The sequence below is a fragment of the Nonomuraea sp. NPDC049421 genome, from assembly GCF_040677005.1.
Taxonomy (GTDB): domain Bacteria; phylum Actinomycetota; class Actinomycetes; order Streptosporangiales; family Streptosporangiaceae; genus Nonomuraea; species Nonomuraea salmonea.
The window spans coordinates 169,437-225,421 of the sequence record NZ_JBFAQA010000014.1; the positions used below are offsets into that span (position 1 = coordinate 169,437).

The 55,985-nt window shown below is 72.4% G+C and carries 52 protein-coding genes and 3 pseudogenes; 25 read left to right on the forward strand and 30 right to left on the reverse strand.

Translation table 11 applies throughout. From position 1 onward, the window contains the following. Window positions 1–182: 182 nt before the first annotated feature. Window positions 183–1,142, reverse strand: a pseudogene (locus AB0K18_RS24615) (PP2C family protein-serine/threonine phosphatase). Window positions 1,143–1,355: 213 nt separating this feature from the next. Then, entirely contained in the window at window positions 1,356–2,366 is a 1,011-nt protein-coding gene (locus AB0K18_RS24620; protein ID WP_364918122.1) for a LacI family DNA-binding transcriptional regulator, read from the reverse strand. A gap of 231 nt (window positions 2,367–2,597) precedes the next feature. On the opposite strand from AB0K18_RS24620, the gene AB0K18_RS24625 reads away from it, so the two are divergent. Further along, a complete protein-coding gene (locus AB0K18_RS24625) occupies window positions 2,598–4,919 on the forward strand; it encodes a glycoside hydrolase family 3 N-terminal domain-containing protein (protein WP_364918125.1) in 2,322 nt (773 codons plus the stop codon). Between the two features lie 2 nt (window positions 4,920–4,921). Further along, window positions 4,922–6,943: a beta-galactosidase gene (locus AB0K18_RS24630; RefSeq protein WP_364918128.1), complete on the forward strand. Its 2,022-nt coding sequence runs from the start codon at window positions 4,922–4,924 to the stop codon at window positions 6,941–6,943. Here AB0K18_RS24630 and AB0K18_RS24635 read toward each other — a convergent pair. The 4 genes and pseudogenes from AB0K18_RS24635 to AB0K18_RS24650 all read right to left on the reverse strand — a co-directional run. After that, window positions 6,940–7,842, reverse strand: coding sequence for a TIGR02569 family protein (locus AB0K18_RS24635; protein WP_364918131.1), 903 nt, complete (start codon window positions 7,840–7,842; stop codon window positions 6,940–6,942). The genes AB0K18_RS24630 and AB0K18_RS24635 overlap by 4 nt on opposite strands. Continuing rightward, the gene (add, locus tag AB0K18_RS24640; RefSeq protein WP_364918134.1) at window positions 7,839–8,789 is read right to left on the reverse strand and encodes an adenosine deaminase; all 951 of its coding nucleotides are present in this window, start codon (window positions 8,787–8,789) and stop codon (window positions 7,839–7,841) included. The genes AB0K18_RS24635 and add overlap by 4 nt, the downstream gene beginning before the upstream one ends. 53 nt (window positions 8,790–8,842) lie before the next feature. Continuing rightward, window positions 8,843–9,610 (reverse strand): class I SAM-dependent methyltransferase, encoded by a 768-nt coding sequence (locus AB0K18_RS24645; RefSeq protein WP_364918137.1) that lies wholly within the window; start codon window positions 9,608–9,610, stop codon window positions 8,843–8,845. Between the two features lie 194 nt (window positions 9,611–9,804). Next, window positions 9,805–10,743: pseudogene (locus AB0K18_RS24650) on the reverse strand (RNA polymerase sigma factor); the annotation flags it as partial. 160 nt (window positions 10,744–10,903) lie between these two features. Between AB0K18_RS24650 and AB0K18_RS24655 the strand changes: the two are divergent. Then, window positions 10,904–11,542 carry a TetR family transcriptional regulator gene (locus AB0K18_RS24655; RefSeq protein ID WP_364918140.1) on the forward strand — a complete coding sequence of 213 codons (639 nt, stop codon included), beginning with the start codon at window positions 10,904–10,906 and terminating at the stop codon, window positions 11,540–11,542. A 92-nt stretch (window positions 11,543–11,634) separates the two neighbouring features. On the opposite strand, the gene AB0K18_RS24660 is transcribed toward AB0K18_RS24655, so the two are convergent. The 3 genes from AB0K18_RS24660 to AB0K18_RS24670 form a co-directional block, all read right to left on the reverse strand. Then, the gene (locus tag AB0K18_RS24660; RefSeq protein WP_364918143.1) at window positions 11,635–11,958 is read right to left on the reverse strand and encodes a hypothetical protein; all 324 of its coding nucleotides are present in this window, start codon (window positions 11,956–11,958) and stop codon (window positions 11,635–11,637) included. A gap of 103 nt (window positions 11,959–12,061) precedes the next feature. Further along, entirely contained in the window at window positions 12,062–13,504 is a 1,443-nt protein-coding gene (locus tag AB0K18_RS24665) for a wax ester/triacylglycerol synthase family O-acyltransferase (protein ID WP_364918145.1), read from the reverse strand. Window positions 13,505–13,529: 25 nt separating this feature from the next. Beyond that, on the reverse strand, window positions 13,530–13,802 hold the full coding sequence (locus tag AB0K18_RS24670; RefSeq protein ID WP_364918147.1) for a hypothetical protein: 273 nt from the start codon (window positions 13,800–13,802) through the stop codon (window positions 13,530–13,532). A 9-nt stretch (window positions 13,803–13,811) separates the two neighbouring features. Between AB0K18_RS24670 and AB0K18_RS24675 the strand changes: the two genes are divergently transcribed. Together AB0K18_RS24675 and AB0K18_RS24680 are read left to right on the forward strand one after the other, a co-directional pair. Next, window positions 13,812–14,990 carry a cysteine desulfurase-like protein gene (locus AB0K18_RS24675; protein WP_364918150.1) on the forward strand — a complete coding sequence of 393 codons (1,179 nt, stop codon included), beginning with the start codon at window positions 13,812–13,814 and terminating at the stop codon, window positions 14,988–14,990. A gap of 265 nt (window positions 14,991–15,255) precedes the next feature. Continuing rightward, on the forward strand, window positions 15,256–15,816 hold the full coding sequence (locus AB0K18_RS24680) for a PadR family transcriptional regulator (RefSeq protein ID WP_364918152.1): 561 nt from the start codon (window positions 15,256–15,258) through the stop codon (window positions 15,814–15,816). Between the two features lie 64 nt (window positions 15,817–15,880). Here AB0K18_RS24680 and AB0K18_RS24685 read toward each other — a convergent pair whose 3' ends face one another. From AB0K18_RS24685 to AB0K18_RS24695, 3 genes are all read right to left on the reverse strand, one after another. Next, window positions 15,881–17,359 carry a HAMP domain-containing sensor histidine kinase gene (locus AB0K18_RS24685; RefSeq protein ID WP_364918155.1) on the reverse strand — a complete coding sequence of 493 codons (1,479 nt, stop codon included), beginning with the start codon at window positions 17,357–17,359 and terminating at the stop codon, window positions 15,881–15,883. Between the two features lie 71 nt (window positions 17,360–17,430). After that, window positions 17,431–19,599 (reverse strand): SpoIIE family protein phosphatase, encoded by a 2,169-nt coding sequence (locus AB0K18_RS24690; protein WP_364918158.1) that lies wholly within the window; start codon window positions 19,597–19,599, stop codon window positions 17,431–17,433. Window positions 19,600–19,749: 150 nt separating this feature from the next. Continuing rightward, window positions 19,750–20,685 (reverse strand): hypothetical protein, encoded by a 936-nt coding sequence (locus AB0K18_RS24695; RefSeq protein WP_364918161.1) that lies wholly within the window; start codon window positions 20,683–20,685, stop codon window positions 19,750–19,752. A 356-nt stretch (window positions 20,686–21,041) separates the two neighbouring features. Here AB0K18_RS24695 and AB0K18_RS24700 point away from each other — a divergent pair, with 356 nt between their 5' ends. Continuing rightward, on the forward strand, window positions 21,042–24,383 hold the full coding sequence (locus tag AB0K18_RS24700; protein WP_364918163.1) for a S8 family serine peptidase: 3,342 nt from the start codon (window positions 21,042–21,044) through the stop codon (window positions 24,381–24,383). 254 nt (window positions 24,384–24,637) lie between these two features. Here the strand turns inward: AB0K18_RS24700 and AB0K18_RS24705 are convergent, their stop codons facing one another. Continuing rightward, the gene (locus AB0K18_RS24705) at window positions 24,638–25,375 is read right to left on the reverse strand and encodes an SDR family NAD(P)-dependent oxidoreductase (protein ID WP_364918166.1); all 738 of its coding nucleotides are present in this window, start codon (window positions 25,373–25,375) and stop codon (window positions 24,638–24,640) included. A 113-nt stretch (window positions 25,376–25,488) separates the two neighbouring features. Between AB0K18_RS24705 and AB0K18_RS24710 the strand changes: the two genes are divergently transcribed. Both AB0K18_RS24710 and AB0K18_RS24715 read left to right on the forward strand, forming a co-directional pair. After that, the gene (locus tag AB0K18_RS24710; RefSeq protein ID WP_364918168.1) at window positions 25,489–26,121 is read left to right on the forward strand and encodes a helix-turn-helix domain-containing protein; all 633 of its coding nucleotides are present in this window, start codon (window positions 25,489–25,491) and stop codon (window positions 26,119–26,121) included. A 125-nt stretch (window positions 26,122–26,246) separates the two neighbouring features. Next, complete coding sequence (locus AB0K18_RS24715; RefSeq protein ID WP_364918170.1) at window positions 26,247–26,858, forward strand: GPP34 family phosphoprotein; 612 nt, start codon at window positions 26,247–26,249, stop codon at window positions 26,856–26,858. A gap of 24 nt (window positions 26,859–26,882) precedes the next feature. Here AB0K18_RS24715 and AB0K18_RS24720 read toward each other — a convergent pair whose 3' ends face one another. Beyond that, window positions 26,883–27,419: an XRE family transcriptional regulator gene (locus AB0K18_RS24720; RefSeq protein ID WP_364918173.1), complete on the reverse strand. Its 537-nt coding sequence runs from the start codon at window positions 27,417–27,419 to the stop codon at window positions 26,883–26,885. A 76-nt stretch (window positions 27,420–27,495) separates the two neighbouring features. On the opposite strand from AB0K18_RS24720, the gene AB0K18_RS24725 reads away from it, so the two are divergent. The 7 genes from AB0K18_RS24725 to AB0K18_RS24755 all read left to right on the forward strand — a co-directional run bounded on the left by AB0K18_RS24725 (window position 27,496) and on the right by AB0K18_RS24755 (window position 36,152). Beyond that, on the forward strand, window positions 27,496–28,629 hold the full coding sequence (locus AB0K18_RS24725) for an aminotransferase class V-fold PLP-dependent enzyme (protein ID WP_364918175.1): 1,134 nt from the start codon (window positions 27,496–27,498) through the stop codon (window positions 28,627–28,629). Between the two features lie 26 nt (window positions 28,630–28,655). After that, window positions 28,656–30,044 (forward strand): amino acid permease, encoded by a 1,389-nt coding sequence (locus tag AB0K18_RS24730; RefSeq protein WP_364918178.1) that lies wholly within the window; start codon window positions 28,656–28,658, stop codon window positions 30,042–30,044. Between the two features lie 213 nt (window positions 30,045–30,257). Beyond that, window positions 30,258–31,295 carry a methyltransferase domain-containing protein gene (locus AB0K18_RS24735; protein ID WP_364918180.1) on the forward strand — a complete coding sequence of 346 codons (1,038 nt, stop codon included), beginning with the start codon at window positions 30,258–30,260 and terminating at the stop codon, window positions 31,293–31,295. Window positions 31,296–31,491: 196 nt separating this feature from the next. After that, window positions 31,492–33,120, forward strand: coding sequence for an ABC-F family ATP-binding cassette domain-containing protein (locus AB0K18_RS24740; RefSeq protein WP_364918182.1), 1,629 nt, complete (start codon window positions 31,492–31,494; stop codon window positions 33,118–33,120). 187 nt (window positions 33,121–33,307) lie between these two features. After that, on the forward strand, window positions 33,308–33,817 hold the full coding sequence (locus AB0K18_RS24745; RefSeq protein ID WP_364918185.1) for a hypothetical protein: 510 nt from the start codon (window positions 33,308–33,310) through the stop codon (window positions 33,815–33,817). Between the two features lie 151 nt (window positions 33,818–33,968). Next, window positions 33,969–34,511, forward strand: a complete 543-nt coding sequence (locus AB0K18_RS24750) for a hypothetical protein (protein ID WP_364918188.1) — start codon at window positions 33,969–33,971, stop codon at window positions 34,509–34,511. A 6-nt stretch (window positions 34,512–34,517) separates the two neighbouring features. Continuing rightward, the gene (locus AB0K18_RS24755; RefSeq protein ID WP_364918191.1) at window positions 34,518–36,152 is read left to right on the forward strand and encodes an SRPBCC family protein; all 1,635 of its coding nucleotides are present in this window, start codon (window positions 34,518–34,520) and stop codon (window positions 36,150–36,152) included. Window positions 36,153–36,300: 148 nt separating this feature from the next. On the opposite strand, the gene AB0K18_RS24760 is transcribed toward AB0K18_RS24755, so the two are convergent. From AB0K18_RS24760 to AB0K18_RS24770, 3 genes and pseudogenes are all read right to left on the reverse strand, one after another. After that, window positions 36,301–36,561 carry an iron chelate uptake ABC transporter family permease subunit gene (locus AB0K18_RS24760; protein WP_364918193.1) on the reverse strand — a complete coding sequence of 87 codons (261 nt, stop codon included), beginning with the start codon at window positions 36,559–36,561 and terminating at the stop codon, window positions 36,301–36,303. Between the two features lie 61 nt (window positions 36,562–36,622). Beyond that, window positions 36,623–37,342, reverse strand: a pseudogene (locus AB0K18_RS24765) (iron chelate uptake ABC transporter family permease subunit); the annotation flags it as partial. Further along, entirely contained in the window at window positions 37,339–37,746 is a 408-nt protein-coding gene (locus AB0K18_RS24770; RefSeq protein WP_364918195.1) for an iron chelate uptake ABC transporter family permease subunit, read from the reverse strand. The gene AB0K18_RS24770 and the pseudogene AB0K18_RS24765, both read right to left, overlap by 4 nt. A gap of 113 nt (window positions 37,747–37,859) precedes the next feature. Between AB0K18_RS24770 and AB0K18_RS24775 the strand changes: the two genes are divergently transcribed. After that, window positions 37,860–38,537 (forward strand): helix-turn-helix transcriptional regulator, encoded by a 678-nt coding sequence (locus AB0K18_RS24775; protein ID WP_364918197.1) that lies wholly within the window; start codon window positions 37,860–37,862, stop codon window positions 38,535–38,537. Here the strand turns inward: AB0K18_RS24775 and AB0K18_RS24780 are convergent. Beyond that, window positions 38,497–38,925, reverse strand: a complete 429-nt coding sequence (locus tag AB0K18_RS24780) for a glutaredoxin domain-containing protein (protein WP_364918199.1) — start codon at window positions 38,923–38,925, stop codon at window positions 38,497–38,499. The two genes, AB0K18_RS24775 and AB0K18_RS24780, sit on opposite strands and share 41 nt — an antisense overlap. 58 nt (window positions 38,926–38,983) lie before the next feature. Beyond that, complete coding sequence (locus AB0K18_RS24785) at window positions 38,984–39,379, reverse strand: hypothetical protein (RefSeq protein ID WP_364918202.1); 396 nt, start codon at window positions 39,377–39,379, stop codon at window positions 38,984–38,986. Window positions 39,380–39,595: 216 nt separating this feature from the next. On the opposite strand from AB0K18_RS24785, the gene AB0K18_RS24790 reads away from it, so the two are divergent. The 3 genes from AB0K18_RS24790 (at window position 39,596) to AB0K18_RS24800 (ending at window position 41,714) form a co-directional block, all read left to right on the forward strand. Further along, entirely contained in the window at window positions 39,596–39,934 is a 339-nt protein-coding gene (locus AB0K18_RS24790; protein ID WP_364918203.1) for a hypothetical protein, read from the forward strand. Window positions 39,935–40,038: 104 nt separating this feature from the next. Beyond that, entirely contained in the window at window positions 40,039–40,995 is a 957-nt protein-coding gene (locus tag AB0K18_RS24795) for an NAD-dependent epimerase/dehydratase family protein (RefSeq protein ID WP_364918206.1), read from the forward strand. A gap of 155 nt (window positions 40,996–41,150) precedes the next feature. Continuing rightward, a complete protein-coding gene (locus AB0K18_RS24800) occupies window positions 41,151–41,714 on the forward strand; it encodes a hypothetical protein (RefSeq protein WP_364918209.1) in 564 nt (187 codons plus the stop codon). A 122-nt stretch (window positions 41,715–41,836) separates the two neighbouring features. Here the strand turns inward: AB0K18_RS24800 and AB0K18_RS24805 are convergent, their stop codons facing one another. Together AB0K18_RS24805 and AB0K18_RS24810 are read right to left on the reverse strand one after the other, a co-directional pair. Then, a complete protein-coding gene (locus tag AB0K18_RS24805; RefSeq protein ID WP_364918211.1) occupies window positions 41,837–42,013 on the reverse strand; it encodes a hypothetical protein in 177 nt (58 codons plus the stop codon). 43 nt (window positions 42,014–42,056) lie between these two features. Further along, the gene (locus AB0K18_RS24810; RefSeq protein ID WP_364918214.1) at window positions 42,057–42,287 is read right to left on the reverse strand and encodes a hypothetical protein; all 231 of its coding nucleotides are present in this window, start codon (window positions 42,285–42,287) and stop codon (window positions 42,057–42,059) included. Between the two features lie 92 nt (window positions 42,288–42,379). Between AB0K18_RS24810 and AB0K18_RS24815 the strand changes: the two genes are divergently transcribed. Next, window positions 42,380–42,799: a nuclear transport factor 2 family protein gene (locus AB0K18_RS24815; protein ID WP_364918217.1), complete on the forward strand. Its 420-nt coding sequence runs from the start codon at window positions 42,380–42,382 to the stop codon at window positions 42,797–42,799. Window positions 42,800–42,901: 102 nt separating this feature from the next. Here AB0K18_RS24815 and AB0K18_RS24820 read toward each other — a convergent pair whose 3' ends face one another. The 3 genes from AB0K18_RS24820 to AB0K18_RS24830 form a co-directional block, all read right to left on the reverse strand. Continuing rightward, entirely contained in the window at window positions 42,902–43,318 is a 417-nt protein-coding gene (locus AB0K18_RS24820; RefSeq protein ID WP_364918219.1) for a nuclear transport factor 2 family protein, read from the reverse strand. A gap of 47 nt (window positions 43,319–43,365) precedes the next feature. Continuing rightward, a complete protein-coding gene (locus AB0K18_RS24825; protein WP_364918221.1) occupies window positions 43,366–43,995 on the reverse strand; it encodes an isochorismatase family cysteine hydrolase in 630 nt (209 codons plus the stop codon). Window positions 43,996–44,108: 113 nt separating this feature from the next. Beyond that, window positions 44,109–45,050: an aldo/keto reductase gene (locus tag AB0K18_RS24830; RefSeq protein WP_364918224.1), complete on the reverse strand. Its 942-nt coding sequence runs from the start codon at window positions 45,048–45,050 to the stop codon at window positions 44,109–44,111. A gap of 90 nt (window positions 45,051–45,140) precedes the next feature. Here AB0K18_RS24830 and AB0K18_RS24835 point away from each other — a divergent pair, with 90 nt between their 5' ends. The 3 genes from AB0K18_RS24835 (at window position 45,141) to AB0K18_RS24845 (ending at window position 46,673) form a co-directional block, all read left to right on the forward strand. Next, window positions 45,141–45,737, forward strand: a complete 597-nt coding sequence (locus AB0K18_RS24835; RefSeq protein ID WP_364918226.1) for a TetR/AcrR family transcriptional regulator — start codon at window positions 45,141–45,143, stop codon at window positions 45,735–45,737. A 145-nt stretch (window positions 45,738–45,882) separates the two neighbouring features. Next, window positions 45,883–46,470, forward strand: a complete 588-nt coding sequence (locus AB0K18_RS24840) for a helix-turn-helix domain-containing protein (protein WP_364918229.1) — start codon at window positions 45,883–45,885, stop codon at window positions 46,468–46,470. 20 nt (window positions 46,471–46,490) lie between these two features. Further along, on the forward strand, window positions 46,491–46,673 hold the full coding sequence (locus AB0K18_RS24845; RefSeq protein ID WP_364918232.1) for a hypothetical protein: 183 nt from the start codon (window positions 46,491–46,493) through the stop codon (window positions 46,671–46,673). A gap of 11 nt (window positions 46,674–46,684) precedes the next feature. Here the strand turns inward: AB0K18_RS24845 and AB0K18_RS24850 are convergent, their stop codons facing one another. Then, a complete protein-coding gene (locus AB0K18_RS24850) occupies window positions 46,685–47,257 on the reverse strand; it encodes a TetR/AcrR family transcriptional regulator (RefSeq protein ID WP_364918235.1) in 573 nt (190 codons plus the stop codon). Between the two features lie 133 nt (window positions 47,258–47,390). Here AB0K18_RS24850 and AB0K18_RS24855 point away from each other — a divergent pair, with 133 nt between their 5' ends. Continuing rightward, a complete protein-coding gene (locus tag AB0K18_RS24855) occupies window positions 47,391–48,416 on the forward strand; it encodes an aldo/keto reductase (protein WP_364918237.1) in 1,026 nt (341 codons plus the stop codon). 32 nt (window positions 48,417–48,448) lie between these two features. Further along, window positions 48,449–49,291 carry an LLM class flavin-dependent oxidoreductase gene (locus tag AB0K18_RS24860; protein ID WP_364918239.1) on the forward strand — a complete coding sequence of 281 codons (843 nt, stop codon included), beginning with the start codon at window positions 48,449–48,451 and terminating at the stop codon, window positions 49,289–49,291. Window positions 49,292–49,295: 4 nt separating this feature from the next. On the opposite strand, the gene AB0K18_RS24865 is transcribed toward AB0K18_RS24860, so the two are convergent. From AB0K18_RS24865 to ureA, 5 genes are all read right to left on the reverse strand, one after another. Further along, complete coding sequence (locus AB0K18_RS24865; protein ID WP_364918242.1) at window positions 49,296–50,687, reverse strand: HAMP domain-containing sensor histidine kinase; 1,392 nt, start codon at window positions 50,685–50,687, stop codon at window positions 49,296–49,298. Between the two features lie 106 nt (window positions 50,688–50,793). Continuing rightward, window positions 50,794–52,404, reverse strand: coding sequence for an amidohydrolase (locus tag AB0K18_RS24870; RefSeq protein WP_364918245.1), 1,611 nt, complete (start codon window positions 52,402–52,404; stop codon window positions 50,794–50,796). Beyond that, window positions 52,404–53,684, reverse strand: a complete 1,281-nt coding sequence (locus tag AB0K18_RS24875; RefSeq protein WP_364918248.1) for an MFS transporter — start codon at window positions 53,682–53,684, stop codon at window positions 52,404–52,406. Before AB0K18_RS24875 ends, AB0K18_RS24870 begins: the two co-directional genes overlap by 1 nt. Before the next feature lie 12 nt (window positions 53,685–53,696). Beyond that, on the reverse strand, window positions 53,697–55,340 hold the full coding sequence (locus AB0K18_RS24880; RefSeq protein WP_364918252.1) for an urease subunit alpha: 1,644 nt from the start codon (window positions 55,338–55,340) through the stop codon (window positions 53,697–53,699). After that, entirely contained in the window at window positions 55,337–55,900 is a 564-nt protein-coding gene (gene ureA / locus AB0K18_RS24885; protein WP_364918255.1) for an urease subunit gamma, read from the reverse strand. The genes AB0K18_RS24880 and ureA overlap by 4 nt, the downstream gene beginning before the upstream one ends. Window positions 55,901–55,985: the final 85 nt, after the last annotated feature.

Consider the following 55,985-nt stretch of genomic DNA (forward strand, 5'->3'; position numbering starts at 1 on the left):
ACAGGTGGCGGGATCGGGGTGGCAGTGCAGGTGGCGAGGTGGGTGACAGCGCAGGTGACGGAGATAGGTGACGGCGCACGTGGCAGAGGTGGGCGACAGCGCACCTGACGGAGGTGGCGACGGCGCACGTGACGGAGATGGGTGACGGCGCAGGTGGCCTGAGTGGGTGGGGTTGGTGGCCCTTAGCGGGCTTTGGCTAGTAGTAGGGCTATGTCGTCGCGGTCGGTGCTGGGGCGTTGGGCGCGGACGATCATGTCGCAGATGCGGTCGATGCCCAGGGGCGGGCCGGTCAGGAGGCCGCGGAGCTTGGCCAGGCCCTCGTCGATGTTCCACTCGCGGCCTTCCACCAGGCCGTCGGTGTAGAGGGCGAGAAGGCCGCCGGGTGGGAGGGCGAACGTGGCCAGGTCGAAGGTGTGGGTGCCGACGCCGAGCGGCGGGCCAGGGGTGACGGCGAGGATGTCGGCGGTTCCGTCGGGCTGGACGAGCGTGGGCGGGAGGTGGCCGGCGCTGGCGATCTCGACGGTGCCGGTGGTGCGGTCGTAGCGGGCGTAGGCTCAGGTGGCGATCTGGTCGAGGTCGAGCTGCTGGGCGACCCGGTTGAGGCGGTACAGCAGCTCGGCGGGGTCGAGGTCGAGGCTGGCGAGGGTCTGGGTGGCGGTACGGAGCTGGCCCATCGTGGCAGCGGCGCGTACGCCGTGCCCATGACGTCTCCGACGACGAGGGTGGTCGAGGCGGGGCACGAGGACGGTCCTGGCGGTCGCCATGGCCTGGCCCTGCGGGAGGAACGGCGGGTAGACGGCGACCTCGTCCACGGGGAAGGCGGTGTCCCAGTCCCACGGGTTGTCGACGGCTACGGCCGTGGCGACGCGGCGGACCAGGGCGGAGCCGTCGGTGGGGCGTACGGGGAACTCGCCTTCGGTGATGAGGCGTTCCTGCACCATGATGCCGCCGGTGTCGGCGCAGCGGGGCACGGCCACGTCGAGCACCTCACGGCAGGTCTGTGCCAGGTCGAGGGTGCTGCCGATGCGGGTGCTGGCGTCGTTGAGGAACGCCAGGCGTTCCTGGGAACCGGCGGCGCCGTCCAGGCGTGAGTCGGCGCGCGTGCGCGGATCTTTGATCAGGAACCCCGATGTCACCGACATAGGCTCTCCGTGTGACGTGGATCACTTCCCTGCCGGTCCGATCAGGATAAAGGGTGATCTGCGGATTGCCTATTGACATGGGGTTTCGGGCATGACGACGCCCCGCCGACGGGCGGGACGAATCAGAGCGCAGCGGAGCCGGGGGACGACTCAGGCGAAGGGTCGAGTCAGGTCGTGCAGCGGAGCCGGGGACGAGTCACGCAAAGGGTCGAGTCAGGTCGTCAGGGGGGCGGTGCTGCGGCGGATGATCAGGTTCGTGGCCAGTTCGATGCGGGTGCCCGAAGGGCCCCTGGGGTGGGTGAGCTCCTCGTGCACGAGACGGACGGCCTCGTTCGCCATGTCGTCCAGCGGCTGACGGACGGTCGTGAGGGGCGGTGAGAGCATCTCGCACAGGGTCGAGTCGTCGAAGCCGACCACCGACAGGTCGTCGGGCACGCGCAGGCCGCGCTCCGTGGTGGCCTGGTAGACGCCGGCGGCCTGGAGGTCGTTGCCGGCGAAGACGGCGGTGGGCGGGTCGTCGCGGTCGAGCAGTTCGCCGCCGAGGCTCTTACCGCCGTGGACCATGAAGTCGCCGTAGCGGGTGAGCGTGGGGTCGGGTTCGATGCCGAAGGTCCGGTGGGCGGCCAGGTAGCCCTCGTACCGGTCGAGCGTGCACTGCGTGTCGAGCGGCCCGCCGATGAAGCCGATCCTGGTGTGCCCGAGCTCCAGCAGGTGGGTGGTGGCCATGACGCCGCCCAGCCAGTTGGTGGCGCCGACGGTGGACAGGCGGGGGTCGCGCTGGCCGACGGGGTCGAGCAGGACGAGCGGTACGTGCAGCAGCTCTTCGATGGCGGCGATCTCGCGCTGGTCGGCCCGGGAGAGCACGAGCACGATGCCGTCGGTGTTGCGCTTGCGCACCATGCCGATCCAGCGGCGCAGGTCGAAGTCGGCGCGGTAGGAGGAGGTGACGACGAGCGAGAAGCCCCAGCGGGCGGCGGCCTGCTCGGCGCCGCTGATGAGCACCTGCGCCCAGGGCGAGCCGAGGCCGTCGATGAGCAGGTCGATGACGCCGACGCGGGGCTTGGTCGGCGGGCGCGGCGCCTCGTAGCCGGAGGCTCTGACCGCTTCGAGCACCTTGTCCCTGGTGGCCGCGGAGACGTGTTTCTTGCCGCTGAGCACTTTGGAGACCGTCGGTACGGACACTCCGGCGGCCGCGGCGACATCGGCCAGCGTGGCTCGAGGCACAGGACCTCCCGTTTGCCGTGGCACCGCCGTTGGGCGGCACCGGCGAAGTTACAAACTTTCGGAAAACCGCCGGACCCGAGGTGGCCCGCTGACCAGGCGGAATTCCGCCATGTGAGCGGGTTATTGACAGGGCCGCGAGCCGGACCCTACCGTAACAGCTCGGCAATGTCACGAGAGTTTTTCGGTAACTTGCCCAGAAAATTTCCGCCGCTAGGGAAGTCGCGAGGGGTCATGCCAGCACTTGTTGATCCGCCGGAGCCGGAGATCGCCCGCGAGCGGGCGCGGCGGGTCGAGGACCTACTCGCCGGCATGTCACTGCGGGAGAAACTCGCGCAGCTCGTCGGCGTGTGGCTGAACGTCAACAGGAAGAAGGGCGTGGTCGCGCCGCTGCAGGACTCGATGCAGGGCGAGGACCTCGGGTTCGAGGAGTTCGCCCGCGACGGCGTCGGCCACATCACCCGCCACTTCGGCACCACGCCGGTCGAGCCGGAGGCCGCGCGCAAGACACTGGCCGAGCGGCAGCGGTGGCTGCGCGCGAACACGCGGCTCGGCATTCCGGCGATCGCGCACGAGGAGTGCCTGACGGGTCTGGCGGCGTGGCGGGCCACGACCTATCCGGCGCCGCCGGCGTGGGGCGCGTCCTTCCACCCGGAGCTGGTGGAGGAGATGGGCCGGGCCATCGGGTCCGGCATGCGCTCGCTCGGCGTGCACCAGGGGCTGGCCCCCGTCCTCGACGTGATCCGCGACCAGCGCTGGGGGCGGGTCGAGGAGTGCGTGTCGGAGGACCCGTACGAGGTGGCCACGGTGTGCGCGGCGTACGTACGCGGGCTGCAGTCGGCCGGCGTGATCGCCACGCTCAAGCACTTCGTCGGCTACTCCAACTCCCGCGCCGGCCGCAACCTGGCTCCCGTGCACGCGGGCGCCCGCGAGGTGGCCGACACGCTGCTGTTCCCGTTCGAGGTCGCGGTACGCGACGCGGGCGCCGGCTCGGTGATGAATTCCTACGCCGAGATCGACGGCATCCCGATCGCCGCCGACGACCACTACCTGACCGGCGTGCTGCGCGACACGTGGGGCTTCGACGGCACGGTCGTGGCCGACTACTTTGCGGTCGCGTTCCTGCACACCCTGCACGCCGTGGCCGAGGACGCCGGTGACGCCGCCGCGCAGGCGCTGACCGCGGGCATCGACATCGAGCTGCCGACCGGGGTGACGTACCTGGACCCGCTGCAGGAGGCGGTGGCGGCGGGCCGCGTCGACGAGGCGCTGGTCGATCGGGCGCTGCGGCGGGTGCTGCGGCAGAAGGCCGAGCTCGGCCTGCTCGACGACGACTACGACCCGGAGCCGCAGGGCGAGGTGGACCTCGACGACCCCGTCTCGCGGGACGTCGCGCGCCGCCTGGCCGAGGAGTCGGTGGTGCTGCTGACCAACGACGGCGTGCTGCCGCTGGGCGACGCCGCGGGCCGCAGGGTCGCGGTCGTCGGGCCGAACGCGGACGAGGTGGCGGCGCTGTTCGGCTGCTACTCGTTCGTCAACCACGTGCTGCCGCACTTCCCCGACGCCGAGACCGGCATCAACGCGCCGACCCTGCTGGAGGCGCTGCGCGAGGAGCTGCCGCAGGCGCACATCGCGACCGAGCGCGGCACGGGGGTGGACGACGGCGATCGCTCGGGGATCGCCGCCGCCGCCCGCCTGGCCGCCGAGTCGGACGTCGCGATCGTCGTGCTGGGCGACCGCTCGGGGCTGTTCGGTCGGGGCACCTCGGGCGAGGGCTGCGACGTGGAGTCGCTCGACCTGCCGGGCGCGCAGCAGGAGCTGGCCGACGCGGTGCTCGCGACCGGCACGCCGACCGTGGTGGTGCTGATGACCGGCCGCGCGTACGCGGTGCCGGGCATCGTCGAGCGCGCCGCGGCCGTCGTCCAGGCGTACTTCCCCGGTCAGGAGGGCGCGGGCGCGCTCGCGCGGGTGCTCAGCGGCGCGGTCAACCCGTCCGGGCGGCTGCCGATGAGCCTGCCGCGCGGCACGGCCGGCCAGCCGTACAGCTACCTGCATCCCAAGCTCGGCGGGGCGGGCTCGGTGAGCAACCTCGACCCGGCGCCGGTGCTGCCGTTCGGCCACGGGCTGAGCTACACGAGCTTCGGCTACTCCGCCTTCACCGCCGACGGCGAGGTGCCGGCCGGTGAGAAGATCCGCTGCGCGGTGACGGTGACCAACACCGGTGACCGCGCCGGCGCCGAGGTGGTGCAGGTGTACGCCTCCGACCGGATCGCCTCGGTCACCCGGCCGCTGGCCCAGCTCGTCGGGTACGCCCGGGTCGAGCTGGCGCCGGGGCAGTCGGCGCGGGTGGAGTTCGCGGTGCCGGCCCGGCTGCTGTCGTTCACCGGTCGCGACGGGCGGCGCGTGGTCGAGCCAGGCGAGGTCGGCCTGTCCGTCCGCCGCTCGGTCACCGACGTGGTGGAGGAGCGCACGGTGCTGCTGACCGGCCCGGTCCACGCGTGCACCGGCGACGAGCCACGGCTGACCACCGTCGTCGTGATGACCGAGGAGCACTGAGCATGGACCGCATGGAAGCGTTCAGGCGGCGCGTCGGCGGTTTCGCCTTCGGCGGCGACTACAACCCCGAGCAGTGGGACCGCACGGTGTGGAAGGAGGACGTCCGGCTCATGCGGCAGGCCGGCGTCAACACCGTCAGCCTGGGCGTCTTCGCGTGGGCGTCGCTGGAGCCCGAGCCCGGCAGGTACGAGTTCGGCTGGCTCGACGAGGTCATGGACCTGCTGCACGACAACGGCATCAGCGTCAACCTGGCCACGCCCACGGCGGCGCCGCCCGTCTGGCTCACCCACCTGCACCCCGAGGTGTTCCCGATCAGGGAGGACGGCCAGCCGTTCGGCTTCGGCAACCGGCTGCACTACGACCCTTCGTCGCCGATCTACCGCGAGTACGCCGCGCGGATCACGACCAAGCTGGCCGAGCGCTACTCCTTCCACCCGGCGCTGGCGATGTGGCACATCAGCAACGAGTACGGGCCCACGTCGTACGGCGAGGCCGCCTCGGTGAACTTCCGCCACTGGCTGCGCCGCAAGTACGGCACCCTCGACGCGCTCAACGAGGCGTGGACCACCCGCTTCTGGGGCCAGGTCTACACCGACTGGGAGCAGGTCGACGTACCGCACATCCCCCGTACGTGGATGAACCCCACCCGCCGCCTCGACTTCAAGCGCTTCACCTCCGACGCGCTGCTGGAGTGCTACGTCGCCGAGCGGGACATCGTGCGCTCCTTCCGCGACGACATCCCGGTCATGACGAACTTCATGCGCTTCTTCCGCCACGCCGACTACTGGAAGTGGGCGCGGGAGGAGGACGCCGCGGCGCTCGACATCTACCCCAACCCGGCCGAGGCGGACTCGCACGTGTCGGCGGCGTTCAACTACGACCTGTTCCGCTCGCTCAAGGGCGGGCAGCCGTGGATGCTGATGGAGCAGGCGGCCAGCGCGGTCAGCCAGTGGAAGCTCAACATCGTCAAGGAGCCTGGACGCATGCGGCTCGGCTCGCTACAGGCCGTCTCGCGGGCCGCCGACTCGGTGATGTACTTCCAGTGGCGGGCAAGCAGGGGCGGTCAGGAGCGCTTCCACTCGGCGATGCTGCCCCACTCCGGCCCTGAGTCGCGGACGTTCAAGGAGGTCACCGACCTCGGGCGGGAGATGAAGCTGCTCGCGCCCGTCGCCGGCACCCGCTCATCGGCCGACATCGCGATCCTGTTCGACTGGGACGGCTGGTGGGGCCTTGAGGAGGTCTTCGGCCTGCCGCGCAACGACTGGAGCTACACCGACACGGTGATGCGGCACTACACGCCGCTGTGGGAGCGGCACCACGCGGTGGACGTGGTGTCGGCGTCGTCCTCGCTGGACGGGTACAAGGTGCTGGTGGTGCCGAACGCGTACCTGATCGACGACGCGGGCGCGGCCCGCATCGAGGCGTTCGCGCGCGACGGCGGCACCGTCATCATGTCGTTCTTCTCCGGGGTCGTGGACGCCGACAACCGGGTCAGGCCGGACGGCTACCCGGGCGCGTTCCGGCGGCTCATCGGCGCGAAGATCGACGAGTACTGGCCGGCGCGGCCCGGCGAGTCGTTCACCGTCGAGTTCGCCGACGGCCGGCGGGCCACCTCCACCTGGTGGCGCGACGACCTGCACCTGGAGGGCGGCACGGCGCTGGCCACATACGCCGACGGGCTGCTCGCGGGGCGGGCGGCCGTGGTCGAGAACCGGTTCGGGGCCGGGCGGGTGGTCTACTTCGCGACGCTGCTGGAGCAGGAGGCGTTCGACGAGACGGTGGCGCGGGTCGTCGCCGAGTCGGGCGTGCGCTCCCGCTTCGAGGGCGTGCCCTCTCACGTGGAGTGCTCGGTACGCGGGGACGCCGCGCACGAATACGTGTTCCTGCTCAACCACAGCGCCGAGTCGGGCGTGTCCGTGCCCGTGGGAGGGGAGGGCACGGACCTGCTGACCGGGCGGCCGGTGTCCGGCGAGGTGTCCCTTGACCCGCTGGGCGCGGCGGTCGTCCGGCTCGCCCGCGGCTAGGACCGCCGGGCACAGGTGACGGCGAGGTCCACGACCGGGTGGTACGCGGCCACCCGGTCCTGGGTCCAGCCGTCCTCGCCCAGGGTGAGGTCGTCGGTGACGATGCGGTAGATCAGTGCCCTGACCAGGAGCTGTCCCCACTGCGGCAGGTGGGCCCAGCGGGCGGCCAGGCCGGGGGTGGCGCCGTACCAGCACAGCGCGTCGGCGACCGCGACGGCCGACGCCCACGGGGCGGGCCGCCAGTAGACCGGCCAGTCGATGATCGCCGGTGGCAGGCCGGGGGCGAACAGCACGTTGCCCGGCAGGTCGCCGTGCACCGCCTGGGACGGCAGCCCGACCGGGCGGCGGGCGCGCACGAGCGGCGCGAGCAGACCGGCCGCGTCCGACGTGACCGGTCGTTCCTCCCACGCCACCCGGTCCCCATGCGCCCAGGGATCGTCGCGTACGTCGAGGAAGTCGGGCCTCGGCAGGTGCGCGATCGCCGCGTGGAACGCCGCGCCGGCCCGCAGCACGTCGTCCTGTCTGCGCACGTCCGGCTCCCCCGCCACCAGCCGTGCCGCCTCCCACCCATGGAAGACCCACTCACCGCTCGCCTGGACGGGTCGGGCGACGCGGAACTCCGGCGACTCGGGCAGGGACGCCAGCACCTCGGCCCGCCAGAGCGTCTCCGGCAGGAACGCGACCCGCTTGAGCACCAGGGGCCCCGCCCGCCACGCCCCACCCAGCCACACCGGCTCCCCCACCCCGCCGAACGCGGCCACCACCTCGCCGGACGGTACCTCCCCGCCGAACGCTGCCACCACCTCTCCGGACGGCACATTCCCGCCCTCCGGAGAGGCCGCGCCTTGAGGCGAGGGGCCGGGGCCGGTGGGGGCCGAGGTGTCGTGGTCGCCGGTCATGCGGGCTGCTCCAGCCAGGCGTCGACGCCGGCCCGGAGGGCCGACTTGAGGGGGTCGGGGGCGAAGGAGGCGTCGATGCCGGCGCGGGCCAGGGCGGCGAGGTCGGCGTCGGTGCAGCCGTGGACGTCGCGCAGGCGGGCGTACTCGTCGGCCAGCGCCGTCTCCCCGTCCGTGTTGACGGTGACGGCGAGCCCGGCGGCGCGCAGCCGGGGCAGCGGGTGGTCGGCGAGCGACGGCACGAGCCCGAGCAGCACGTTGGAGGTGGGGCACACCTCCAGCGGGATGCCGCGCTCGCGTACCTCCGCCACCAGCAGGTCGTCGTCGAGCACCCGGATGCCGTGCCCGAGCCGCTCGGCGTGCCCCACGTCGAGCGCCTCACGGATGCTGGCCGCCCCCGCCGACTCCCCCGCGTGGTGCACGAGGTGCAGCCCGGCCTGCCTGGCCTCGTCCAGCACGCCGGCGAACGGGGCGAGCGGGTGGCTCTCGTCGCCGGCCAGCCCGATGCCGATCACCTCGTCGTGCCGCAGCGCCAGCTCGTACGTCCGCCGCAGCCGCTCGACGGACCGCCGCCTGGAGTGGTCGAGCAGCACCCGGCACTCGATGCCGTAACGGGCCCGCCCCTCGGTCAGCCCGTCGAGCACGGCCCGCAACGGCATCTCGGGCTGCCCCACCCGCTCGCCGTGGGCGGCGGCGGTGAACGTCACCTCGGCGTAGCGGGTGCCCTGGGCGGCCTCGTCGGCGCAGAACTCCAGCGCGACCCGGCGGAAGTGATCGGCCGTGCGGAGCAGCCCCCGCACCTGGGCCCGCTGGTCGGCGAACTCCCTGAAAGTGCGGAACACCCCCTCAGGAGCGGGCTCGCCGCCCAGCTCGCGCACGGTCCCGGGACGGACGGTGCTCTCGAGGTGCACGTGCAGGTGGGCCTTGGGCAGCGCGCGAAGATCTCTCACGTGCCCCCACGATAGACAGCCGCGGGCACCGGCCGCACCGCATTATCGCCAGGTCAGACGGCCGGTCGCTTGGTCAGGCGCATCTTCGACTGCTTGTGCGGCGAGCGTTCCCAGTCCTCCATGAACGTGGCGGTGAAGCCGTAGGAGGCGGCCAGGGCGGCCAGCGTCTCGGTGCGGTAGTAGAAGTCCTCGCGCAGCACCTGGTGCTCCTTGCCCTCGGTGCGGTCGAAGGTGAAGTCGAACCAGCCGCCCGGCTTCATCACCCGCCCCACGTGGGCGAAGCACTCCTCGATGACGTGCAGCGGCGAGTGCGAGAACACGCTGTGGGCGTGCACCACGTCGAAGTGCGCGTCGGGCAGGAACGCGAAGCGCAGGTCGCGTACGGGGGTCAGATGGGGCAGCTTGTCGGCCAGCCCGTGCCGGACGAGGGTGTCCTGGGCGGCCATGAGGATGTCGGGCGAGATGTCGATGCCGTAGTAGTTGCCGGTGTGCAGGTAGTCGATGAACAGGTGCCCGGCCCGCAGGTTGCCGCAGCCGATCTCCAGCATCCGGCACTCGGGCTTGAGCCCGTGCTCGACGAGGTAGTCGAACTGCATGCGGCCGAGCGCCAGCCAGCGCTTGTGGGTGTGGGAGCCTACGGCGCCCTCGGGGTCGCGGGCGGTGTCGGAGCGCATGACGGCCCGGTAGTAGGCGACGTGGTCCCGCGTACGCAGCCTGAACCACGTGTCGCGGGCCAATCGCCGCAGATGGGGCACGATCTTGTGCGGATGCTTGATCGCGTACGTCGCCTGGTGGACGAGGCTCGAACGGGAGCGTTTCACGCCTTGGAATCTAGGCCGACGGCCCCTGCCCTCATAGGGCTGTGGCGACACTCTTGATGAGCCTTTGGCGCAGCCTTTCTCCGCCTGGCCGTGTGGGCCGGCCGTGTGGGCCGGCCGTGTGGGCCGGCCGTGTGGGCCGGCAGTGTGGGCCGGCAGTGTGGGCCGGCAGTGTGGGCCGGCCGGGTGGCGGCGGCTCAGCTCAGGTAGTCGCGCAGGGCCAGGGAGCGGGACGGGTGGCGGAGCTTCGACATGGTCTTGGCCTCGATCTGGCGGATGCGCTCGCGGGTGACGCCGTAGACGCGGCCGATCTCGTCGAGCGTCATCGGCTTGCCGTCGTTGAGGCCGTAGCGCATGCTGATCACCCCTGCCTCGCGTTCGGAGAGCTGGTCGAGCAGGGCGCGCAGCTGCTGCTGCAGCAGTGTGAACGAGACCGCGTCGGCCGGCGAGACGGCCTCGGTGTCCTCGATGAGGTCGCCGAACTCGCTGTCGCCCTCCTCGCCGAGCGGCGTGTGCAGGGAGATCGGCTCGCGGCCGTAGCCCTGGATCTCGATGACGCGATCGACCTCGAGCTCGCACTCCTGGGCGATCTCCTCGGGCATGGGCTCGCGGCCGAGGTCGCTCTGCAGGCGGCGCTGCACCCGCGCGACCTTGTTGATCAGCTCGACCATGTGGACGGGGATGCGGATCGTGCGGGCCTGGTCGGCCATCGCCCGGGTGATCGCCTGCTTGATCCACCACGTGGCGTACGTGGAGAACTTGAAGCCCAGCCGGTAGTCGAACTTCTCGATCGTCCTGATCAGGCCCAGGTTGCCCTCCTGGATGAGGTCGAGGAAGAGCATGCCGCGGCCGGTGTAGCGCTTGGCGATGGAGACCACCAGGCGCAGGTTGGCCTCCAGCATGCGCTGCTTGGCCCGCGTGCCGTCCTCGGCGATCCACTCCAGGTCGGCCCGCAGGTCGTCGGGCAGGCCCGGCTCGGTGTCGAGCCGTTCCCTGGCGAACAGCCCGGCCTCGATCCGCTTGGCCAGCTCGATCTCCTGCTCCGCGGTGAGCAGCGGCACGCGGCCGATCTCCTTGAGATAGGCCTTCACCGAGTCGGCGCCGACGGTGGTGACACCCTCGGCGGTGCTGTCGTCGAGTTCGAGAACCTCTGCTGCTTGGGACAAAACCTTCTCCTCGCTCACGTACGGCACGAACGGCGTCCTAAACTTAGGTCGCGTCTAACTTTAGGTTCCCTCGATCGAAGAGTCAACCTAAAATAAGGTCGAACCTAAGTTTTTGTGTAAGACTGGAGCTATGAGCATCGACACCTTGGGCTTGAGGGAACAGAAGAAGCGAGAGACCAGGCAGGCCATCTCTGACCACGCTACCCAACTGTTCCTGGTACGTGGCTTCGACCGCACGACGATCGCCGACATCGCGGCCGCCGCGCGGGTCGCGAAGATGACCGTGACCAACTACTTTCCCCGCAAGGAGGACCTGGCGCTCGACCACCACGAGGAGTTCGTGGCGGGCCCGGCCGCGACCCTCGCCCGCCGGCCCGAGGGTGAGCCCGCGCTGGCGGCGATGCGGCGGGAGTACGTGGCCGCGCTCGAGCGCCACGACCCGGTGATCGGCTTCACCGGGCCCGCGTTCGCCCGCATGATCGCCGAGAGCCCGACCCTGGTCGCGCGCCTGCGCGAGCTGCACGACCTCAGGGAGGAGGCCCTCGCCGAGCGCCTCACCGCCGAGACGCCTGACGACCCGATCGGCGCGCGCGCGATCGCGGCCCAGCTCGCCGCCGCCGACCGCCTGCTCTTCCGCGAGCTGCAGTCCCGCATGCTGACCGCCCAGGACGGCGACCCGCTCGACGACATAGCCGCCGGACTCGCGGAGATGGCCCACCGCGTCTTCGACCTCCTGGAACCCTCGCTCGGCACCGCGGCCATCCGCTGAACACCCCGAGCACGGCGGTGTGGTGGGTGGCCTGAGGACGGGGGCTGCTCGGGCAGCGGCAGTGCGCGCGCCGCTGCTCGGGCTGTGGCCGGTCAGCCGGCCAGCTCCTCGCCGTAGGCGGCGGCCTCGCCGAGGAGGTGGCGCCAGATCTCCTCGTCGGGCTGGGCGAGGCCGACCCACTCGCGCATGCGGCGGCCGCCCATGCGCATCTCCTCGGCCGTGCCGTCCTCGACCAGGGCGGCCGCCCGCGGAGCCGGGAGCTTGACCACCACCCGCCCTCGCGATCTGGCGTAGAAGGCGTAGACGCGTCCCCTCACCTGCAGCCCCTCGGAGTTGAACATGCGCCCCATCCGCACCCCCGGCCGGGCGAGGTGTTCGGAGACGAGGTCCTCGTAGAGCTCCTCGGCGGTGGCCATGCGATCTCCCCTTCGTATGGGCGCCGGCCGGCCCCCGGCCGTGTGCACGCCGAGGTCCAAGATTTCACATGCCACCGACAAAAGCCCGCGCGGGCCGGGGCTTTCAGTGCGGCAGGCCGGACTCGGCCGCGCGCAGCTCCCGCAGGGCCGCGCGCAGGTCGGTGACCAGCTCCCAGGCGTCGGGCACCATCTCCCTGTCGGTGACGACGCCGACGTCCAGCGAGCCGTCGTAGGAGAAGGCGGTGATGTTGACGCCGCCGCTGACGTCGGTGATCACCGAGACGGGGTGGTGGGCGAGCAGCCGGACGCCGCACACGTACAGGGGGAACTGGGGCCCTGGCACGTTGGAGACGATCAGGTTGATCGGCGGCGCGGCCTGTCCGACCAGGTCGAACGCCGAGCGTGAGGCGAGCCCCATGAGCGCGGCCGGCATCGACTCGCTGAACTCGCGCAGCCACCGCGCGGACGCCGGCGCGAAACGGTCCTTGATGCGCTGCATGGAGTGCCGCACGTGGTACAGCCGCTCCACCGGGTCGGCGAGGTGCACGGCCAGCGGCGCGGTCATGATGGCCACCTGGTTGCCCTCCTCCCCGCCCTCTCCGCCGCCTTCCTCCGGCCGCACCGAGAACGGCACCCCGGCCACCAGCGGCCGGCCCGGCACTCCGCCGTGCGCGGCCAGCCACCGCCGCAGCGCCCCCGCGCACACGGCCATGACGACGTCGTTGACCGTGACCCCGAAAGCCTTGCGCACCTGCTTGATCTCGTCCAGCGGCAGCGAGACGAACGCGAAGCGGCGGTGCGCGGAGACGGGGCCGCTGAACGGCGTGCGCGGCGGGGGCAGCGTAGGCAGATCGGGCGCATGGCCCGCACCGGCCAGGCGGCGGGCGACGGCGGAGACGACGCCGGCGCCGGGCACCTGGGACAGGACCGGGATCTCGTCGAGGTGCGGGACGGCCTGGGCGGCGAAGCGTACGGCGTGGGCGGGGTTGGCGGCCAGGCGGGCCAGGCCGCGCGCCACCATCTCGGCGGTGCCGGGCGGCGGCGCGTCGTGCTCGGGCTCGTCACGGGGCGGCGGCGCCGGCTCGGGGCCGACGTCGAGCAGGGCGGCCAGCACGTCGGCGCCGCCGATGCCGTCCACCGCCGCGTGGTGGATCTTGGTGTAGAGGGCCGTGCGGCCGCCGGGCAGGCCGTGGATCAGGTAGATCTCCCACAGCGGGCGGTTCCTGTCGAGGCGGCGGGGGTGCAGGCGGGCGACCTGCTCGGCGAGCTGCCGGTCGTCGCCGGGCGGGGGCAGGCCGATCTCGCGTACGTGGTAGTCGAGGTCGAGATCGTCCTCCTGCCGCCAGTACGGGTGGTCGAGCCCGAGCGGCACGGCGGCGAGCCTGCGCCGCAGGGCGGGCACGTACGGCAGCCGCCGTTCGAGCAGATCCTGCAGGTCGGCGCGGTGCAGGTGGCCGTCGAGCACGGCGAGCCCGGCGATGTTGGCGACGTTCGTGGCGGTCTCGAAGTGGAGGAACTGCGCGTCCAGGGCGGAAAGCTGCGGCATCGTCACACCTCCGCCCCGAACGCAATCATTGTGCGCCGGTCACTTCAAGAGCGGTCGTCGTCGCGTCCGGCTCGGCGAAGGCCGGCAGCCGGAGCCCCTTCTCCTCCACCTGCCCCAAGTCGGTGGCGGCGAACGGGCTGATGAGCAGCTTGGCCTCGGGCAGGAAGCGTACGGGGGCGGGCACGCCGGCGGGTGCGGGCTCGGCGCGGTGCACGACGTCGGCCACGTCACCCTCGTGACGGGACAAAAGATGCTGACGAGCCAGCGTGGCACGGTTGAGGTCGCGCAGGGTGAGCATCTATATATCATGCCCTTCCCCATCAAAGAGGTACGCGCCGCGTACCCTGCCCTCTCCGACGGTCACGCCTATCTCGACGGCGCCGCCGGCACCCAGGTCCCTCAGTCCGTGATCGACGCCATCGCCACCGCCTACCGGACGGGGATCGGCAACGTGGGCGGCACGTTCCCGGCCAGTCACCGCTCCGACGCGATCGTGGCCGCCTGCCGCGCCGCCGTCGCCGACCTGGTGGGCGGCCGGCCGGACGGCGTCATCCTCGGCCCCAACATGACGACGCTCACCTACCGCCTGTCCAGGGCGATCGCGGGGCCGGGCGACGAGGTGGTGGTCTCGCGGCTCGACCACGACGCCAACGTACGGCCGTGGACGCAGACCGGCGCCACCGTACGGTGGGCCGAGGTCGATCCGGTCACCGGGGAACTGCCGGTCGAGCAGTACGCCGGCCTGATCAACGAGCGGACCAGGGTGGTCGCGGTCAGCGCGGCGAGCAACATCCTAGGCACCCGTCCCGACGTGGCCGCCATCGCCGAGCTGGCGCACCGGGCCGGGGCGCTGACGTACGTGGACGGCGTGCACGCCACCCCGCACGGTCCGGTGGACATGGGGGCGATGGGCGCCGACTTCTACGCGACGAGCGCGTACAAGTGGGGCGGGCCGCACATCGGCGCGGTCGTCGCCGACCCCGGACTGCTGGAGACGCTGCGTCCTGACAAGCTGACGCCCTCGCCGGACACGGTGCCGCAGCGGTTCGAGACGGGCACGGCGGCCTTCGCCGACCTGGACGGCGTGACGGCCGCCGTGGACCACCTGGCCGCCATGGTCCCCGGCACGGGCACCCGCCGCGAACGCCTGCTCGCCTCCATGGCCGCGGCCGAGGAGCACGAGCTGGGGCTGTTCGCGGAGCTGGTGGCCGAGCTGGAGTCGATGCCGCAGGTGACGCTGTACGGCAAGCCCGCCCGGCGCACCGCGACGGCCTACTTCAACGTGGCCGGGCACGAGCCGCGCCAGGTCGCCGAGCACCTGGCGAAGCTGGGGGTCAACGTGTGGAGCGGGCACAGCTACGCCTGGGAGCTGACCGGGGCGCTGGGCATCCGCGACTCGGGCGGCGCGGTGCGGGCGGGCCTGGTGCACTACAACGACCGTACGGACGTGGAGCGCCTTCTCGACGGCCTGACCCGCCTCCGCTGATCCGCGGCCCGCACGACCCCGGGTCACAGCACAGCGGCCATGACGCCGGGCCCGGTGGGGACCGGCGACGGGCTCGGGACGGCACCGGCCGAAGGGCTCGGCGGAGCTGACGTGCCGCGCTGGTGCCGACCGCGCCCCCGCAGGCCGTCGGCACCAGCACCCCTAAGACCGCCGATGAACCCGTCCGCCTGCGCATGGCCGCCTCCTCCGTCAAACTATGTCAGAACTGACATAGAAGCAACGGCGCCCTATCCTTGGCTGCACCATGGCCTCAACGACCTCACCGGCCTCGACGCTCGGCTTCGCGATCCTCGCCGTGCTCGCCCGGGGCAACCGCACGGGATACGACCTCGCCGCCGCCATGCGCAGGCCGGTCGGCTACTTCTGGACGGCCCGCCACAGCCAGATCCACGCCGAGCTGCAGAAGCTCAGGGCCGCCTGCCTCGTCGCGTACGAGTCGGAGCACGGGCCTGGCCCGCAGGACAAGAAGGTCTACCACCTGACGCCCGAGGGCCGGCGGGCGCTGCGCGAGTGGGTCACCGAGCCGCCGCGCGAGCGGCCCGAGCGTGACGAGCTGGTGCTGAAGGCGTACGCGTCGTGGCTGGCCGAGCCGGGGATGGTCCGCCGGATGTTCGCCGAGCAGCTGGCCGCGCACGAGGAGCGGCTGACCGAGTACGAGCGCCACGAGGCCTCCTTCGGCGGCCCGCCCGCCCTCGGCGACCCGCGCTTCGGCAACTACGCGACCCTGCTGTGCGGCCTCGGCTACGAACGGCACCGCATCGAGTGGTGCCGCTGGATGCTCTCCCGCCTCGACGAAGACGCATGACCCGCTCGGAAGAAGGCTCAGCGAGGGTGGGTGGCAACGGGCGCGGCCCCCACGGCGACGGCGGTCAGGCGGGGCCGATGGTGGGGCCGATGGCGGGGTCGTTGGCGGGGTCGTTGGCGGGGCCGATGGTGGGGTCGTTGGCAGGGCGGTCGATGGCGGGGAGGCGGTCGCAGGCCGGGAGGCGGACGACGAACCGGGCGCCGGACGGGCAGTCCTCGACCGTCAGCGTGCCCCCGTGCGCGACGCACGTCTCCCGGCTGACCGCCAGGCCGAGCCCACTGCCGCCGGGGTCGAGCCGCTGCCCCTCGGCCAGCCGGACGAACGGCTCGAAGACCCGCTCGCGGTCGCCGGGCGCGATGCCCTTGCCGTCGTCCTGCACGACCAGCACGGCGTGCCCGTTCCGGCACGCGACGAAGACGTCGATCGTAGACCGGGCGTGCCGGCGCGCGTTGGCGAGGAGGTTGTCGAGCACGCGCGAGAGCTGCACGCGCGAGCCCAGCACGAGCGGGCGTCCGGCCCGGTGCAGCTGGATGTAGGCGCCGGTGCGCGGCTGGGCCGCCAGCTCCTCCTCCACCAGCGCGGTGAGGTCGATCGGCTGGTACGCGATCGGCCCCGCGTCCTTGACCTGGGTGTAGGCGAGCAGGTCGTCGATGATCGCCTGGAGTCGCTCGGTGGTGCGCAGTGTCAGCCGCAGCGCGGAGTGCGAGTCCACCTCGTCGGGGTACATGAGGGCCTCCTCCAGCTGCACGTGCAGGCCGGCGACCGGAGCGCGCAGCTCGTGGGAGACCAGGGAGGCGAAGCGGCGCTGCGCGGTCACCGCCTTCTCCAGCCGGTCGAGGTAGAGGTTGGAGGTGCGGGCGAACCTGGCGATCTCGTCGTCGCCGGGCGGGGTCGGGACCCGCAGGCTGAGGTCCGTGGCGGTGGCCTCGCGCATGGTGTCGCTGATCGTGCGCACGGGACAGAGCATGCGTCCCACCACCACCCAGGTGACCCAGGCCGCGGCGGCGGAGGCGATGAGCACGGCGGCCGCGAAGCCGATCGGCATGTACGGCATGGTCAGCGCGGGCGGGAGCGCCTCGCCGGCGATGATGTAGTGCTCCTGGCCGCCGAACAACGTCTGGGCCACCGGTCCGTCGAACCGCAGCACCGCCACCAGCAGGCACGGGCTCTGCTCGGGGCACGCCATGACGTCCTCGAGGCGCTCGCCGAGTGCGGGCCGTACGTCGGTCAGCGGCGGCAGGTGCGACGCGGCGCCGTTGGCCACCACCACCTGCCCCTCCTGGTCCACGAGCTGCATGTAGTCGGTGCGCAGCTGTGGCTGGGGCTGCGGGTAGTGGCCTGGCGCCATCTGGTTCGCCCAGCTCAGGATGTCCTGGCGCAGGCCCTCTTCGAGGTCCTTGGTGATGCTGTTGCGGATGCCGAGGACGACGAGCGTGGCGACGATCGACAGGACGACGAGGAACAGCCCGCCGACCCAGCAGGTGTAGCGCGCGCGGATCGAGCGCAGGAACGGCCGTCGCCGTCCCGCTCGGCTCAGCCCCATGCCACCACCTCCTCGAGTGGCCGCCATCGGCCGGCCCGGACCCGGGCGAATCGTTCTGTACGCTCCCTCCGTCATGGTCGTGGCAGGTGTTCGAGCAGCAGCAGCGCGATGTCGTCGCCGCGCTGCTCGGCGGCGGGCGCCTGGTCGAGCATGGCCTCGCCCAGGCTGTGCAGCGATTGCGGGCCTGCCTTGGTCAGGTGGGCGGCCAGGCGGGCGATGGCGTCGCCGAGATAGACGCCGGGCGCCTCGATCAGGCCGTCGGTGTAGAGGGCGAGCACGGCGCCGGGCGAGAACGGCACCTGCATCGTCGGATACTCCGCGTCGGGGTCGATGCCGAGCAGCGGCCCCGGCGGCACGTCCACCGGCTCGGCGACGCCGCCGGGTGCGCGCAGCAGGGGCGGCGGGTGCCCGGCGTTGGCCACGGAGAAGGCGCGCAGCCGCAGGTCGAGGTGGAGCAGCAGGCAGCTGGTGAACAGGTCGGTGTCCAGGTCGAGCAGCAGCCTGTTGGCGTTGCGCAGCACCGTGCCGGGGTCGGCATCGGGGTCGGTGGCGGTGGCGTGGATGGCGGTGCGCACCTGCCCCATGAGGGCGGCGGCGGCCAGGTTGTGGCCCTGCACGTCGCCGATGACCGCCACGGCGGCGTGGTCGTGCAGGCGGATGAGGTCGTAGAAGTCGCCGCCGATGCCGACGCCGCGGGTGGCGGGCACGTAGCGGGCGGCCGTCTCCAGGCCCTCGATCTCGGGCAGGCGGTGCGGCAGCAGGCTGGTCTGCAGGCAGTGGGCGGCGTTGTCCTTGGCCTCGTACAGCAGGGCCCGGTCGAGTGCCTGCGCCATCATGCCGGACAGCGAGGTGAGCGTGGCCCGTTCCGAGCAGGTGAAGGGGTGCGGCTGCTCGAAGGCCACCACGCAGGTGCCGGACGCCCTGTCGGACAGCGACAGCGGCAGGAACGCCCACGCCTGCATGTCGTCGGCGTCCAGCGCGGGCTGGTAGAGCGCGCCCATCTCCTCCCGGTCGCTGTAGAACCTGGCCTCGCCGGTCCGCGCGACCTGGCCGGTCATCGTCCGGGAGTCCACCGGCAGCCCGTTGAGCCGTTCGAGGAACGTGCTGCTGAACCCGTGCGCGCCGAGTGCCCGCAGTCTGCCGCCCTCGGCGAGGAAGACCGCCATGGAGTGCACGCCGCAGGCGGCCATCATGTGGTCGCTGACCAGCTCCACGACCTGGCGTACGGTGAGCGCCCTGGTCAGGGTGGCGGCCAGGTGCAGGAGCTCGTGCAGGTGGTGCGGTTGCGGGTGCGCCGAGCCGTCGCCGAGCGCCGTCTGGCCGGTGGTCATGAGGTGCAGGCTGACGCCCGAGGGGTCGGGGTGCAGGCGCGCCTCGACGGTGGTGCCGCCCGACGTGCCGAGCCGGCAGAAGGTGGGCTGCTGGCCGACCACGGCGTGCCTGAAGCGCTCCTTGAAGGTGGGGCCGCGCAGCCAGTCCACCGCCTCCCAGACCACCCGGCCGAGCAGCGCGGTGGGTGCGCCGCCGAGCAGCGCGGCGGCCGGGTCGTTGAGGTAGGTGATGTGGCCGTTCAGGTCGAGCGAGACGCAGCCGTCGCGCAGCCGGTCGGCGAAGCCGAAGGCGGCGAGCGAACGCCCCACGTCGGAGGGACGCGGCGGAAGGGCGGTCAGCGTGCGGGGCTGCGGGGTGACGGAGGGCCGCTGCCCGTCCTCCGCCGTCTCGGCGAGCAGCTCCTGCATGCGGCGGGTGGCCTCGTCGACCACCCCCAGCTCGTACGCCCCCAGCCGCGGCGCCTGCGACGACGACCACATGAGCACCCAGGATCCGGCCATCCGGCCACCGACTCTGAGCGGCGTGGCCAGCACGGAGAAGTGGTACGGCACGAGGAAGGCCATGGAGGGGAAGCGGCGGGCCAGCTCCTCCAGGTCGGGCACCCACACGCGCTCGCCCCGGCGGACGGCGACGGTCGCGGGGACGTCCGCCTCGGCCCGTAGCCTGCCCCACTGCCCGATCATCGGTCCTGGCAGTCCCAGCTGGGCCTGCATGAGGAGCACCTCGTCGTCGGCGTCCAGCAGATAGAGCACGCCGATGTGCGCGCCGGTCGCGCGCGCCGCGCGAACGAGCGTCTCGTCCACTGCCGAGGTGGCCGGGGGCCCGGCCGGCCGGAGCCGGTGAGACGCGCTGAGCCACTCGGTCCCGCGCGACAGCATCGGCTCCTCACGCCTCCCTACGCGAGCCATACGGTCACGGTATCTACCGCTTTGTCCCGATAGGGGAATGCTTGTCGTAATCTGACCGCTTTCCGGGGCGCGGATGGCGGTCTCCAAACCCTCCCGTGGCGTGCCCGCCCGCCGTCGCGGCGGACGGGTCCCGCACCCCCTGCCGGGCCGCTACTCCGCGAGGCTGCCGCAGGTAAAGCCCTTCTCCCGGTCGGGCGAGAACATCTGCACCTCGGTGAGGATCGTGCTCTCGGAGAACTTGCGGAAGGTCAGCGCCCTGTCGCAGTCGTAGACGGCGTAGCCGCCCTCGTGCTCGCCGAGGATCATCATCCAGCGGCTGTCGTAGAGGGGCTTGCCGCTGCTGTCCTGGAGCTTGGCCCACTGCGTCTGGAAGCCGACGGCGTCCAGCAGCGCGGTCGACTCGCCCTTCTCCAGCACGTTGATCGCGCCGTAGATCATCTGGATCATGAGGATGTAGCCGAGTCCGATCCCGGTGAGCGCGCCCACCAGCACCTTCAGCCCCGCCCTGCCGACCGGCTTGCGGCGCAGCAGCCGGAACGGCACCACGTACGCCAGCACGCCGAGCCCGCCCGCGATGAGCACGTCACCGGCCTCGACCGAGATGGAGGCGGTGGGGTCGGCCGCGTCCAGGGCGGTCATGAAGTACATGAAGCCCAGGTACGACGCGCCGGCCCAGGCGGCGGCGAGCACCGCGACGATCCACGGCTGCTTCCGCATGCCCTGCACGGCGCGGCCGGCCAGGCCGCGGGTGACGACGTTCAGCAGCCAGGCGACGCTGATGAGCAGGCCGGTGACGATCGCGCCCAGGATGAGCAGCGGCAGGATCGTGCCCAGCAGCCGGCCGAGCAGCACGGACTGGTCGATGCCGGCCTGCTCGGGGGTGATGCCGAAGATGCCGTACATGCCCTGGTAGCCCATGTAGAGCAGCGCGTACAGGGTGACGCCGAGCGGGACGACGACGGAGCCGACCTTTTCCAGCAGGTCGAGGACGCCGACCTTTTCCTCGGTCTCCTGCTCGGGAGCCGCGGACGTTAAGTCCGGAATATGAGTATCCGCAGAGTGAGCGGTATACGACGGAGAAGTCATGGCTTGGGAGCATAGGGGATGATCACGCCGCTCAAGGGCGGTTTCCCTGTGCCAGGGGTCAGTGGTGGTCGTCACAGTCCGCGTGTCCGGATCCGGACACGACCTGGGAAAACGGGCGATGTCGATCGCAACGTGTGCCGGATTACCGGCGGGATTCTGTCAAGTCACGCGGGTCCCCGGTCAAACCCCGCTGTTTACACTCCGGTTCGGAACCACGCTCTTTTACGGCGCCGTTCCCGCTCGTCACCCGCCGGGGAGGGTCATGGCTCTCCCCTCGCGCGCCCGCGGACGGGGTGACCTGACGGCCTCCCGGGCGCGCGGCGAGCCCGCGCAGCCCTCGACGAGGAGGTCCTTCCGTGTCATCCAGTGCGCTCTTATCCCGTTTACGCCGGCTGGTCACCGTCGCCGCCGGTCTGAGCCTGGTCCTGGCCGCCGCCCCGCTGCCGGGCGCCGCGGCCGCCCCCGACCCGCCGGACAAGAAGTGGACGGCCATCCCGCTCACCCCCTCCGCGGTGGTGGACGGCGCCAAGTCACCGACGGGCAAGCTCGCCAAGAGCGACCCCGCGCTGCTGCGCGCCACCTCCCCCACCCCGGTCAACGTCGTCGTGAAGCTCGACTACGACTCACTCGCCGCCTACCAGGGCGGCCTGCCGGGACTCGCCGGCACCAGCCCGTCCGTCACCGGCCGCGCGCTCGACACGCGCAGCGCGGACGCGAGGAAGTACGGCGAGCACATCGAGGAGGTCGAGAACACCTTCCTCGCCGAGCTGAGGTCGAAGGTCCCTGGAGCCGTCGCCGGCCAGCCGCTGCGGACCGTGTACGGCGGCATCGCGCTGCGCATCCCCGGCGACAAGGCCGACGAGGTGCTCAAGCTGCCCGGCGCGGTCGCCGTCCAGGAGGACAAGCCCGAGCAGCTCCTGACCGACTCCAGCCCCGCCTTCATCGGTGCCCCGACGATCTACAACAAGCTGGGCGGCGGCAGCGGCACGGCGGGCAAGGGCGTGATCGTGGGCGTGCTCGACAGCGGCGCCTGGCCCGAGCACCCGTCGTTCGCGAATCGGCCCGGCCTGCCCGCTCCCCCGCCGACCAAGGACGGCACGCCACGGGCGTGCACCTTCGGCGACAACCCGACGACCCCGGCGAACGACCCGTTCACCTGCACCAACAAGCTGATCGGCGGGCAGCCGTTCCTGGAGACGTACAACGCGGTGTTCGGCGGCGAGGTCTATCCCGACAGCGCCCGCGACTCCAACGGCCACGGCACCCACACCGCCGGCACCTCGGCCGGCGGCCCGGTCGCCGACGCCAACCCGCTCGGCATCAGCCGCGGCCCGATCCAGGGCATCGCGCCCGGCGCGGCCGTGTCGGTCTACAAGGTGTGCGGCCTGGAGGGCTGCTTCCCGTCCGACTCGGCGGCGGCGGTGGCGCGGGCCATCCTGGACGGCGTCCGGGTGATCAACTTCTCGATCTCCGGCGGCGACGACCCGTACAGCGACCCCGTCGAGCTGGCCTTCCTCGACGCGTACGCGGCGGGCGTGCTGGTCTCGGCGTCGGCCGGCAACTCGGGCCCCGGCGCGGACACCACCGACCACCTCGGCCCGTGGACGACCACGGTGGCCGCCTCCACGCAGACCAGGACGTTCCAGACCACGATCAAGCTGCACGGCGGGCCCACCCCGGTGACGGTCAAGGGCGCGTCCATCACGGCGGGCATCTCCTCGCCGCTGCCCGTGGTGCTCGCCTCCGCGCCGCCGTACTCGCGGCCGCTGTGCGACGTGCCCGCGCCCGCCGGGCTGTTCACCGGCAAGATCGTCGCCTGTGAGCGCGGCCCGAACCGGGTGCTGAAGGGCTTCAACGTGCGGCAGGGCGGCGCGGCCGGGATGATCCTCTACAACAGCTTCCCGTTCGACGTCTTCACCGACGCCCACTGGCTGCCGTCGGCGCACCTCGACAAGCCGGAGTCCGACACGCTGCTGAGCTTCCTCGCCGCCAACCCCGGCGCCACGGCCTCGTTCGGGCAGGGCGCCAAGAGCACGTGGCAGGGCGACGCGATCACGCACTTCTCCTCGCGCGGCCCCGGCGGCGACTTCCTCAAGCCGGACGTCACCGCGCCGGGCCTGCACATCATGGCGGGCATGACGCCCACGCCCGAGTCGCCGCTCGAAGGCCCGCCGGGCAACCTCTTCCAGGTCATCTCGGGCACCTCGATGTCGTCGCCGCACGTGGCGGGGGCGGCGGCGCTGCTGTTCGCGCTGCATCCCGACTGGACGCCTGGCCAGGTCAAGTCCGCGCTGGAGACGACGGCCAAGACGTCGGTCACCAAGCAGGACCGTACGACGCCGGCCGACCCGTTCGACATGGGCGGCGGGCGCATCGACCTGACCAAGGCCGGCGACCCCGGCCTGACGCTGGACGAGAGCGCGGACGGCTTCGTCGCGTCGGCCGCCGACCCGCTCAACCGCATCGACCTCAACCTGCCGTCGGTGAACGCCCCGACCATGCCGGGCGTCATCACCGCCAAGCGCACGGTGAAGAACGTCACCGGCAAGACGCTCACCTTCACCGCGTCCGGCAAGACCGTCAGCGGCGCCGCCGTCACCGTGCTGCCGCCGCTGTTCTCCGTCAAGCCGGGCAAGACGGCCAAGCTGAGCATCGTCATCACCGCGCCCGGCCTGCCCGACGGGCAGTACTTCGGGCAGGTGAACCTCAAGCAGGTCGGCGGCTCCCGGCAACTGCACCTGCCGGTCGCCTTCTACCGGCAGGAGGGCGCGATCCCGGTCGACCAGACCTGTACGCCCGACACGATCGCCAGGAACACCGGCGAGTCCACCTGCACGGTCACCGTGCACAACGGCACCTACCAGGACGCCGAGGTGTCCGCGCTCAGCACGCTCGACTCCTGGCTGCGCCTCGCCTCCGTCACGGGGGCGACCAAGGTCGGCACGCAGATCGCGACCACGAAGAAGACGCTGGCCGCGACCCAGCCGCCGAAACCCGTGATCGCGCCAGGTGCGGGGCCGGCCGGGTATCTGCCGCTCGACCTGTTCGGCGTCACCCCGTTCCCGCTCGGTGACGAGCAGGCGGTGAACTTCACCTCACCTGCGCCGTTCACCTTCGCCGGGAGCACCCACACCGTGCTCGGCGTGACGTCCAACGGCTACAGCGTGGCCGGCGGGGCCACCTCGGCCGACATCTCCTTCATCCCGCAGACGCTGCCCGACCCGGCGCGGCCGAACAACGTGCTCGCCCCGTACTGGACCGACCTGAACGGCGCCGGCGCGCCCGGCATCCTCGCCACGGTCCTGACCGACGGGACGAACCGCTGGCTGGTCGTCGAGTGGCGGGTCAACCTCTACGGGACGAACGAGCTGAAGGTGTTCCAGCAGTGGATCGGGATCAACGGCACCGAGGACATCAGCTACGCCTACGACCCGGCCAACCTGCCCGGCGCGCCGCCCGCCGAGTACGGCCTGACCGTCGGGGCCGAGAACGCGGAGGGCACCGCCGGCAGCCAGATCGCCGGACCGCCGGCCGAGGACCTCGTGGTCACCAGCACCCCGGCCGTGCCCGGCGGGACGCTGTCGTACACGATGAAGGTCAAGGGCGTCAGCAGGGGCGCCGGGACCGTCACCACGGCCACCTCGACCCCGCAGGTCAGGGGCATCACCGTGGAGGTGGACCGGATCAACGTCCAGTGACATGACGGGCCGCGGGCGGCTCCGGCCGCCCGCGGCTCCTGCCTGGCGAACGCGGGCATGATCCGGTCGTGGATGAGCCCGATCCGGGTGTCCACGTCCGCCACCTCGGGCAGCTCGCGGCCCATGAACTGCCTCGACACGGGCGGTTCCTCGGCGTGGTGGGCGCCGACGTGCGGGCGGCCAGGTTCGAGGAGCTGCTGCACGGCGTGCTGGCGGCGGGGCCCGCGCAGATCACGCTGGTCGATCAGCCCGCTCTAGGGGATCTGGTCGGTGGGGCGGATGAGCAGCTCGTTGACCGCGACGTGCGGCGGCTGCCCGACCGCGTACACGACGGCCGCGGCGATGTCCTCCGGCTGGAGGGTGCGCATGGCCTCGCCCATCTCGCGCGCGACGGCCCGCCGCGCCGGGTCGGTGATGTGGCCGATCAGCTCGGTGGCGACGAAGCCGGGCTCGACGACGACCACGCGGACACCCCTGGTGGTGACCTCCTGCCGCAGGGACTCGGCGAACGCGTTGACGCCGAACTTGGTGGCCGCGTAGACGCCGCCGCCGGCCGAGGCGATGCGGCCCGAGGTGGAGGAGACCTGCACGACCGTGCCCTTGCTCGCCAGGAGGTGGGGCAGGGCGGCGTGCACGGCGTACATGGAGCCGAGCAGGTTGGTCTCGACCATGCGCACCCACTCGGAGGTGTCGGCGCCCTCGATGGGGCCGCTGAGCATGACGCCGGCGTTGTTCACCAGCACGTCGAGCCTGCCGAAGTGGCCGACGGTCGCGGCCACGGCCGCGCGTACCGACTCCTGGCCGGTGACGTCCAGGTCGAGCGGGAGCAGCTCGCCCCGCGCCTGGTCCGCCAGGGCCTTGAGGCGGTCCGCGCGCCTGGCTCCGGCCGCGACGCGGGCTCCGCCGGCCGACAGCGCCAGGGCGGTGGCCGCGCCGATGCCCGACGACGCGCCGGTGACGAGGGCGACCTTGCCCGCGAGATCGTGGTTCATGTGCGTCCTTTCCGCAGCTCACCGGCCCGCTGTTGCGAAACGGACCGGTTGGTCAGCTTCACCGTAGCAGCTAAACGGACCGCCCGGTCACCTTGGCCGGTAGACTGGCCGGCATGAGCGCGAAGCCCCCTTCGACCCGCAGCGACGCGGTGCGCAACAGGAAGCTGCTGCTCGACGTCGCGGCCAGGACGTTCGCCGAGCGCGGCGTCGAGGTGTCCATCGGTGAGATCGCGCAGCGCGCCGGGGTGGGCAAGGGCACGGTCTTCCGGCACTTCCCCACCAAGGAGGACCTGCTGGCGGCGATCATGCTCGACCTGCTCGACGAGCTGATCGGCACCGCCACAGGGCTGCTCGCCGACGACGACCCGGTGCGGGCGCTGCGCGCGTTCATGACCGCCGGGGTCGAGGCGTTCGTCAGGGACCGGGCGTTCTGCGACGTCATCGGCCGTCCCTCGCTGCAGAGCCAGGAGGTGCGCGACGCGATCCACCGGCTCTGCGAGGCCGCCGAGCGGCTCACCGCGCGTGCCAGGGAGCGGGGCGCCGTACGTCCCGACGTGACCGGCACCGACGTCGCCCTCATGCTGAGCGGCATCCAGCACACCGCGGCGCCGCTGCTCGACGCCGACCCGCAGGCCTGGCGGCGCTACCTGGAGCTGGCCTTCGACGGCCTGACCGCCGTCACCGGCCGTCCGCTGCCCCACCCGCCTGGCCGCCTCACTCTGGGGGAAACCCTCTTGACCACGTAGCCGTTTCGCTGGACGCTCGAAGGCACCCGGCTTGATCGACGGATCTTCCCCGGCTGGCCGCGCGACCACGTCCGAGGTGGACCACGCCGAGAGCACCATGGCGCGCGCGAGAGGGTGAAGGTCGAGTGACCATCGCGGAAGAGCTGCTCCTACTCGCCTACGACAAGGAAGGCCGCCCGGCCGTCACCACGACCTGGCTGGATCCCGCGATCGCCGCCGCCGTGCTGGCCGAGCTGGTCGTGCGCGGCCGGATGGAGCTGTCGGGCAGGAAGCTGTCCGTCCGCGACCCCGCCGGTCTCGGCGAGGACGAGCTGGACGCCGCGCTCGCCCTGATGGGCACCCGCGGCAGGCGGCCCGTCTCGTGCATCCAGCTGCTGCAACGGCACGGCTTACGCCGGCGGCTGCTGGCCCGGCTGGTGACCGGCGGGGTGCTGGCCGAGACGCGCGGCAAGGCGCTCGGTCTCATCCCGGTCAGGCGGTGGCCGGAGGCGCGGCCCGGCGGGCGGGCCGAGATCAGGGCCCGGGTGACCGCCGTGCTGGCCGGGGCGGAGCCCGACGCCCGTACGGGGACGCTCGTCGCGATCCTGCACGCCGACCGCTACACCCGCACGTTCTTCCCCGGCTACGACGACCGGCGCTTCAAGGAGGTCTGCGAGGGCGGTTGGGCCGCCGAGCCGGTGCGGCGCGCGGTGTCCGTCATCGCCGACGCCGCGCTCTACGCCATGGCCGGGGAGTGACGGCCGCTCGGGTGAGCGCGCGGTTCAGTAGCTCGGCGGGGTGGCGGCGATCAGGAAGTCGGCGGGTTCGCCGCCCGGGTTGAGGTAGCGGTGCGGCAGCGCGGAGTCGAAGTAGCAGCTGTCCCCCGCCTCCAGCAGGTGCTCGGCCCCGGCGACCTCCACCACGAGCCGTCCGCGCAGCACCAGCACGCACTCCTCCGACGGGTGCGTCCACGGCTCGGCGGCCGACGAGCCGCCGGGCAGCAGGTGGCCCTCCAGCACCTCCAGCCGCCCGTGACCGGGTGAGACGCGGGTGTAGGAGATCCCCCCGGCGGGCGATTTCACCACCATCCGCCCGTCGCGCCTGACCACGGCCACGGCCTCGCCGTCCGGCTCCTGGAACAGGCTGAACAGCGGCAGGTCCAGCACCTTCGCGATCTTCCTGAGCGTCTCCAGGCTGGGGTCGGCGAGGTCGCGCTCGACCTGGCTGATGAGCCCGCTGGAGACGCCGGTGGCGGCGGCGAGCTGGGCGAGGGTCAGCCCGCGTTCCGTACGGAGCTGCCGGATCCTGGCACCGATCACCCGGCGATCCTATATGCCTTCAATCCCATTAAATCGGTATTGACCTGGTTAAAACTCCCTGGATAGGGTGCCCGAAATGTCGCACCTCTTGAACCCCGCCCAGTTCCGCGCCGAGTTCCCGTCCCTGGACGGCTCCGTGCACCTCGCGAGCTGCAGCCAGGGCGCGCTGTCGTCGCGGCTGGCGTACGCGCTGCAGGAGATCGGCCACTCGCTGCGCGAGGAGGGCGCCCCCTGGGGGACGTGGATGGGGCAGGTCGAGCGGGCCAGGGAGCGGTTCGCCCGGCTGATCGGCGCGGAGCCCGGCGAGGTGGCCGTGCTGTCGTGCGCGTCGGAGGCCGCCTTCCAGGCCGCCTCCTCACTCGACTGGGCGCGGCGGCCCGGCATCGTCACGACCGACCTGGAGTTCCCGTCGATCGCGCACGTCTGGCTGGCCCAGCAGCAGCGCGGCGCCCAGGTCAGGGTGGTGGCCGACAGCGGTGAGCAGGTGGCGGCGGAGGCGTACGAGGAGCTGATCGACGAGAGCGCGGGCCTGGTGTCGGTGCCGCTGCACACCTACCGCAACGGCGCCCGCCTGCCGGTCGAGGACGTCGTACGGCTCGCGCACGAGCAGGGCGCCCGGGTCTTCGTGGACGCCTACCAGGGCGCCGGCGTCACCCCGATCGACGTGCGCCGGCTCGGCTGCGACTACCTGGTGTCCGGCTCGCTCAAATACCTGCTCGGCCTGCCCGGCATCGCCTTCCTGTACGTGCGCGGCGGGCTGGAGCAGCAGCGCGCGCCCGAGCTGACCGGCTGGTTCGGCCGTACGCAGCCGTTCGCGTTCGACCCCCGCCTGCTCGACTTCCCCGGCGACGCCCGCCGCTTCGAGACCGGCACGCCGCCCATCCCGTCCGCCTACGCGGCCAACGCCGGCTTCGACCTCATCGAGCGGATCGACCTGCACGACGTGCGGCTGCACGTGTCCGAGCTGGTGGACGAGCTGGCCGAGCGGCTGGCGGCGGAGGGCGTGAAGGTGGCCTCGCCCGCCGGTGCGCGCGGCCCGCAGGTGGCCATCGCCGACGACGCCCCCGACCGGCTGGCCGCCGCGCTGGCCGAGCGGCGCATCTGGACGGCGCCCCGCGGCGACCTGCTGCGGCTCTCCTTCCACTACTACAACGACCGCTCCGACGTGGACGCGGCCGTCGCAGCCATCAGCTCCTGCCGCAGGAGCTGACCACCCCCTTCGTCGAGAGGTACGCCGTGGACGAGAACGCATCCGGCCTGCAACGCCGGCTGACCGGGCGCCAGCTCACCATGATCGGGCTGGGCGGGGCCATCGGCACCGGGCTCTTCCTCGGCTCCAGCCTGGCGATCTCGCAGGCGGGCCCGGCGACGATCGTCGCGTACGTCATCTGCGCCGGCGTCGCCCTGGTGATCGGCTGGTCGCTGGCCGAGATGGTGGTGGTGCATCCTGAGGCGGGCGCGTTCGGGGTGATCGCGCATCGCTATCTGGGACCGTGGGCCGGGTTCGTGGTCCGGTGGACGTACTGGACGATCCAGGTCATCGCGATCGGCGGCGAGGTCATCGCGGCCGGGATCTACGTACAGTTCTGGTGGCCGTCGCTGCCGCTGTGGCTGCCCGTCACGGTCTTCTCCGTGGTCGTGCTGGGGGTCAACGCGGCCGCCGTCCGGCTGTTCGGCGAGATCGAGTACTGGTTCGCGATGATCAAGGTAGTCGCGATCATCGTGTTCATCCTGCTCGGCCTGGTGCTGGTGACGGTCGGCCTGCCCAGCGCCGACGCCACCGGCCTGACGAACCTCACCGCCCACGACGGCTTCCTGCCCAACGGGATGAGCGGCCTGTTCCTCGCCATGGTGTTCGTCCTGTTCAGCTACATCGGCACGGAGGTCGTCTCGGTCACCGCCGCCGAGTCGGAGAACCCGGTACGCGACATCCCCCGCGCCGCCCGCCGCATGATCACCCGGCTCGCCCTGTTCTACGTGGTCGCCATCGCGATCGTGCTCACCGTGGTGCCGTGGACCACGACGGCCCAGGGCGGCTCGGTCACCGAGAGCCCGTTCGTCACCGTCTTCTCCGCCGCCGGCGTCCCCGCGGCGGCGACGGTGATGAACTTCGTCGTGCTGACCGCCGCCCTGTCCAGTGCCAACACGAACCTCTACCTGACCACCCGCATGATGCACTCCCTGGCCGCCAACGGCTACGCCCCACGCTGGACCGGCCGCCTGAGCGCCGCCGGCGTCCCCCGCAACGCCCTCGCCCTGTCGGCACTCGGCCTGGCGCTCGCGGCAGGCGTGTCGGCGGCCAGCGAAAGCGGCGCCTACCTGGCGTTGTTCGGCGTCTCGGTCTTCGGCGCCCTCGTGGTCTGGCTCCTCATCCTCGCCACCCACCACGCCTTCCGCCGCACCCGCACCGCCCAGGGCCTGCCCCCCTCCCCGGTCCGTTTGTGGGGCGCCCCGGTCACGTCGGGCGTGGTGATGCTGTTCCTGGCCGCAGTGATCATCTCCACCCTGTTCATCGAGCCCCTGCGCCCGGCATGGTGGGCAGGCATCCCGTTCTTCATCGTCGTCAGCATCGCGTACGCGATAACCTCCCGCCGCACCCGCTCGGACGCGACCCGGATCGGGTGAAGGTATTCCCACAAGCGTCCGGCGACTCCATAGTGAGAATGAACAATTACTCTCAGTGAGGAGTCGCCACGATGCCCCCCGTTCTCGGCCTGGAGGGAGGAGGGATACTGCCTCATGGGCTGGAGGGAGTTCGCGGGCCGGCTTGCCGCTGAGGTGGCGCCGCCGAGGTCGCCGTGGCGGGGTGCGGTGGGGGGCACTCCGCGTCATCCGTTCGTGCCTCGCTGGTGGGCCAGGACGCCCGAGGGGTGGCGGCTGCGCGTCGGTGCCGACGATCCCGGGGCGTGGCATCGCGCCGCCTATCGTGATTGGACGCTGGTCAGCCGGGTCGGTGACGTGCACGCCGACCACGCCGGCCCCGGCGCCGTCCTGCAGGGGTCGGCGACGTCGTCGTCCACGCTGCCCGGGCTGCTCGTGCAGATGTTCCGGCACGCTTGCCTCGACGACTCGTCGACCGTGCTGGACGTCGGCACCGGCACCGGTTACGGCACCGCCCTGCTGTGTCACCGGCTCGGCGACATCCGCGTCACGGCGATCGACGTGGACCCCTACCTGACGGCGGCCGCCGAAGAGCGGCTGCACGAGCACGGCTTCCGACCTCGGCTGCTGACCGCCGACGCCACCGGTCCGATCGACTGGGAGGGGGACCGGATCGTCGCCACGGTGGCCGTCCGGCCGATCCCGGCGTCGTGGCTGGCCGCGCTGACGCCGGACGGCAGGCTGGTGACCACGATCGCCGGGACGAGCCTGATCGTCACGGCCGACAAGCAGCCGGACGGCGGCGCCGTCGGCCGGGTCGGGCACGACCGGGCCGCGTTCATGCGCAGCCGGGCCGGTGTGGACTACCCGGCGCGGGACCGGTCGGTGCTCGAACGTGCCCGCGTCGAGGACGGCGAGCAGGTCGAGGGCAGCCCGTACCCGGTGATGGACGTGGTCAACGGGTGGGACGTCGCGACCATGCTGGACCTCACCGCGCCCGGCATCGAGCACCGGTTCTTCACCGGCGACGCCGGTGCCGACCGGATCGCGCTCATGGCCCACGGCGACGGGTCGTGGGCCCGCGCCGAGGAACGCGACGGCGAGGTGACCGTCCACCAGGGCGGTCCGCGCCGCCTGTACGACCTGCTCGACCAGGTGCGCGAGCACTGGCTGAGAGCCGGCGGGCTGCCGATCCGAGGCGCCACCGCGACGATCAGCCCCGAGGGGGAGATCACGCTCCGGCGCGGAACCTGGACGGCGGCCATCGGCCGGTGACCGACTCTCTCCTGAACGCCGTCCGCCCGACGACATCGGGTAAAGTGTCCGGCATGCATTTGTACTTCCTCTGAGGACGACGCGGCTCGCCCCGCCCGCCACGGGCGCGGCTTGAGCGTTTCCGCGTCAGCTCTCACCTTTCAGGTCCCCGCGCCGCCGCCGTGTGCCGCGCCGGGGCCTGCTTCCCGGAGGAAGTATGTCCATCGACATCGTGCTGCCCGCCCGTGCGCGGGCGCAGCTCAACGCCACCGGCCTGCACCTCGCCCGTGGTGGCCGGCCCGTCCTGTCCGGCGTGGACGTGACCGTCTCAGCCGGTGACCGGCTCGGCGTGGTCGGCGAGAACGGCCGTGGCAAGACCACGCTGCTGCAGGTGCTCGCGGGCACGCTGGCGCCCGACGCGGGCAGCGTGCACCGCGTCGGCACCATTGGGGTGGCCGACCAGGAGATGCCGGTCGGCGACGACCGTACCGTCGGCGATCTCATCGACGCCGAGCTCGCCCAGGTACGCGCGGCGCTGCTGGCCTTCGAGTCGGCCACGCTCGCGCTCGCCGAGGAGCGGCCGGGCGCCGACCAGGCGTACGCCACGGCTCTCGAGGCCGCCGAGTCGCTCGGCGCGTGGGACGCCGACCGGCGCGTCGACGTCGCGCTCGCCGCGCTGAACGCCGTGAGCGACCGGGCCAGGCCGCTCGCCGGGCTGTCCGTCGGGCAGCGTTACCGGATCCGGCTGGCCTGCCTGCTCGGCGCCGGGCACGACCTGCTGCTGCTCGACGAGCCCACCAACCACCTCGACGCCGCCGGGCTCGACCATCTGACCGCCGCGCTGCGGGCCCATCCGGGCGGGCTGGTGCTGGTCAGCCACGACCGGGCGCTGCTGTCTGACGTGGTGACCACCGTGCTCGACCTCGACCCGACCAGCGACGGGCGGCCGCGCACCTATGGCGGCGGGTATGCCGGTTACCGCGAGGGCCGCGGGGCGGAACGCGAGCGGTGGGAGACGGCGTACCGTGACCAGCAGCTCGAACGCCGGCGGCTCGCGCAGGACCTGTCCGAGGCACAGAACCGGCTGGTCACCGGCTGGCGTCCGGACAAGGGCACCGGCAAGCACACCCGCGCCACGCGGGCCCCCGCCCTGGTCCGCGCCGTGCACCGGCGGCGGGAGGCGCTGGAGGCGCAGGTGCTCGACGTACCGGTGCCGCCGCTGCGCTTCTCGATGCCGCACCTCGATGCCCCGCCCGGCGTCGCGCTGCTGCGAACCGCCGGCGTGACGCTCGATCCCCGGCTCACCACGCCGCAGTCCCTGCTGCTGCGGGCCCGCGACCGCCTGGTGGTCACCGGGCCGAACGGCTCCGGCAAATCCACCCTCATGCGCCTGCTCGCCGGGGAGCTGGTCCCCGGCTCGGGGACCGTGCAGCGCGGGCGGGGCGTGCGGGTCGGGCTGCTCGGCCAGGAGTCGCCGCCGCCGTCCCGGCTGCGGGCTTTCGAGGTGTACGAGGCCGCGGTCGGCCGCTTGGTCACCTCAGGACGCCTCGCCGAGGCCGACATGGTCGGGCTCGGACGGCTCGGGCTGCTGCCCGCCGAGGCGGCGCACCGGCCGGTCACCGAGCTGTCGGTCGGGCAGCAGCGGCGTCTCGACCTGGCGATCCTGCTGGCCGGGCGGCCTCACGTGGTGCTGCTCGACGAGCCCACCAATCACCTGTCCATGGCTCTGGTGGAGGAACTGACCCAGGCACTCGCCGGTACGGGCGCCGCCGTCGTCCTGGCCACCCACGACCGGCAGCTCCTCCGCGACACGGCCGCCTGGCCCCGTCTCCACCTGGACGGGTAGAGCCGGGGACCCCTCCCGGGGCGGGGTGGTTAGCGTGACGAGACGCGTACGGAGAGGAGACGATGCCACCATGGCCCCACCCCACCCCCCGCCCTCCCCGCTCCCCGCCCCGCCCCCGCTCAGCCCGTCCACGGCACCTGTGCCCATGTCGTTCGTCGCCCCTTTCCTACCGGCCTGGTATGGGCGGGTGCGTCACGTACTGGCGGGGTGCGTGCTGGTGGGTGTGGTGGCGGGGTGCGGGTCGGCGGAGGAGCCGCCCACCGCGGCCGCTCCCGCCGGCACGCCGGCCGCCACCGCCCCGACCTCCGCTCCCCCGGCCTCCACTCCTGAGGCGTCCACCACCCCGAGCGTGAGCCCCACACCCTCGCCGTCCCCCTCCCCCACGAAGAAGCGCAAGGCCACCAGCCGGGTGAGGGACTGCTTCGACGGCGACTGCCTGCTGCGGGTGTCGAGGCCGGTCACCATCCGCCTCAACGCGAAGAAGTTCTACTACCGCCAGTTCCACATCCTGGACGTCGGCAAGAGCTCCATCACGTACCTGGTGGAGTATCCGCACGGCGGCGGCGCGCAGGCGACGCTGGGCAAGGGCGGCACTTCGAGCTTCGGGTTCCGCAAGCGGCCGACCGTGGAGGTGAGCCTGGTCTCCGTGAAGAAGGGCAGGGCGCTGGTGTCGATCACGGCGGGCAAGCCCGGCTGACCCGCGGCCACCCCGGTCGCCATCTGCAAAATGTGCTCAAGTTTCGCCTGATATCAGGTTCTTTGTCCCCTTTGAGGGCAGGCGGCGGGCGATGTCCCTCGCCTGCACAGACGCGGCCTCGGGGAAGGAAAACTTGATCATGGCGAACAAGATGCGAATCGCTTGTGCCCTGCTCGCCGGGTACTACCTCGGGCGACGGCGCAAGTTGCGCACGGCGGCGGTCCTCGTGGCGGCCGGGCTGGCCGGGAAGGCGTCCGGGAACGGCGGCGGGCTGCTGTCCCAAGGGCTCAAGACTCTGGGCTCGTCGGCCGACCTGGGCAAGTTGACCGAGCAGCTCCGTGGCGGCCTGCTGGAGGCGGGTAAGGCCGCGACCAGCAGGCAGATCGACTCGCTGAGCGACAAGCTGCACGAGCGCGCAGAATCCCTCAGGTCGCCGGGGGACGCCGAGGGCTCGGAGGAACCCTCCGAGGCGACGGGCGACACCGCCTCCGCCGACGGCTCCCCCCAGAACGGGGCCACGCACGAGGCGCAGAACGAGGCGCAGAACGAGGCGCAGAACGGGGCGCAGAACGGGGCCGAGAGTGGGGCCGAGAGTGGGGACGGCAACCAGAACGAGGCCGAGCGGGAGCCCGCCGGACCGGAGCGAGCACGGCGGCAGTCCCGTGCCATCCGGCGGACCTCCATGCGGAGGTGAGCACAGGTGGCTGAGGAAAACGCGAGACGGCGCACGAGCGCGGCCCGCCCCACCGTCCGGCGGGTGACACCTACGGCGGGCAAGGCCGCGGGCGCGGGCAAACGAGCAGCCAGCAGCCTCGGCAAGGCCGCCGGCGCGGCGAAACGGGGCACCGGCGCCGCGAAGGACACCACCGGCCAGGCCACGGGTACAGCGCCAGGCGCGGGCTCGAAGGCGACCGGCGCGGCGAAACGCGCCACAGGCACGGCCACCGGCGCCGCGAAGCGGACGGCAGGCACCGCCACGAGCGCCGCTTCGGGCGCCACGAAGGGGGCCGGAGGTGTCACCGGCGCCGCTAAGGCAGCGGGTGAAGCGACCGAGGGGGTCACCAAGGGAGCCGGTGGAGCAGCCGAAGGAGTCACCGATGCTGCCAAGGGAGCTGGAGGCGTCACCGGTGCCGCCAAGGGGGTGACGGGTGTGGCCAAAGGAGCCGCGGGTGCCGCCAAGGGAGTCGCGGGCACGGCGGCGGGCGCGGTCAAGGGGGTCGGCAAGGAGTTCCTCGCCGCCCTGCCGACCGACCGGCTCGCCGGCGAGGCACGCAACCTCATGCACGCCGCGATCGGACGCGTGGTCTCGGCGGCGGGCGACAAGGTGGAGGGCCTCACCGGCCGCCTGACCGACTACGCGGAGCACGGCGGCGGCAAGGGCCTGGTAGGCGCGCTGACCGGCTCGGGCGGCTCGGGTGGCTCGGGTGGCTCAGGCGATTCCGGCGACTCGGGAGGCGGCGGCAGCGTACTGGGCGGCGTGTTGAAGGGCGGTTTCAAGGGCGGCCTGCAGAGCATCATGCAGAAGATCACCGGAGGCGGTAAAGGCGGTAAAGGCGGCTTCGAGAAGGTCACCAACATCGTCGAGACGATCGACGTGGGTGCGCCGCGCCGCCTGGTGTACGACCAGTGGACGCAGTTCCAGGACTTCCCGACCTTCATGAAGAAAGTGGAGACGGTCAAGCAGGACTCCGACGAGAAGCTCACCTGGAAGGCGCAGGTCTTCTGGTCGCACAGGAGCTGGACCTCGCAGATCATCGAGCAGCTCCCCGACCAGCGCGTCATCTGGCGCTCGGAGGGGCCGAAGGGCCATGTGGACGGCGCGGTGACGTTCCATGAGCTGAGCGACGACCTCACCCGGGTGCTGGTGGTGCTGGAGTACCACCCGCAGGGCCTGTTCGAGCGGACCGGCAACCTGTGGCGGGCGCAGGGCCGTCGCGTACGGCTGGAGCTCAAGCACTTCCGCCGCCACGTCATGTCGCACCTGCTGCTGCATCCGGAGGACGTCGGCGAGGGCTGGCGCGGCGAGATCCGCGACGGCGAGGTGGTCAAGGACCACGAGACGGCGATGGAGGAGGAACGCGCCGCCGAGGAGGAGGAAGAGGAGTCCGAAGAGGAACCGGAGGAGAACGAGGAGGAGGAAGAAGGCGAAGAGCCCGAGGAGGGCGAGGAATCCGAAGAGGAGGAAGCGGAAGAAGGCGAAGAGCCTGAAGAGGAGGAAGCGGAGGAGGGCGAGGAGCCCGAAGAGGAGGAAGCGGAAGAAGGCGAAGAGCCCGAAGAGGGCGAATACGAGGAAGAGGAAGAGGAAGAGGAAGAAGGCGAGCAGCGAGGCCGTTGACAGGCTCCCGGCCCGAGCACGGAGCGGAGGCGAAGCGACCCGTGCCACGGCTGGACGACCGGTCCGAGCCACACCCATGAACGTGCCCGCCCCCGGCTCAGCGGCCCGGGGACGGGCACTCTGCTGTGCCGGAGACTTAAGGACCCGGTCAGCGGCCCGCAGAGGGAACGGTGGTGCGGGCGGCTCGCTTGCCGAGCAATCCGATCAGGTAGCAGCCGCCGATCACCGTGGTCACCACCCCCACGGGCAGCGCGACCGGGGCGAGCAGGAGCTGGGCGGCGAGGTCGGCGGCGAGCAGGAGGACCGCGCCCGACAGCGCGGCCGGCGCCAGGGCGACGCCCGCCGTACCGGCCAGGAGGCGGCCGATCTGCGGGGCGGCCAGCGCGATGAACACGATGGGCCCGGCCACCCGCCGTCACGGTGGCGGTGCAGCCGACGCCGGCGAGCGCCAGCAGCAGCCGCAGCCGGTTGAGGGGCACGCCGGAGGCGACGGCCTGCTCGTCGCCGAGCGCGGTTTGCCGCATGCCGGGTGAGAGCGCGGCCAGCAGCAGGGCGAGCAGCGCGATGACGGCGAAGGGCAGGGCGACCTCGTCCCAGTCGACGCCGTTGAGCGACCCGGCGCTCCAGCCGGTGGCGGCCATCCCCACCTCCAGTTCGGCGCGGAGCACGATCCAGGAGTTGAGCGCGGTGAGCATGGCGTTCACGGCGATGCCGACGACGATCAGGCGCAGGCCGCCGAGCCGTGACCCGAGCGACAGGAGGTAGATGGCCGCCGCGGCCAGCAGCCCGCCCGCCACTGAGCCGGCCGCGAGGTTCGCGGCGCCGCCGCCGAGCACGGTGATGGCGAACAGCGCGCCGGTATAGGCGCCGGCGTCGAGGCCGACGACGTCGGGGCTGCCGAGCGGGTTGCGGGTCAGGCTCTGGAACACCGCGCCGGCGAGGCCGAGCGCCGCGCCGAACACGAAACCGGCCGCCACCCTGGGCAGCCGCCACTCCCGTACGACGACGGCGTCACCGTGCCCGGTCAGCGCGGCCAGCACCTCGCCGGGCGGCGTCCACGACCCAGCCAGGCACAGGCCGAGCAGCCCGAGCCCGAGCCCCGCCACCAGCAGGGCGAGGCACACGACCAGCGAACGGCGGGCCACCCGCACCGAGTACGGGCCCGCCCGCACCACGACGTGCCGGCTCACGACGTCACCCGCCCGCGCCGGCGTACGGCCCAGATGAGCGCGGGCGCGCCGGTGAAGGCCGTCACCACGGCCACCGGGACCTCGCCGGTCGGCAGCAGCACCCGCCCGGCGACGTCGGAGACGAGCAGCAGGGCGGGGCCGAGCACCATCGTGTACGCCATCAGCCACGGCACCGATCCGCCCGCGGGCCGTCCTGCCAGGTGCGGCACCATGAGCCCGAGGAAGGCGATCGGCCCCGCGACGGCGGTGGCGGCTCCGGCCAGCACGGTGACCAGCACGAGGACGGCCGCCCTGGTGCGGGTGACGTGCCCGCCGAGCGAGCGCGCGGTGTCGTCCCCGAGCATGAGGGCGTTGAGCGGCCGGGTGACGAGGACGGCGCAGGCCAGCGCGACGACGATGGTCACCGCGGGCAGGGTGAGGTCCATCTGCTCGTGCCCGGCGAGCGTGCCGACGGACCACCGACTTCGGCGAGACCCGCCAGGACTTCCTGCACCAGCTCTACTGGTCGCCCGACGGCATGCTGTCCACCAGGCACGGGACGCGGGCCCAGTTCGTGGGGCAGCGGGAGGCGTTCTGGGCGCACCGGGCGGTCACGCACGAGGTGCGGGCGGCCGACCGGCAGACCGTCTACCGCCTCTGCCTGCGCGAGGTCCCGCCGGCGCTCGGCGGGCTGCGGGCGGGCGCCGTGTCGGTGGACGCGGAGGCGGGGCGGCTCATCCAGGGCCTCGCCCGTCCCGGCCTCGATCCCGCCGAGGCCCTGGCCTTCAGGGCGCGCATCATGGCCGGTCTCGGCGCCACCGGCGCGGATTCCGTCGGTGGCGACGGTGGAGGCATCGGGTTCGCGCGGACCGTCGCGCGGGCGCTCTCCCACGATCCAGGCGACGAGGCGGGGCTGGCGGAGTGGGCCGAGCGGCTGCACGTCAGCGTCAAGACGTTACAGCGGGACTTCGCGCGGGAGTTCGGGATGCCGTACTCGAAGGTGCGGACCAAGCTGCGGCTCAGCACGTCGCGGGTGCTGCTGGAGACGCGACCGGTGACGGAGGTGGCGCACCGGGTCGGCTACTCCAGCCCGTCGGCGGTCATCACGGCCTTCACCAGGGAGTACGGCTGCACCCCCGGCCGCTACGCGGACCGCCTGACGCGGACCGCGGAGATCAGCGCAACCGGTCGCGCAGCCACTTCGGGTCGGGGTTGACGTGCGGCTCGCCCGCCAGCACCACGGTCGGCACCGTCTCGTCGCCGCCGGTGATCGCGCGGACCGCCGCCGCGCCCTCCGCGTCGCGCCAGATGTCCACCCAGTACGCCCGCCGCGCGGCACGCCCCAGCCGGAGCCTGAGCCGCATGCAGTAGCGGCAGCCCGGCCGCCAGTAGACGACTGCCCGCCCGTCGGCGGCGCTGCGCCGCCGCGCCTCCCCGGCATCGACCGGCCTGGGGAACGCCAGCGGCGACAGCAGGAGGCCGAGCAGCGCGTACACCACGAGCACCACCGTCGCCAGTACCGGGTCGCCTCTCGTGACCTGCCAGGCGGCGATCGCCACTCCTAACGCCAGGAGCAGGCCCGGCACCTTCCATCTGCGGCTCACGGTTGAGCAAGCTATCGGAGCGCCCGCCGCGCCGATATCCCGGCCCCGCCAGAGCGTGTCAGCCGGAGGGCCACCTCGGAGTGCCGGAGAGGTCGGCGAGCGCGTCCTCCACGGTGCCGGCCGCCTCGATCTCACCGCCGTCGTCGTCGGACGCCCGGGCGGCGTACTCCCCGTACACCACGATCATGCGCCCCTCCGACACCCTGGCGTGCCGCGCGGCCGAGCGCAGGATGTCGCGCCCGTGCTCGTCGATCGCCCCGAGCGAGCGCAGGTCCACCGCGAGCAGCGGCGGTATCCGCGCCACCAGCGCGTTGACCAGGTATTGCTGCAGGATCAGGCACGCCACCCCCTCCAGCCGTCCGGTCAGTGACAGCAGGACGACCTGTCCATGCCTGTCGAGCCGGATGTCGAAGTCCGGATCGCTCTCGTGGATGCCAGGTTCGGAGGGGTGCATGGGCGGATCCCGGTGAGGACGACGGCATGACAGGTCTACGCCGACCAGACTTCCCGGCTCACCTGCTGCGACCATAACATTCCATTGCTCAATGCAACGATCCGGCGGCGCGGACCGTGACCTAAACGAAGCGCAAGCCCTCGCCTCCACCGCACTACCCTGGACCTCGGGGACGGCGGCGGCACCGTCCTCAGGCCGGGCGGAGGGATGGCCGAGGTGACCGAGACCGACCCGCACATCCACGTCGATCGCAAGGTGCTGCAGGCCGGCGCCGGCTTCCGCAACGTGCTCGCCTCGACGCTGGGCCGCGTCCCCGACGCGCCGTCCGAGGTCACCACCGGCTGCGGCCTCAGGGTGCCGTACGCGATGACCTCGCCCCACCCCGAACGCGTCACCTGCCTGCCCTGCCGCGAACACGCGCACCGCGAACACCTGAACTTCGCCGACCAGGTCGAACGCCTCGGCCGCCACCCCGGCACCGCCCTCCCAGCCGACCGGACAGCCGAAGTGGCTCAGTGGGCCCGCGACCGCGCCCAGAAATTCGCCTCCGGCTGAAGCCCAGCCCCGCCCCGCACCCGGCGGCGACGGTGGGTGGGTGGCGTTGCGCTGGGAGTGAAGCCGGGCGGCCCTGACGGCCGCGGTGGGTCAGGATGAGGGGCATGCGAACACTTGTTTTGGGTGGCACGAGGTTCCTGTCCAAGGAGATCGCGCGGCAGGCGCGCGATCGCGGGCACGAGGTGGTGTGCGCGGCGCGCGGGCAGGCGGGTGACCCGCCGCCCGGGGTGGAGTTCGTCCGGGTCGATCGCTCGGAGGACGGCGGGCTGGCTCCCCTGGAGGGGTCGTTCGACCTGGTCATCGACGTCGCCAGGCATCCGAGCCAGGTGCGCAGGGCGGTCGATGAGCTGGCGGGCCGCGCCGGTCACTGGACGCTGGTGTCCACCCTCAGCGTCTACCCCGACACCCGCGAAGCCACCTCCGTGCTGCACGAGCCGCTGGCGTCCGACGCCGACGAGAACGACGTGGCCAACTACGGACGGGCGAAGGTGACGTGCGAGCAGATCGTCGGCGACGCGGCGCTCATCGTCCGCGCCGGGCTGATCGTGGGCCCGGAGGATGTGTCCGACCGGTTCACCTACTGGGTCGACCGGCTGGCGCGCGGCGGGCGGGTGCTGGCGCCGGGCTCTCCCGGCGACCTGGTGCAGCTCGTGGACGTACGCGACCTCGCCGCCTGGACGCTCGACGCCGCCGAGAAGGGGCTCACCGGGCCGTATGACGCGGTCTCCAGCCCGTTGCCGAGGGGCGAGCTGCTCGCGGGCATCGCCGAAGGGCTGTCGGTGCAGCCTGAGCTGGTCTGGGCCGGGCAGGAGTTCCTCGCCGAGCACGACGTGAACGCCTGGATGGGGCCGCGGTCCCTGCCGCTGTGGGTGCCGCTGCCGGAATACGCCGGCTTCATGGCCCGCGACGTCTCGGCCGTCCTGGCCGCCGGCCTGCACATCCGCCCGGTCACCGACACGGCCCGCGACACCCTCACCTGGCTGCGCGACTCCGGCCACACGGTGACCCGCTCCGGCCTCACCCCTGAAGAGGAGGCCGAGCTCCTCCGCCTCCTCGACTGACCTCCACTCCACCTGATCAAGGGACACCCGCCCACTCATCCCCTGCCGGCGTGCCCATCGCCTGGATGACGGGTGCGCCGAACGGCGCGGGAAGCCGGAAGGATTCGCGACGGATGGCGGGCGACCGGTCGCCGATCGATCGTCAGGATGGCGGCATGAGCCGAGAACCGGAGACGTCCGTCCCGCTGAACGCCCAGCACGACATGAGCGACCCGGTCACCGCCCATGGGATCCGAGCGGCTGGGCCGGACGTTCGGGCGGATGGGCGGCGGGCCCGGCGTCGGGCGCCTGGGGGCGGGCGGGAAGCGGCGACCGCGTCCGGGCTGCGTGACGAGGGCGGTGTCCCGGTGGCGGTGACGCCGTTCGACCTGTTGATGTCGACCGTTCTCCTGAGCGCGAGCGGCGAGATCCACGCCGGCCGGAGAAGCATCGATCGGGACGGCTGGCGGCTGCGGGTCCTACACGCGAGGACCGCCACCGACGTGCACGGCGGTCACTGGGCGCTGCACCCGGAGGCCGACGAGCTCGTCTCCTGCATCGTCGGCAAGATCCGCCTCTACCTGCGCGGGGAAGGGCGGGGTGAGGAGGAGATCAGGCTGTGTGCGGGCACCGCGGCGATCGTCCCGCGCGGCCGGTGCCACCGCATCGCCCTGGACATCCCCAGCACCATCCTGACCGCCACTCTCCCACCCGCCAACCGCCTGGACCAACCCGCCTGACATCCCGAGCAGCGGCCTGGTCCAGCCCGCCTGACATCCCGAGCGCCCTTGACCGACGCGCCCGAAGTCACCAGTGACCAGTCCCACCGAAGGAGCAGCCGCAGGGCACGACGCACCCGACGTCACCAGCCGACCGCTCGGGCGAGAGGAGTTGCGTCGCCGGGCGTGAGCGGGGTGGTCAGGGTGATGGGGAGTTGGGCCATGAAGCGTGGCTCGGTGCCTCGGTGTTCCTGGGCGGCGTGGACGGTGAAGGGGTGGACGATGTAGGCGTCGCCCGGATCGCCGGTCGCCAGTGCCACCCGCCGGTTGCGGCCTACCTCCTCGAAGGCGGGGCCGATGGCGTCATGTCCGCCACGCGTTCGTCCAGCGGGGGCGCCATGTCGCGGTGGGAGCCGGCGCGGATGCGGGTGGGTGCGTCGTCCGGGCCGACCTCGGAGAACAGGACCAGCAGGAGCAGTATGCCGGGCCGGCCCACAGCAGCGCCCTGGCCTCGTCGCCGACCTCGCGGGGGACGGTCCCCGGCACCTTGGCGAACCCGTCGGTCACGAACCGGTCGAGGTCGATGTCGGTCATGCCGGGCACGCTACCAACGGTGTCCAGCGCTTTTCCGGCATGACCTCGCAGGTAATCGACGTTCGCAGGGGTGGGACGGAAGGATGATCGGCATGAGCCAAGACACCCGTGACGTCGTGACCGAATTGCTGACCAGGATGGCCAAGGGGGACCACGAGCGTACGGCGGAGATGTTCGCCGAGCCGGTGGACTGGCGGCTCTCCTGGCCGGATGAGGGGCATCCGGCGGTGCCGTGGATCCGGCCGCGGTCGAGCCGGGCCGAGGTGGCGGACCACTTCCGTTCGCTCGAAGCCCATCACGTGCCCGAGCTGAACGGCACGTCGGTGGAGCGCATCCTGGTGGACGGGCCGCATGCGGTGGTGCTGGGGGTGATCGCGCAGACCGTACGGGGCGGGGGTCCGGCGTACACGTCACCGTTCGCGCTGCATCTGACCGTCGAGGACGGGCTGATCACGCGCTATCACATCTACGAGGACAGCCTGACGGTCACCCGCGTCCACAACGGCGCCTGAGCAGGGCGCGTGAGCGCTGTATCCGGCGAGGATGTCGCCGACCTCGCGCCGCGCGCCACCGGCCCGCCGCCCCGCGGCGGACGCGCGCTGAGCGGCGCGCGGTCAGGGGGTGCGCCAGACTCCGTTCAGCGGCACGCGGTGCACGATCAGCTTGCGGCGGCTGATGCGCCAGCCGCGCTCGCCGCGCACGACCGTGTCCTCGTACGTGAGGCTGCCGGTGGTGCCGTCGGCCCGGACGCCGAGGCCCTTCGAGCGCGCGTGCACGAGCCCGTCGGCCCGCTCCTCCAGGAGGATGTTGGTGACGTGGTGCCCGATCGGGTTTCCCTCGCCGAGGGCCAGGCCGGCGGCGGCCAGGGCCTCGACGCCGTGCAGTTCGCCGCCGCCCATGTCGCTCACGTCGTAGACCACGTCGCCGGTGAACACCTCGCCGAAGCGGTCGAGCTCGCCGCTGTCGCACAGGTGGCCGTGCAGGTTGATCAGGTCGGTGATGGCGCAGCGGTCGTCGTGACTGAGGGGCATGGACGTCCTTTCCCGGGTACGGAACGCCGCCCCACTCTGCCACCCGGTCAGGCCGCGGTCACCCCGAAAGCGGCCACCAGCTCGTCCGTGGCGAGGATGGCGTGGGCGAACGTGGGGCCGTTCAGCTCGTGGGCGGCGTGCATCATCTCGGGGCTGAACGCCGCCGTCGCGTCGCGCACCAGCGTGACGTGGTAGCCGAGCTCCATGGCGAACCGGCCGGTCGACTCCAGGCAGGTGTTGGCCAGCACCCCGATCAGCACGACGTGGCTGACGCCGTGCTGCTTGAGCTGGAAGTCGAGGTCGGTGTTGGCGAAGCCGCTCTGCGCCCAGTGCTCGTGGACGACGATGTCGCCCGGCTGGGGCCCCAGATCGGGGTGGAACTCCCCGCCCCACGTCCCGCGCGCGAACGAGTGCCGCTCCATGATGCCGAGTTGGGTCGGGTTGGGGTGGTCCCAGCTCTCGTAGTCGCCGGGCTGCCAGCGGCGGTGCGGCACGATCAGCACCTGTACGCCGGCCCCGCGCGCGGCGGCGGTCACCGTGCGCAGGTGGTCCACCAGCCCCACCTTCGTGGCCACGGGTGCGAGCCTGGGCCACAGCTTGCCGCCCTCGGACATGAAGTCGTTGTACGGGTCCACCAGCAGGACCGCCGTGCGGCGGGGATCGTAGGTGCGGCTCACGTCATGCTCCTCCGCGTACAAGGGGGCGGCGCAACAGCCCGCACCTACCCCGCTGACCCGCAGGTCCGCCTCCCATCCAGGTCAGCGTCGCGCCAAACCCCCTTGACCCGCGATCAGCCGAGCAGGATGTCCGTGGTCTGCGACGGTACGGCGTCCAGCGCGGCGAGCGTCTCCTCGTCGAAGGCGATGGCGCCGGCGGCGACGTTCTCCTCCAGGTGGGCGGCCGTGGCGGTGCCGGGAATGAGCAGCACGTTCGGCGCGTGCCGCAGCAGCCAGGCCAGGCCGATCTGGGACGGAGTGCGCCCGAGCCTCGCGGCGGCCTCGGTCACGGCCGGCTGCTCCACCACCTTGGGCATGCCGGGGAACGCGCCCCCGAGCGGGAAGTACGGCACCCACGCGATGCCCTCGGCGGCGCAGAGCGCGAGCATCTCCTCGAAGTCCCGGCCGACGAGGCTGTAGGCGTTCTGCACGCAGGCGATGCCGGCCGGGAGGGCCCGGCGCAGCACGTCGAGCGAGACGGCGCTCAGCCCGATCGCGCCGATCTTGCCCTCGTCGCGCAGCTCGGTCATCACCGCGAGCTGGTCGTCGAGGTCCACCACCTGGGGGCCGGCGGCGCGGACGCCGGGGCCGACGTCGAGCCTGCGCAGGTTCACGACGGGGATGCGGTCGAGGCCGAGCGACTTCAGGTTCTCCTCGACGCTCGCCCGCAGTTCCCCGGGACGCTGGGCGGGGCGCAGCGGCAGGGGGCCGCCGGGGTCGCTGACGGCGCCGACCTTGCTGACGATCACCACGCCGTCCTCGGGGCGCAGCGCCTCGCGGAGCACGTCGTTGACGAAGCCGGCGCCGTAGAAGTCGGCGGTGTCGACGTGGTCGACGCCCAGCTCGACCGCGCGGCGCAGCAGGGCGACGGCGGCGGCGCGGTCGTCGCGCAGGCGTTCGAGCTGCATGGCGCCGTAGCCGACGCGGGAGACGGTAAGGTCACCGAGCAGGCCGGGACCGCCGGGGCGCGGGGCCCCGGTGGCCGTGACGTCGGAGGAAGAGGTGCCAGTGGACATCAGGAGTACACCGTCCTTCGGACAATGACGACAGAAAGCGGAGGACCCTCCGCCACGAACGACCCTAGCACTATCGGAGGTGCCTCCGCTTTGGCTTCCCCGAGTTCTTCCGAACCTCCCGCCACCGGGCGGCCCGTTCGCGCGCACGCGCGGCGCAACCGTGAGAACCTGCTCGCCGTCGCCCGCGCCGCCTTCGCCACCGCCGACGGGCCCGTCTCGCTCGAAGGCATCGCCAAGCAGGCCGGGGTCGGCATCGGCACGCTCTATCGTCACTTCCCCACCAGGGAGGCGCTGGTCGAGGCCGTCTACTCGGCCGAGCTCGACGACGTGACCGGCTGCGTGCCCGACCTGCTCGCCGAGCACCCGCCCGAGGTCGCGATGCGGGTGTGGATGGAACGCTACGGCGCGTTCGTCTCGACCAAGCGGGCCATGCTCGACACGCTGCGCACCGGCTGGGCCTCAGGACGGCTCGCCACGCCCACCACCAGGGAACGCATCACCGCCGCGATCGGCGCGATCCTGGAGAGCGGGGCGCGGGCGGGCACGCTGCGCGGGGACGTCGAGGCCGACGACGTCACCTCGATGATCCTCGGGGTGTTCCTGTCCACGGCGGCCGGTGACACGTGGGACCGGATGGACCGCCTGTTCGACCTCCTCCTGGACGCCCTTCAGCCCCGCCAGGAGTAGCCCCCGTCTCTGCGGGCCGTCATCTTCGTCCTCTTCCAGCGCCACTTCATCCGCGACGCCAACGAAGGCGCCGAGAAGGGCTAGGCGCACAAGAGATTTGCGCAAATTTCTTGCGCAAATCTCTTTGTGTATCTACCGTGGGGGTATGGCCAGGAAGAACGTACGCCGCGTCAAGGATCTCGAGACGGTCAAGGCGCTCGGGCATCCGCTGCGCATGCGCCTCTACCGGGCGCTGATGGTGACCCAGCGCGCCACCGCCTCCCAGCTCGCCGAGCAGGTGGACGAGGCGGTGTCGCTGGTCAGCTATCACCTGCGCAAGCTGGCCGCGCACGGGCTCATCGAGGAGGCCGAGCAGGGCAGTGCGGACGGGCGCGAGCGCTGGTGGCAGGCGGCGGTCAGCGGGGTCAGCACCGAGGACGCCGACTTCAGGGACGCCCCCGAGAGCGAGGGCGCCTACGTCGCCCTGTCCAGGCTGGCGGCCAGGCAGCGCCATGAGCTGTACCAGAGCTACCTCGACGCCAAGTCCGCCTGGCCCGGCGAGTGGCGCGACGCCTCGTTCGACTCCGAGTACCTGCTCTCGCTCACCCCTCAGGAGCTGGTCGGGCTCAGGACGGAGATGAACGAGCTGCTCAAGAAGTGGGAGGCGCGCAGCGACGCCGCCCGTGAGGCCGGCGAGCGCGAGGGCCGCGAGCACGTCGCCGTGCACACCGCGGGCTTCCCGTTCCGCCCCTGACGACGACCCCGGAGGTCGCGATGCATCCAGACCTGCATCTGTACGTAGAGCGAGTACGCGCCCGCGAACTGCGCCGGGAAGCCGAGCGGCACCGCCTGGCCGGATCCCCCTCCGCCACCGGAGCCCTGGAGGAGCGGCTCGGGTGGGTGCTCGTGCGCGCGGGGCTGCGGCTGCTGGAGCGCCACGCGCCCGCCCCGTACTGATCCCCCGCCGGTCAGCGGACGCGCAGGCCGGTGATGAGGAGGGCGACCATGCGGCGGGCGTCGTAGGCGCCCTCCTTGCCGGCGCCTATGCAGAGGTTGCCGACGCCGCGCATGAAGCTGAGCGCGTCCATGCCGGGCTCGATCTGGCCGGCGTCGGCGGCGGCCTCCAGCAGGCGGGCGCAGACCGGGACGAGCCGGTCGATGAAGTACGCGTGCAGCGACTGGAACGAGGCGTCCTCCGACTGCATCGCCTCGGCCAGGCCGTGCTTGGTGACCAGGAAGTCCACGAAGAGGTTGATCCAGTTCGCCAGCGCGTCGTACGGCGTGGGCCCGGCCTCCAGCAGTTCGGGCCCCGCCGCCGCGCACGCCTCCACCTGGTGCCGGTAGACGGCCACGATGAGGTCGGCGCGCGTCGGGAAGTGCCGGTAGATGGTGCCGACGCCGACCCCCGCCCTGGCGGCGATCTCGCGTACGGGCACGTCGACCCCTGAGGCGACGAAGGCCGCGGCGGCCGCGTCGAGCAGCGCCTTCTCGTTCCGTCTCGCGTCGGCCCGCTTCTTCGGGGCTGCCTGTGATCCGGCCACTGTGCCGCTACCTCCACCACGCCGTTGGACAAACGGAACAGCGTTCCGTATGGTGTTTAGCGGAACGCGGATCCGCTTTCAGGATGCCAGAAGCGCGGCCGCCGGACAAAGCCGCCGCGCACGTGGAGGAGACATGACCATGCAGTACCGCGCCCTGGGCCGCACCGGCGTCCAGGTCAGCACGCTCGCACTCGGCGCGATGAACTTCGGCGCCATCGGCCGCACCACCCAGGACGAGGCCACCGCCATCATCGACGCCGCGCTGGAGGCCGGCGTCAACGTGATCGACACCGCCGACTGGTACAGCGGCGGCGAGTCGGAGGAGATCGTCGGCAAGGCCATCGCCGGCCGCCGCGACGACATCGTGCTGGCCACCAAGGCCACCATGCCGATGAGCGAGGCGCCCAACCACCAGGGCGGCTCGCGCCGCTGGATCGTCAGGGCGCTGGACGACAGCCTGCGCCGCCTCGGCGTGGACCACGTCGACCTGTACCAGATGCACCGGTGGGACCCCACGACCAGCGACGAGGAGACGCTGTCGGCGCTGACCGACCTGCAGCGGGCGGGCAAGATCCGCTACTTCGGCAGCTCGACGTTCCCCGCGTACCGGATCGTGCAGGCCCAGTGGGCCGCCCGCGAGCACCACCTCAGCCGGTACGTCACCGAGCAGCCCAGCTACTCGATCCTGCAGCGCGGCATCGAGGCCGACGTCCTGCCCGTCGCGCAGGAGTACGGGCTCGGCGTGCTGGTGTGGAGCCCGCTGGCCTCGGGCTGGCTGTCGGGCGCGATCCGCGCGGGCCGCGCGGCGGACACCCACCGCTCGTCGGTGCTGCCGGAGCGCTTCGACCCGGCGCTGCCGTACAACAGGGCCCGTCTGGAGGCCGTCGAGCGGCTGGCCGGGGTCGCCGACGCGGCGGGGCTGACGCTGATCCAGCTCGCGCTCGGCTTCGTGACCGCGCACCCCGGCGTGACCGGCGCGCTCATCGGCCCGCGCATGATGGAGCATCTGAAGGCGCAGCTCGACGCGGCGCGGACCGTGCTGTCGCAGGACGTCCTGGACGCCATCGACGAGATCGTCGCGCCGGGCACCGACCTGGCCGCGCACGAGAAGTTCGACGCCCCGCCGGCGCTGCTCGACCCGTCCCTGCGGCGCCGATGAGCAGCCACGGGAGCCGGACGCGGTTCGGCATCATGACCGCTCCCATGCAGGTCGGCTACGAGGACGTCCTGCGGGTCTGGCGGGAGGCCGACGACGTGCCGGAGATCGAGCACGCCTGGCTGTTCGACCACCTGCTGCCCATCCAGGGCGACATCGACGGGCCGATCCACGAGGGCTGGACGCTGCTGTCGGCGCTCGCCGCCCAGACCAGCCGGCTGCGCCTCGGCCTGCTGGTGACCAGCAACAGGTTCCGCCCGCCGGCCGTCCTGGCCAGGATCGCCGCGACCGTGGACATCGTGTCGGGCGGCCGGCTCGACTTCGGCATCGGCGCGGGCTCGCGGCCCGACCATCCGCTGGCCCGCCGCGAGTACGAGGCGCACGGCCTGCCCTTCCACGACTTCCGTCACTCCGTGGAGAGCCTGGCCGAGGCGTGCACGGTGATCCGGCGGATGTGGAGCGAGAGCGAGCCGTTCGACTTCCACGGCTCGCACGTCACGCTGACCGGGGCGTACTGCAATCCCAAGCCCGTGCAGCGCCCGCACCCGCCGATCCTGCTCGGCGGGCGTTCTGCGGCGCTGCTGCGGGTGGCCGCCGAGCACGCCGACCTGTGGAACGTCCCGGGCGGCGACATCGACGACGTCGTCCGCCGCAGCGCCCTGCTCGACCGCTACTGCACGGAGATCGGCCGCGACCCGGCCGCGATCACCCGCTCGATCCACCTGCCGGTCTCCTACGACCGGCCCGGCGCCACCAGGCAGGCCATCGGCGAGGCGGTGGCCGCGGGCTTCCACCACGTGGTGCTCGGGCTGCCGGCGCCGTACCCGGAGAAGGTGGCCCGCTGGGTGGCGGAGGAGCTGATCACGCCCTCGCTCTGACGGCTCAGCCGGGTTCGTGCTCGCCGGCCAGCGGCAGCCGCAGGACGAAGCGGGTGCCGCGCGGGCTGTCCTCGATGGTCAGGTCGCCCTCGTGCGCCTGGGCGATCGCGCGGGAGATGGCCAGGCCGAGCCCGCTGCCCGCGGGGTCGCGCTTGCGGCCGGCGGCCAGCCGGACGAAGGGCTGGAAGACCTGCTCGCGCTCCTCGGGCGCGATGCCCTCGCCGTCGTCCCAGACGGTCAGCACGGCCTCGTCGTCCTCGCGGGCGACGCTCACCTCGATCGCGCCGCGGGTGTGCCGCTGGGCGTTGACCAGCAGGTTCGTCAGCACCTCCGTGAGCTGGGTCCTGTTGCCCCACACGCGGGGCGAGTCGTGGACGACCAGCAGGGGCCGGTAGGGGCCCGGCAGACTCCCGGCCTCCTCGCGGACGAGGTGGCCCAGGTCCACCCGCTCGGCCTGCCGCGGCGACGACGTGCGGATCCGGGTGAGCAGCAGCATCTCGTCGATGATCCGCTGAAGGCGGTCCACGCTGCCGAGCGCCCCTCTGATCGTCTCATCACGGTCGGCGTCGGGGTAGGTCACCGCCTCCTCCAGCCGCATGCGCAGCCCGGCCAGCGGGGTGCGCAACTCGTGGGAGACCATCGAGGAGTAGTGGCGCTGCTGGCTGACCGCCTCCTGGAGCCTGGCCAGGGTCCTGTTCACGGTACGCGCGAGCGAGGCGATCGCGTCGTCGCCCGGCGGCGCGGGCACCCGCAGGCCGAGGTCGGTGACGGTGATCTCGGCGATCCTGGCCCGCATCTCCTCGACCGGGCGCAGGGTGCGGCGGATGAGCAGGGCGGCCAGGCCGGTCAGCAGCGCGGTGCCGGTGAGGACGGCGGCGGCCAGGCCCAGCTCCAGGTTCCAGCCGGCCAGGAGGGCGGGCTCGGGGCGACCGGCGTACACGATGTGGGAGGCGCCGCCCCACAGCTCCTCCTCCTGCGGTGACGGCCGGTAGGCGGTGAACATGACGCAGCCGTCCCGCGTGCACTCCTTGCCGTGCTGGATGCGGTCGTCGGAGTTCGGCCACAGGGTGCTCATGGGCGGGCGGCCCTCGGCGTCGCGGCTGGCCTGCACGACGTGGCCGGTGGCGTCCACGAGCTGGAACAGGCCGACCTCGGGGGTGGTCACGGGCTGCGGGGTCGAGGTGCCCATGGCGCCGATCCACTCGGTGGCCGCGCGCTGGGTGCTCTCGTAGACCTCGCTCTCGATCCTGTCGCGGACGATCAGGTCCACGGCGCCGGCCACCCCGGTGAGGCTCGCCAGCGACAGCAGGGCGGTCACCAGGACGAGACGGGCCTGCACCGAGAGGCGGCCGGGGCTCAGGAGCCCCGGCGTCAGGGGCCCCGGACGATGGGGCATCGCCACCTCCCCGCTCGCCTCACTCCTCAGTGGCCATGCTTCCAACTACGGGTTCATGGGGAGCCAATGGCTCCGCAAGCGGCGGGTCATAGGTGTCGAAATCAGGTCAACGCACGTCGTACACCAGCCGCCCGCCGACCGCCGTGGCGATCACGGTGATGTCCCTGATCGTGGCCGGATCGACGGCCAGCAGGTCGTCGGAGAGCACCGCGAAGTCCGCCAGCCTGCCCCGGCCGAGCGTGCCCTTGAGGTGCTCCTCGTGCACCGCGTACGCCGAGCCCTCGGTGTACGCGCGCAGCGCCTGCTCGGGCGTCAGCGCCTCCTCAGGGTTGAACGGCCGCCCGCTCGCCGTGACCTGGTTGACCAGGTCGTGGATGCCGAGCAGCGGCGCGCCCGCCACCACGGGGCAGTCGGAGCTGCCCGGCAGCACGACGCCCGCCTCCAGGAACGAGCGCTGCCGGTAGCAGCCGCGGGCCCGCTCGGGGCCGAGCGCGTCCAGCATGCCGTCGCCGATCTCGGAGATGAACCGGCCCTGCGGCACCGGGATGACGCCCAGTTCGGCGAGCCTGGCGACCTGGGCGTCGCTGGTGACCGCGCAGTGCTCGATGCGGTGCCTGGCACCGGGGCGCGGCGTGCGGGCCTGGGCCTCGGCGTAGGCGTCGAGCACGACGTCCACGGCGGCGTCGCCGATGGCGTGGGTGGCGATCTGCCAGCCGGAGTCGTGGGCGCGCAGGATGAAGCCGCGCAGCGCCGCCGCCTCCTCCTGCAGGAAGCCCCGGTTGCCCGGCTCGCCCGCGTAGTCGCAGCACATGGCGGCGGTACGGCCGATCAGGGAGCCGTCGGAGAACAGCTTGACCGGCCCGATCCGCAGCCACTCGTCACCGAACCCGGAGCGTACGCCGAGGTCGAGCCCGAACTCGGCGTCCACGTCGTGCAGGTTGGGCGAGCCGGGCATGAGCGTGGCCCGCTGCGGGAGCAGGCCGCGCCGGATCGCGTCCTGGAAGCCGGCCACGTCCCAGCGGCCGTTGCCGGCCAGCCCGACGCCCACGCCCGGCTCGGTGAAGCTGGTCAGCCCCTCGGCGGCGGCGGCCCGTCCGGCCAGCGCGATGCCCTCCACGAACTCCTCGTGCGCGAGCGGCCGCAGCACCCGCAGCGCGAGGTCCTGGGCCTGCTCGGCGAGCAGCCCGGTGGGCAGCCCGCGCTCGTCGCGGCCCACGGAACCGCCCGGCACGTCGGGCACGTCCTCCAGCGAGGGGAAGCCCATGAGCGCGAACGCCGCCGTGCTGGCCACGCCCATGTGGCCCGAGGTGTGCTGGAGCCAGACCGGGCGGCCTCCCGCGGCCTTGTCGAGGGCTTCGCGGCCGGGGTGGGCACCACCCAGCTTGTTCTGGTCGTAACCGCCGCCGCGGATCCACGCGCCGGCGGGCAGCTCGGCGGCGCGCTCGGCGACCCGCGCGTACAGCTCGTCGAGGCTGGTCACCCGCACGTCCAGCTCGCGCAGCCGCTGGCCGCGCATGCTGAGGTGGTGGTGCGCGTCGTTGAAGCCGGGCACGACGGGAGCGCCGCCGAGGTCCACGACCGTCCCGGCGCTCGCGCCGTCGAGCTCCTCGTCCAGCCCGGCGATCCGGCCGTGCAGCACGCCGAGGCGGGTGGCGTACGGCCGGTCGCGGTCGAGCGTGGTGAAGCGGCCGTTGACGAACAGCGTGTCGAGACGCATCAGACCTCCAGCGGTTCCCGCGCGGCCGCCGCGCTCCTGCGCTGCAGAGCGGCCACGCAGGCCATGGTGAGCAGGATGATGACCAGGTACTGGGCGACGACCGCCCAGATGGTGCCGGTCGAGGTGAGCAGCGCCTGCGCGATCATCGGGGCGGTGCCGCCGATGAGGGCGCCGCACAGCTGGTACGCCAGCGAGATCCCGGTGTAGCGGACCCGCGCCGGGAACGCCTCGGCGAGGAACCCGGCCAGCGCCGCGTACGACATGCCGCCGAAGACGATGCTCAGCGCCAGCCCCAGCGTGGCGAGGACCGGCGAGCCGGTGCCGACCATGGCGAAGGTGATCGGCGTGCACACGATGAGCGCGGTGAACGCGATCAGCATGAAGCGGGCGGCGCCGTAGCGCTGGCCGAGCACCGCGCCGAGCGGCTGGGTGACGAACTGGGTGATCGCCACGATGAGCAGCACGTCCAGCATCGTGCTCTGGGCGATGCCGAGGTCGGTGGTGGCCCAGGACAGGATGAAGGTGTTGGTGAAGTACGCCGACGCGATGCCGACGCCGCTCGCGCCGATGCCGAGCAGCACCAGCGGCCACGCCGTGCGGAAGACCTCGGCGACCGGCAGCTTGGCCACCTCGCGCCGCTCCTGCATGCGGGTGAACTCCGGCGACTCCTCCACCCGCAGCCGGATGACCAGGCCCACCACCAGCAGCACGGCGGAGCACAGGAAGGGGATGCGCCAGCCGTAGGACAGGAACGCGTCCTCGGGCAGCGTGCTGACCAGCGCGAACATGGCGGTGGCGAGGATCGACCCGGCGGGCGAGCCCTGCTGGGCGAAGGCGGCGTAGAAGATGCGCTTGGGCCCCGCGTGCTCGGCGGCGATCAGCACCGCGCCGCCCCACTCGCCGCCCACGGCGATGCCCTGCACCAGCCGCAGCGTCGCGAGCAGCACCGGCGCGAGCATGCCGGCCTGCGCGTACGTGGGCAGCACGCCGACCAGCGTGGTGGCCCCGCCCATCAGCAGCAGGGTGACGACGAGCGTGCGCTTGCGGCCGATGCGGTCGCCCAGGTGGCCGAAGACGACGCCGCCGAGCGGCCTGGCCAGGAACCCGACCCAGAAGGTGGCGAAGGAGGCCATCACGCCGGCCGCGGGGCTGACGTCGGGGAAGAACAGTCTGCTGAAGACGAGGGCGGAGGCGGTGCCGTAGATGTAGAAGTCGTACCACTCGATGGAGGTGCCGACGAAGGACGCGATGCCCGCGCCGCGGGCGGTGGTGGAGCTCATACGGGGGGATTCCTAAGCGAAGTGGTGGAGCTGGGCGAGCGGCACCTCGGTGGCGGGGGCCATGCTCGCCGCGGTGCCGTCCACGAGGACGGGCCCGGGTTCGCGCGGCACCTCGACCCGAGGAGTCGCCATATTTCGGCACATGTCGTGTCGGGTGAGGCCGCGAGCGTGCCGGATCGCCGCGTACCGCAGGCCGCGCGGCAGGGCGTCCCTGCTGTCGGCCGAGTCGAGCGCGTCGTGCGCGACGAAGATCCGCGACAGCAGCGCGGGCGCGTCGCCGAGGCCGCCGAAGTACGGCCGGTAGACGCGCGGCTGGGTGAGCCGGGTGGAGCCGGACCCGCTGCCGGAGACGCCGTGGGCGACGAAGCCGCCCTTGATCACCAGCTCGGGCTTGCTGCCGAACCATCCCGGCTGCCACAGCACGATGTCGGCGAGGCGGCCGGGCCGCAGTGTGCCGACCTCGTGGGCCAGGCCGTGCGCGACGGCCGGGTTGACGGTCAGCTTGGCCAGGTAGCGCAGGATCCGTGTGTTGTCACCCACCGGTTCGCCGGCCCCGGCGGCCAGGGCGTTGAGGTGCGCGACCTGCCAGGTGCGCCGCACCGTCTCGGCCACCCGGCCCATGCCCATCGAGTCGGAGTTGACGATGCTGATCGCGCCGAGGTCGTGCAGCACGTTCTCGGCCGCGATGCCGTGCTCCCTGACCCGGGTGCGGGTCACCGCCACGTCGCTGTCGATGTGGTGGTTCTGCCGGTGCACGGTCATCGTCATCGGGAACAGCTCGCCCGCGGTGTTCGTGGTGTAGGGCAGCGTGGGGGTGGTGGAGGAGGGCAGGACGTGCGGCTCGGAGAGGATCTCCAGCAGGTCGGGATGCCCGCCGCCGCCCTCCACGTGGTACGCGTGCACGGTGCGCCCCCGCGTCGCCGCCACCGTGTCGGCCAGGTAGCCCGACTCGTTCATCGAGTCCGAGTGCAGCGCCACCGGCAGGTCCGCCTGCTCGGCCACGCCGAGACAGGTGTCGATGACCCGCGGCGTCGCCCCGAAGTCCTCGTGGATCTTGAAGCCGCCGGCGCCCGCCAGCACCGCCTCCTCCAGCAGCCGCTGCGAGCTGGACGAGCCGCGAGCCAGGAACGCCACGTTGAGGGGGGTGCCGCGCCAGGCGGCCATCAGCGTGTGCAGGTTGTGCGCCGGGTTGACGCCGACGTCCCAGACGCCGCCGAGTCCCATGCCGACCACGGTCGTCACGCCGGAGGCCAGCGCGGCGGGCGCGATCTCCGGCGAGGACAGGTGCACGTGCGAGTCCACGACGCCGGGCGTGGCGATCAGGCCCTCCCCCGGCACGATCGCCGTGTGCGAGTCGATGATCGCGCCCTCGACCGGCACGATCCGGCCGTCCTTGACGCCGATGTGCGTCTTTCGTACGCCGAGCACCGGGTCCATCAGCACGACCCCGGCCACGACCAGGTCGAGCGCGGACTCGCGGTCGCCGCGCGGGCTGGCCAGCAGCCCGTCGCGCAGCGTCTTGCCGCAGCCGCCGAGCAGCTCGTCGCCGTGCGGCACGTCGTCGGCCTCCACCTCGGCCCACAGGCAGGTGTCGCCGAGCCTGATCAGGTCACCGGTGGTCGGGCCGTAGATCGCGTTGTACGTCTCGCGCCTCATGACGTGATGACCTCCACCTCGACGGTCTCGCCCGGGGGGAAGGCGGTGGCCGTGCCGGCGGGGATGGCGAGCCTGAGCCCCTCCGGCTCCCTGTCGAAGGACAGCGCCGCGTTGACCTCGCCCAGCGGGAAGTGCGAGGAGACGTAGACCGTGCGCTCGCCCCGGTTGGTGACGCGCAGGGTGCCGCGCTCGCGGCCGGCGTTCAGCTCGACCTCGCGCGGCAGCGGCCGGACCGCGCCGGGTCCGTCGTGCTCCGGCGGGCCGATCGGGGCGTCCACGGCCACCAGCGCGGTGCCGTTCGGGAACAGGGCCTCTACCTGGACGTGGGTGACGAGCGCGGGGACGCCGTCCATCACGTCGCCGGGGCCGAGCACGGCCTCGGCGCCCTCGATGACCTCGGGCAGCGTGGCGCCGTCCCAGGCCAGTTCGAGGATCTCGTCGCAGATCAGGGCGATGGCCTCGGGGGCGTTGAGCCTGCGCCCTCGGGCGCGGCGGCGGCGGGCGAGCTCGGCGAGCGTGAAGATGGTCAGCCGCTCCTGCTCGCGAGGTGTCAGATGCAACGTCCAACCTCCCTTTCGCTCACGCTATGGCGAGGTCAGGGGGCCGACCAACGGCGATACGGTGCGTAAATGCGCGGCTAGATTG

Bases quoted from the DNA above. Each gene is read 5' to 3' on its own strand.
- AB0K18_RS24660 (WP_364918143.1), bottom strand. From the start codon at position 11,958: ATGGCCACCGCCGAGGAGCTCTACGAGGACCTCGTCTCCGAACACCTC.
- AB0K18_RS24680 (WP_364918152.1), top strand. From the start codon at position 15,256: ATGGCCTCAACGACCTCACCGGCCTCGACGCTCGGCTTCGCGATCCTC.
- AB0K18_RS24725 (WP_364918175.1), top strand. From the start codon at position 27,496: ATGTCGCACCTCTTGAACCCCGCCCAGTTCCGCGCCGAGTTCCCGTCC.
- AB0K18_RS24815 (WP_364918217.1), top strand. From the start codon at position 42,380: ATGAGCCAAGACACCCGTGACGTCGTGACCGAATTGCTGACCAGGATG.
- AB0K18_RS24840 (WP_364918229.1), top strand. From the start codon at position 45,883: ATGGCCAGGAAGAACGTACGCCGCGTCAAGGATCTCGAGACGGTCAAG.
- AB0K18_RS24740 (WP_364918182.1), top strand. From the start codon at position 31,492: ATGTCCATCGACATCGTGCTGCCCGCCCGTGCGCGGGCGCAGCTCAAC.
- AB0K18_RS24670 (WP_364918147.1), bottom strand. From the start codon at position 13,802: ATGCTCACCCTGCGCGACCTCAACCGTGCCACGCTGGCTCGTCAGCAT.
- AB0K18_RS24875 (WP_364918248.1), bottom strand. From the start codon at position 53,684: ATGAGCTCCACCACCGCCCGCGGCGCGGGCATCGCGTCCTTCGTCGGC.
- AB0K18_RS24820 (WP_364918219.1), bottom strand. From the start codon at position 43,318: ATGCCCCTCAGTCACGACGACCGCTGCGCCATCACCGACCTGATCAAC.
- AB0K18_RS24635 (WP_364918131.1), bottom strand. From the start codon at position 7,842: ATGACCGGCGACCACGACACCTCGGCCCCCACCGGCCCCGGCCCCTCG.
- AB0K18_RS24785 (WP_364918202.1), bottom strand. From the start codon at position 39,379: ATGCACCCCTCCGAACCTGGCATCCACGAGAGCGATCCGGACTTCGAC.
- AB0K18_RS24705 (WP_364918166.1), bottom strand. From the start codon at position 25,375: ATGAACCACGATCTCGCGGGCAAGGTCGCCCTCGTCACCGGCGCGTCG.
- AB0K18_RS24795 (WP_364918206.1), top strand. From the start codon at position 40,039: ATGCGAACACTTGTTTTGGGTGGCACGAGGTTCCTGTCCAAGGAGATC.
- AB0K18_RS24710 (WP_364918168.1), top strand. From the start codon at position 25,489: ATGAGCGCGAAGCCCCCTTCGACCCGCAGCGACGCGGTGCGCAACAGG.
- AB0K18_RS24775 (WP_364918197.1), top strand. From the start codon at position 37,860: ATGCTGTCCACCAGGCACGGGACGCGGGCCCAGTTCGTGGGGCAGCGG.
- AB0K18_RS24695 (WP_364918161.1), bottom strand. From the start codon at position 20,685: ATGACTTCTCCGTCGTATACCGCTCACTCTGCGGATACTCATATTCCG.
- AB0K18_RS24855 (WP_364918237.1), top strand. From the start codon at position 47,391: ATGACCATGCAGTACCGCGCCCTGGGCCGCACCGGCGTCCAGGTCAGC.
- AB0K18_RS24690 (WP_364918158.1), bottom strand. From the start codon at position 19,599: ATGGCTCGCGTAGGGAGGCGTGAGGAGCCGATGCTGTCGCGCGGGACC.
- AB0K18_RS24880 (WP_364918252.1), bottom strand. From the start codon at position 55,340: ATGAGGCGCGAGACGTACAACGCGATCTACGGCCCGACCACCGGTGAC.
- AB0K18_RS24675 (WP_364918150.1), top strand. From the start codon at position 13,812: ATGCCCTTCCCCATCAAAGAGGTACGCGCCGCGTACCCTGCCCTCTCC.
- AB0K18_RS24800 (WP_364918209.1), top strand. From the start codon at position 41,151: ATGAGCCGAGAACCGGAGACGTCCGTCCCGCTGAACGCCCAGCACGAC.
- AB0K18_RS24860 (WP_364918239.1), top strand. From the start codon at position 48,449: ATGACCGCTCCCATGCAGGTCGGCTACGAGGACGTCCTGCGGGTCTGG.
- AB0K18_RS24665 (WP_364918145.1), bottom strand. From the start codon at position 13,504: ATGCCGCAGCTTTCCGCCCTGGACGCGCAGTTCCTCCACTTCGAGACC.
- AB0K18_RS24845 (WP_364918232.1), top strand. From the start codon at position 46,491: ATGCATCCAGACCTGCATCTGTACGTAGAGCGAGTACGCGCCCGCGAA.
- AB0K18_RS24810 (WP_364918214.1), bottom strand. From the start codon at position 42,287: ATGACCGACATCGACCTCGACCGGTTCGTGACCGACGGGTTCGCCAAG.
- AB0K18_RS24750 (WP_364918188.1), top strand. From the start codon at position 33,969: ATGCGAATCGCTTGTGCCCTGCTCGCCGGGTACTACCTCGGGCGACGG.
- AB0K18_RS24655 (WP_364918140.1), top strand. From the start codon at position 10,904: ATGAGCATCGACACCTTGGGCTTGAGGGAACAGAAGAAGCGAGAGACC.
- AB0K18_RS24865 (WP_364918242.1), bottom strand. From the start codon at position 50,687: ATGCCCCATCGTCCGGGGCCCCTGACGCCGGGGCTCCTGAGCCCCGGC.
- AB0K18_RS24625 (WP_364918125.1), top strand. From the start codon at position 2,598: ATGCCAGCACTTGTTGATCCGCCGGAGCCGGAGATCGCCCGCGAGCGG.
- AB0K18_RS24685 (WP_364918155.1), bottom strand. From the start codon at position 17,359: ATGGGGCTGAGCCGAGCGGGACGGCGACGGCCGTTCCTGCGCTCGATC.
- AB0K18_RS24870 (WP_364918245.1), bottom strand. From the start codon at position 52,404: ATGCGTCTCGACACGCTGTTCGTCAACGGCCGCTTCACCACGCTCGAC.
- AB0K18_RS24630 (WP_364918128.1), top strand. From the start codon at position 4,922: ATGGACCGCATGGAAGCGTTCAGGCGGCGCGTCGGCGGTTTCGCCTTC.
- AB0K18_RS24830 (WP_364918224.1), bottom strand. From the start codon at position 45,050: ATGTCCACTGGCACCTCTTCCTCCGACGTCACGGCCACCGGGGCCCCG.